This is a genomic window from Stenotrophomonas sp. UBA7606, assembly GCF_002477705.1.
Classification (GTDB): domain Bacteria; phylum Pseudomonadota; class Gammaproteobacteria; order Xanthomonadales; family Xanthomonadaceae; genus Stenotrophomonas.
In genome coordinates this window covers 1-56,961 of sequence record NZ_DLJW01000133.1, presented here as the reverse complement: position 1 = coordinate 56,961, position 56,961 = coordinate 1, and the positions used below count along the sequence as shown (strand labels likewise).

The following is a 56,961-nucleotide window of genomic DNA, read 5'->3' as shown; positions in this document are numbered from 1 at the left end:
GTGATCGTGGGCTTCATCGCGCTGGCCGGCGTCGCCGCGGAAACCGGCGTGGTGATGCTGATCTACCTCGACCACGCACTTGAAGCGCGTGCCGCGCAGAGGCAGGCCGAAGGCCGGGCACTGGATTCACGGGACCTGCGCGAGGCCATCATCGAAGGCGCGGTCGACCGCGTGCGCCCGAAGATGATGACCGTGGTCGCGATCATGGCGGGCCTGCTGCCCATCATGTGGAGCAGCGGTACTGGCTCGGAAGTCATGCGCCGAATCGCTGCGCCGATGGTAGGTGGCATGGTGTCTTCGACCATCCTCACCCTGGTCGTGATCCCGGCGCTGTACTCGCTGATCAAGCAGCGGCAGCTGGCCAGGAAGCCGCACCCCTCCTCCGCACTACCCAAGGAGAAGTAGTGATGGGGCCGTTCAACGCAGGCAGGGACCGACGGCTCATGCAACTGTGGCCGCGAACATCCGTCCGTCCACGGCCAATTCGCGCGTTACTGGCTTCGCCCACCGCAAGGCCGGTTGACCTGTGTGCGAGACACAGGTCTAGCCTGATCAACACCTCGCCGGGAGCAAGCCGATGACGACCAAGGAAGAAGTGACGCTGCCGCTGATGACGGTCCGCCAGCTGGCACGGCAGGGCGATGTCACGGTGCATGTGGTGCGCAACTACCTGCGGCGCGGTCTGTTGCAAGCGGCCACGCATACCGAGGGCGGCTACCAGTTGTTCTCCACCTCGGAGCTCCTTCGCCTGCACTTCATTCGCACGGCGCAACACCTTGGCTTCACGCTGGGGGAAATCGAGGAAATCATCCACCACAGCCTGCTGCGACATAGTCCCTGTCCGCTTGTGCGGGACATCATTCGGCGCAGGCTCGACGACACCCGCCAACAACTGGACAGGCTGCTCGCCATGCACGGACGAATGGAGCGTGCCATCCACGCCTGGGCGGAGCTTCCGGACTCCATTCCGACTGGCGATGACGTCTGCGCATTGATCGAATCTGTTGCCGCTGCTGAAGGCGGCGGGTTCGTCAAGTCCACCCCCCGGCGACTTCTTGGACGCCGCCCCACAGAGGAGAATTTGCCATGACAGCCTCCAGTCCTGCCCCCTCAGGCTCCCGACGCTGGGTCTTCTGGATCTTCCTGGCGCTGGCCGTGTTCTATCTCGCCGTCGAGCACCGCGCCCACCTTGGGGGGACGCTTCGCTGGTTGCCCCTGGCCATCCTGCTGCTATGTCCCTTGATGCATGTGTTCATGCACAAGGGGCATGGCGGTCATGGAGGTTCCGGAAGTCATGGGCGCGACGGCAATGCCGACGACACACCCCATGGCCAGCATGAGAGCCGTAGCAAGCGGGCACTGAACGACGAAACGTCCGACACCTCGAACGGAGGGCACTGACATGCAGGCACCCGACTCCGGCTACGGTCTTTGGCTCCTCGCCGCCATCAACGCCGCGTTCTTCATCTTCTTCGCCTGGAGCTTCTACAAACCGCTGACCCGTTGGGACTGGCGTGGGTTCGGTATGTTCTCCGCCTTCGTCGTGGCCCTGTTCGCGGAAATGTATGGCTTCCCGCTGACGCTGTACGTCCTGGGCGGCTGGCTCAGCGCCAACTATCCGCAGGTGGACTGGCTGAGCCATGACGCGGGCCATCTGCTCGAGATGTGGTTCGGCTGGCGCGCCAACCCGCATTTCGGCCCATTCCACATCGCAAGCTTCGTCCTGATCGGCGGCGGCTTCTGGCTGCTGTCGGCCGCCTGGCCGGTGCTGTATCGGGCACAGCGTGAAGGCCGGCTCGCCCGCGAGGGCGTGTATGCGCGCATGCGTCACCCGCAGTACGTCGCCTTCCTGCTCGTGCTGACCGGTTTCCTGCTGCAGTGGCCCACGCTGCTCACGCTCGCCAGCTATCCAGTGCTCGTGTGGGCCTATGCCCGCCTGGCGCGTCGTGAGGAAAAAGACTGCTTGAGCCGCTTCGGCGACGACTACGTCCGCTACATGCAGGAAGTGCCGGCCTTCATCCCGCGACGCCGGCGCGGCCCCGCTCCATCCCAAGGAGAAACCCGATGACGCACGTCCACAAACCCACTGTGCGCACGCGCACCTGGCCCATCGGCGACATGGTGAGTGCCGGCTGCGCGCGCACGCTGGAGAAGGCCGTGGCCGCGCTGCCTGGAGTCAACGCCACCAGCGCGAATTTCGCTACCGCGACCCTGCAGGTGTCCTACGACCCGGCCCGCCTGTCGGCGGGCGCGGTCGCCACCGCGATCCGCGACTGCGGCTTCCAATGCAACGCGCCGATGCCCGATGCCGACCCCGCCGCAGGCGCGCACGCCCATGCTGCGCATGCCGGGCACGGACAGGAATTGGCCGCAGAGCGCCCCGCTGACGCCCACGCCGGCCACGGCGATGACGCCACGGATGCCGGGGGCCACGACGCCCATGCGGGCATGAACCACGGCAGCGATCTGCACGCCGCGGCGCGCGACATGGGCCGCCGCTTCCTGGTCGCCCTCGCCTTCGCGATCCCGGTATTCGTGTGGTCGCCCATGGGCGGGCTGATAGAGCCGCCGCCGGTGCCGTTCGGACTGCGCGAGAACGTCTGGTTGTTCCTGCTGGCGACCGGCGCCGTGCTGTATCCGGGCTGGCCATTCTTCAGCGCCGCGATCCGGTCCCTGCGACGGGGTGTGCTGGACATGGCGGTCCTGGTGCTCCTGAGCGTGGGCACAGGTTACGGTTTCAGCATCGCGTCGACGTTCTTCTTCGACGGGCCGAACTTCTACGAGGCCTCGGCCGTCCTGCTGACCTTCGTCCTGCTTGGCCACTGGCTCGAGATGCGGGCTCGCGCCGGCGCCTCGGACGCCATGAAAGCGCTGCTGAAGCTGTCCCCACCCCGCGCGGTCGTCCGGCGCGAGGGGCAGGAGCTCGACATTCCCACCGCTGAAGTGCTGGTCGGCGAGACCGTGATCGTGCGGCCCGGGGCGAAGATCCCGGTCGATGGCATCGTGACGGAAGGCAGCTCTCAGGTCGACGAATCCATGCTGACCGGCGAGTCGATGCCGGTGCGCAAGGATCCCGGAGAGTCCGTCGTCGGCGGATCGATCAACAAGAGCGGCGCATTCGCCTACACCGCCACCAAGATCGGCAGCGACACGGCACTGGCGCAGATCATCAAGCTGGTCCAGACCGCGCAGAACTCCAAGGCGCCCGCGCAGCTGCTCGCCGACCGCGCCTCGCAATGGCTGGTGCTGGCTGCGATCGTGATCGGGCTGCTGACCTTCGCGGTCTGGTTCTGGTGGCTGGGACAGCCGCTGCTGTTCGCGCTCACGCTGACGATCACCGTCTTCGTCATCGCCTGCCCCGATGCACTCGGTTTGGCCACGCCGATGGCGATCATGATCGGCACTGGCCTGGGGGCACGACACGGCATCCTCTTCAAGCATGCCGAATCGATTGAGAAGAGCGCACGCCTGGACGTGGTGATCTTCGACAAGACCGGCACCCTGACGGTCGGCGCCCCCGAGGTGGTCGACATGGCGGTCGCGCCGGGCTGGACGCAGGAGCGGTTGCTGGCCGCGGCCGCCGCGGTCGAGGCGCACTCCGAGCACCCGCTGGCGCAGGCCATCCTGAAGCGTGCCGGTCCGGTAGCCGAGCGCGCTACCGCGTTCACCAACATCGATGGCCAGGGCGCTACCGGCGTGGTTGACGGGGTGCAGGTGGTGCTGGGCAACCGGATCCTGATGGTCGAGCACGGCATCGACCTCTCGGTATTGGAAGCGGAGGCTGCGCGCCTCACCGGTGCCGGTCGCACGGTGATCTATGCCGGGGTGGGTGACCGGCTCGCAGGCTTCTTCGCGATTGCCGACGCGATCCGGGAGACCTCGCGCGCGGCCATCGACGAATTGCACCGGCGCAACATCAAGGTGGCGATGATCACCGGCGACAACCGCCCCACGGCCGAGCGCGTGGCACAGGACCTGGGAATCGACATCGTGCTGGCCGACGTGCTGCCGGGCGGCAAGGCCGATGAGGTCATCAAGCTGCAGTCGCAGGGCCTCAAGGTCGGCATGGTGGGCGACGGCATCAACGACGCACCGGCGCTCACCCAAGCCGACGTTGGGTTCGCGATCGGCGCCGGCACCGACGTCGCCATCGAGAGTGCCGACATCGTGCTCATGCACAGCGACCCTTATGACGTCGTTCGCGCGACCACCATCGCCCACGCCACTCTGCGCAAGATGCATCAGAATCTGGGCTGGGCCGTGGGCTACAACGTGCTGGCCTTTCCGCTGGCGGCCGGTGTGCTCTATCCGTTCGTGCTGTCGCCAGAAATCGCCGCGCTGTCGATGTCGGGCAGTTCGGTGATCGTCGCCCTCAACGCGTTGCTGCTCAAACGCCTTCCACTGGCGGATGCCGCCACCCCTCGCAGCCCATCTAAGGAGTCCACACCATGAATACGGTCACACACGTCGCCCATTCCAGACCCCGAGGTACCAATCGCAGCCATTGGGTCGCCGCACTGGCCCTCGCGCTCGCGTTCGCATTGCCGGGGGTCGTCTCCGCGAACGAGGGTGGGTTCCGCCACAACGTGTTGATGCGCGGCCAGGTGCTGGAAAAGCAGGACGGAACGCTTGTGGTCTGTGTCGGGCAGGCCGACGGTGCCCAGGTCGGGCAGGTGCTGGACGTGATCCGGCACAAGCGCCGTATCCGGCATTCGCGGGCCGGCGGTCCACGCTACCGCCGCGAGAACGTTGGCCAAGTGCGCATCGTCGAACTGTTCGACAGCCACTACGCGGAGGCTGAAGTGATCTCCGGGAGCCCCAAGGTCAACGACACAGTGGAGCTGATCCGCCCCTGACAGGCGCGCGGGCGATGCAGATGCGCCTCGGCCCTCGCCATGCCCTCCGCAATCACTTCCCTTCCAGGACAGGAGCCACACCATGACAGCGTCTTCCAACCCCACCCTGCAATTCCTCGGTGCCGCGGGCACCGTGACCGGCTCGCGCTACCTGGTCGAGGCCAACGGTCAGCGCGTGCTCGTGGACTGCGGCCTGTTCCAGGGCTACAAGCAATTGCGCGAGCGCAACTGGGCTCCGTTTCCCGTCGAGGCGTCATCAATCGACGCGGTGGTCCTGACCCACGCCCACCTGGACCATTCGGGCTACTTGCCCGCACTGGTCAAACAAGGGTTCCGCGGCCGGATCCACTGCACCCATGGCAGCGTGGCCCTGTGCGGCCTGCTGCTTCCCGACAGCGGACACCTGCTCGAAGAGGAGGCCAAGTACGCGGCCCGCAAGGGGTACTCCAAGCACAAGGAACCACGGCCGCTTTATACCGAGGATGACGCCCGCCGCAGCCTGAAGCAGCTCAAGGGGCATGACTATGGTCGCGACATCGAGGTCGCATCAGGCGTCACGATCCGCTTCCATCCTGCCAGCCACATCCTGGGCGCTGCCCATGTCAGCCTTGACGTCCAGGGCCAGCGCCTGCACTTCAGTGGCGACCTGGGACGGCAGCAGGAGTCGCTGATGAATCCGCCGACGCCCCTGCCCGCCTGTGACGTCCTGGTCTGCGAATCCACATATGGCAATCGGGAACACATTCCGATCGACCAAGAAGCCGAGCTGGCACCGATCATCCGCCGCGTTGCCGCCCGCGGGGGCGTGATCGTCATTCCCGCCTTTGCCATCGGCCGCGCCCAGGCGCTCATGCTGCATATCGCCCGGCTGCGTGAGCGCAAGGACATCCCTCGCGTGCCGGTCTACCTCAACAGCCCGATGGCGATCAACGCGACCCGGCACTACCACGACCACCACTCCGAGCACCACGTGTCCGACGAGGACTGCCAGCGGATGTTCGACGTGGCCACCTTCGTCAACACTGTAGAAGAGTCGAAGGCACTCAACCGCCAGCGCGGGCCGATGATCATCATCTCGGCCAGCGGCATGATCACCGGCGGGCGCGTGCTGCACCACATCGAGGCGTTCGGCCCCGATGACCGCAACGCGATCCTGCTCGCGGGCTACCAGGCCGGAGGAACACGCGGTGCCGCGCTGGCGGCAGGCAAGCGCACGTTGCGCATGTTCGGCCGCGAGGTCCCCATCCGCGCCGAGGTGGTGCAGCTGGAGGGCTTCTCCGGCCACGCCGACGCCGGGGAGCTGCTGGACTGGATGCGCACCGCGCCGTCCGCGCCGCGCATGGTCTACCTCACCCACGGCGAGCCCGACGCTGCAGACACGCTGCGCGGGCGCGTGCAGCGTGAACTGGGCTGGCGTGCGCGCGTGCCGGGGCACCTGGAGCAAGTCGGATTGGAGGATGCGAGATGACCACGCAGGCCCCGGGCCACACCCGCCTGCGCGTCACCCGTGCCGGCATCGACACCTACCAGCAGCCGGTGGTCTATATGCACCGCGACTGCGAGGTCTGTCGCTCGGAAGGCTTTGCCGCGATGACGCGCGTCAGGCTGGACGTGGACGCCCGCACGCTGGTGGCGACGCTGAACGTGGTCATCGACGATCGGCTCGGCCTGGACGAGGTGGCGTTGTCGGAGGCCGCGTGGACGCTCCTCGATCCCGCGCCCGACGCCCTCGCCGGCGTCAGGCACGCGGAACCCGCGGCGTCGGCGGGCGCGCTCCGTGCCAAGGTGTTCGGCGCCCGGTTGGACGACGCGCAGTACTTCGCCCTGGTGCAGGACGTGATGGAAAGCAGGTTGTCGGACCTGGAGCTTGCAGCTTTCGTCACTGCCAGCGCGGGTGACCGCCTGGACCATGCGGAGACGACCGCGCTGACGCGAGCCATGATCTCCGTGGGCCAGCGCCTGGACTGGGGCGAAGGGCCGGTGCTGGACAAACACTGCGTAGGTGGCCTGCCGGGCAATCGCACCACCCCGATCGTGGTGGCCATCGTGGCTGCGCTGGGCTACCGCATCCCGAAGACCTCGTCGCGCGCGATCACGTCGCCCGCGGGCACCGCCGACACCATGGAAGTGATGGCGCCGGTGGCGCTCGACCTGGCGGCGATGCGCCGGGTGGTGGAGCGCGAGGGCGGCTGCATCGTGTGGGGTGGCAACGTGCGCCTGAGCCCGGCCGACGACATCCTGATCCGGGTCCAGCGCCCGCTGGATTTCGACAGCGACGGCCAACTGGTCGCCAGCGTGCTGTCGAAGAAGATAGCCGCGGGCTCCACCCACGTCCTGATCGACATGCCGGTGGGTCCGACGGCCAAGGTGCGAGGTGAGGCCGCGGCCCACAGCCTCGGCACGCGGCTTGCCCACACCGCGGGCGCGCTGGGATTGCAGTTGGGCATCCATCGCTCCGACGGCACCCAGCCGGTGGGTCGGGGAATCGGCCCGGCGCTCGAGGCGCACGACGTGCTCAAGGTGCTGCGCAACGCGGCCGATGCACCCGCCGACCTTCGCGAACGCGCACTTGCGCTGTCCGCGGCGCTGCTGGACATGGCAGCGGGCAGCAACGCCGGCACCGGACTGGAGCGCGCGCGCGGCGTGCTGGATTCCGGGGCGGCGCTGGCCAAGTTCCTGGCGATCTGCGAGGCCCAGGGAGGCTTCCGCGAACCGCCACGGGCGGCGTTCACCGCCGACGTCCCGGCGCCTGCATCGGGCCGCATCGCGGCGATCGACAACCGCAGGCTGGCCAAACTGGCCAAGCTGGCCGGCGCCCCGACATCCCCCACCGCCGGCCTCGAAACCGGTCTGCGGATCGGCGATACGGTCGAGCGCGGACAGCCCATGATGACCCTGCATGCGGAGTCGCCGGGAGAACTGGCCTACGCCCTGGAGCACGCCGCGACGCTGCAACCCTTTGTGCTTGGAGAGGTTCCATGACCCGTGTGCTGATGCCCTTCCCGGCCGATGCCGTGTTGGCCGGCACCATCAACCAGCCCCTGCAGGCGCGCATTGCACCCGTGGCCTGGCGGCACTTCCCCGATGGCGAGTCGCTGGTCACCCTGGACGACGCACTGGACGGCGCCGATGTGGCGATCCTGGCCAGCCTGCGCAACGCCGATGCCCTGGCCCTCCCGCTGCGCTTCGCCGCCCGGACCGCGCGCGAGTTCGGGGCTCGTTCGGTCGGCCTCATCGCACCCTACCTGGGGTATATGCGCCAGGACACCCGCTTCCATCGCGGCGAGGCGGTCAGTACACCGCTGTTTGCGCAATTCCTCGAAGAGGCTTTCGACTGGCTGGTGACCGTGGACCCGCACCTGCACCGCGTCGAGCGCCTGCAGTCGCTCTACCGCATTCCGACGGTCCACGTATCGGCGACGCCGGCCGTGGCCCGCTGGATCGCTGAGACCGTCCCCGACGCTGTGCTGATCGGCCCTGACAGCGAGAGCGAGCAGTGGGTAGCGGACATCGCCGCCCTGTCCGGCATGCCCTACCAGGTGCTGGCCAAGGAGCGGCACGGCGACTACGACGTGCGCGTCAGCCTGCCCGACCCGCAGGCCGTGGCGGGCCGGACCCCGGTCCTGATCGACGACATCGTGTCGTCCGGCCACACCATCCTGGAGACCCTCGCACACCTGCGCCGGTTGTCGTTGCCGCCGCCACTGCTGGTCGCCATCCATCCGGTGTTCGCCGGCGATGCCTACGCCCGCCTGCAGGAAGCAGGTCTGGCCCGCATCGTCAGTACCGACACCATTGCCCACCCGTCGAACGCGATCGCGCTCGGCGCGGACCTCGCTGACGCGGCATCGACCCTGATGTCCGCTTCGGCCGACTCCCCGGAGGACCCATGAACCTGCATCTCAACTGCTGCACCGCCGACCAGCTGTCGGCCGCCGAGCGCCAGCGGACCCTTGAACTCGCCGACGCCCACCGGCGGGCCGATCCCGCGTTTGACCATTGGGCGGCCGGCTACGGCGTGATCCGACATGACCCGCTCACCCAGCTCCGGGTCCGCCAGATGGTGCACGAGCTGGTGGCCTTGGGCCGCACGCCCGATGCCGGCACCGCCTGGCAGCGGCTCGCCGCGGCCGATCGCGTCACCAGCGCCGGCATGTGGCTGGTGGCCCACATGACCTACAGCCAGCGGGTCCGCACCGACGGCGCGGCCCTCGAGGCCGATGACTTCAAGGCCACGCCCGAAGGCCACACTGGCGGGTCCCTCAACATGGTGCCGGCCTACGCCGGCTACCTGCTGATGGACGCCCTGGATGGCGTCACCCGCGCATGGATGATGGGCCAGGGGCACTGCGTGGCCGCCATCGACGCGCTGAACGTGCTGGTTGGCAACATGACCGCCCGGCACGCCGAACGTTACGACCGCTCCGACGCGGGGCTGAGCCGGTTCGTCGGCGACTTCTATGCCTACACCCTCAATCCGGACGGAACACCGGCGTCGCCCCTGGGCTCCCACGTCAATGCGCACACCGCCGGGGGCGTGATGGAAGGCGGCTATCTCGGCTTTGCCGAACTGCAGTACGTGCATGCACCGCTCAAGGACGAACGCCTGGTGGCGTTCCTCAGCGACGGTGCGTTCGAGGAACAGCGCGGCAGCGACTGGGCGCCGCGCTGGTGGCGTGCCGAGGACAGCGGGCTGGTCAGCCCGATCATCATCCTCAACGGGCGGCGCATCGAACAGCGCAGCCAGATCGCCCAGCAGGGCGGCGAGCGGTGGCTGGACCGGCACCTGCGATTGAACGGCTTTGATCCGATCGCGCTGGACGGGCGCGATCCGGCCAGCATCGCGTGGGGTATCCATGTGATGGAGTCGCGCCTGCAAGCGGGCGCCGCCGTTCCCGATGCCGACGTGCGGCTGCCCTATGGCATTGCCGAAACCGTGAAGGGCTTCGGATTCCCCGGCGCCGGGACCAACGCCTCGCACAACCTGCCCCTGCCCGGGAATCCGTCGAAGGAGGCCGAGGCACGCGCGCTCTTCAATCAAGGCGCCGCGGCGCTGTTCGTGGCCGCGTCCGAGCTCGAGGAGGCTGTTGCCGCACTCAACAGCCACGACCTCCAGCAGCGCGTGCGCGAGCGCGACCATGCGCTGGCCGATCGCCAGGTGGAACCGCCCCGCGTCCCGGCGATCGCCGACCGCGGCGCCGGCGGCGAGAGCTCGCCGATGACCGCGCTCGACGAGCAGTTCGTCGCCATCGCCGAAGCGAACCCGGGGCTGCGCGTGCGCGTGGGCAATCCTGACGAGCTGCGCAGCAACAAGCTCGATCGCACCCTGGACGCAATGAAGCACCGGGTGCACGAGCCCGAGCCCGGTGTCGCGGAATCGACCACTGGCGCGGTCATCACCGCGCTTAATGAGGAAGCCGTGGTATGCGCCGCGCTCGGCAACAAGGGCGGGCTGAACCTGGTGGTCACCTACGAGGCGTTCGCACCGAAGATGCTTGGCGCCGTGCGCCAGGAATTGATCTTCGCGCGTCACCAGGCACAGGCGGGGCGACCGCCCGGCTGGCTGGGCGTGCCTCTCGTGCTGACCTCGCACACGTGGGAGAACGCGAAGAACGAGCAGTCCCATCAGGATCCGACCATGGCCGAGGCGCTCCTGGGCGAAATGGCCGACATATCGCGCGTGGTGTTTCCCCCGGACGCCAACGGCGCCGCCGCGGCCCTCGCCCACGCCTACGCGCAACGCGGCACGGTCACCACCCTGGTCGTCCCCAAGCGACCGGTGCCGCACGAGCTGACACCGACGCAGGCGCAGGCGCTGGCCACCCAAGGTGCGCTGTGCCTGGCCGGCAACCCGGCGACAGCGGCGATCCTGCTGGTCGCCACCGGTGCTTACCAATTGCAGGAAGTGCGCCACGCGCAGGTGCGCCTCGTTGAACGTGGCGTGTCGGCCGCGATCGTCTATCTCGGCGAGCCCGGCCGGTTCCGCACGCCGCGCGATCCGGACGAGGCGCGGTACGTGCACTCCGACAGCGAGGTCCATGCACTGTTCCCGGCGGAACGGCCGCGCATATTCGTCACGCATACGCGGCCCGAGCCCTTCCTGGGCGCGCTGCGCCGGCTCGACACTGGCCCGGCCACGACCGCGGCGCTCGGCTTCGTCAACCGCGGCGGCACGCTGGACGTGCCGGGACTGCTGTTCGCCAACCGCAGCACCTGGGCGCACGTGGTCGATGCGGCCGCGGGCGTCCTCGGCCAGTCCCGGGGCGGCCTGTTGTCGGAAGCGGAGCTGGCGGCAGTGGATGGTCGGGGCGATCCGGCCACGATCCTGCGTCCTGCAAGTGGGTCGACGCCATGAGTTGTCCAACCGGGAGCGCGCGTTGATGGCGGGCACGGTGCGGCGCGGAGGCCAGATTGCCTGGGCGGGACTCAAGCTCGGCGTCGCCGTGCTGCGCCTGCGCCGACGTGCACCCGACCTGCTTCCGGCATACGTCAGCACCACACTGGTGGGGTTGGGCACCACCTTCGTCAAGCTGGGCCAGGGCTTGAGCCTGCGCTGGGACCTGCTGCCGGCGCCCTATCGCGAGGCGCTGTCGCGATTGCACAGCGATGTGCCCCCCTTCCCGGCGGAGGAGGCCATGCGTATCGTCGAACAGGCGTTTGGCGCGCCGGTCGGCGAACTTTTCGCCAGCTTCGATGACAAGCCCCTGGCCGCGGCTTCAGTGGCCCAGATCCATCCAGCGCGCATGCATGATGGTCGCGATGTGGTCGTCAAGATCACCCGCCCCGGGATCCATGCCCAGGTGCAGGCGGATCTGCTGCTCCTGCGGCGCACGATGCGCGTCGCCCAGTGGATCTGGCCGCCACTGAAACGCCACCGGCCGCTCGAACTGGTGGACGAACTAGGCGCATTCCTGCGTGACGAGATCGACATGCGTCACGAGGCGCAGAACATGCGGCGCATGGCCAAGGTGCTGGATGCCCTGCCCGGCATCACCCAGCCGCACGTCGTCGAGCCGTATGCCACCCGCAACGTGCTTGTGCAGGATCGAAGCCACGGGACCCGTCTGGAGGCCGCGTACGGCACAGCGGCCGCTCCCGCACTGGCAAGGGCGCTGCTCGGTGCCTACGTGCATCAGCTCTTCGGCGCCGGCGTCTTCCATGCCGACCCGCACCCGGGGAATCTGTTCTTCTTTGACGACGGTCGCCTGTGCCTGCATGACTTTGGATCGATCGGCGTGCTCGACCCTGCATCCCGGCTCGCGCTCGGCGGCATGGTCGAGGCCATTGCGGCCGACGACGCCGAGGGCGTGCTGGATGCAGCGATCGCCATGGGCTTCTTCCCGTCGCAGGTCGACCGCCGCTCGCATGTGCGCGAGATCCACCTGATCCTGGCCGAGATGGCCAGCCGTCCGCTGGCGCAGTGGTCCATTGCCGAGGCAATCTGGCGCGTGGCACGCATTGGGCAGGGCGCTGGCTTCCGGCTTCCGGCCCACCTGCTGTCCCTGATCCGGACGCTGTTCCTGGTCGAGAACACGCTGCGGGCGCTGGATCCGAATCTGGACCTGCTGGGGACGCTGTCCGCGCAGGCGGCCGCGATCGCCGACATTGCCGAAGCCAGCCGCCCCAGCGGCAACAGGCCGCTTGCCATGCGGCTGGCCCGCACTGCGCGCCAACTGCCACAGATCGCCACCGACCTGTTGCGGCAGGCGCAACTGAGCGACGGACGACCCGCCTTCTCCGTACACCACCATGGCCTGAGTTCCACGCAGGAGGCAATCGCGCGCACGGGCAACCGGCTGGCGTTGGCCCTGGTCACCTTGGGCCTGTACGTAAGCGGTGCGCTGTTGAGCCTGCATTCCGACGGCCCGCAAGTGTTCGGTCACATGCCTTTCCTGGCTATGGTGGCTTTCGCTGCTGCGGGATTGCTCTCACTGCGGCTGGTGATGGCCATCGCCAGATCGGGACACTTGTAACAGAACACTGATCTATCTCCCCGCTGGTGCCCGGCGCATCAGTGCATCCAGGAAGGCAGACCCATGACGCAACACAATCATCATCATCAAGATCATCAGGCGCACGGCGAGCAACCGCCGCATCCCCGCACGGGTGCTGAAGGTGACGTCCATGCCGGGCACGACAAGCATGCCGGCCACAGCGTGGCGAGCTTCCGCGACAAGTTCTGGCTCACGCTGCTGCTGACCATCCCCACTCTGATCTGCAGCGGGATGATCCAGCATTGGTTCGACTACACCGCACCACAGTTCCCGGGGTCGGCGTACATCCCGGCGGTGTTCGGCACGATCGTGTACTTCTACGGCGGCTCGCCGTTCCTCCGCGGCGGATACCACGAGCTGAGAAATCGCCTGCCGGGCATGATGACGCTGATCTCGCTTGCGATCACCGTCGCCTTCCTTTACAGCGCGTTGGTCACGCTCGGCGTCGTCGAGGGCTTGGACCTGTGGTGGGAGCTGGCGACGCTGGTGGCGATCATGTTGCTCGGCCACTGGATCGAGATGCGTTCGATCAACCAGGCACAGGGCGCTCTCAAGGAACTCGCGAAGCTGCTGCCTGATATGGCGGTGCGGTTGGATGAGGCCGGTACCGCGAAGGAAGTCCCTGTCGCGGAACTGAAGCGCGGCGACCTGCTGCTCATCAGGCCCGGCGCGAGCATTCCCGCCGACGGCGTCGTGAAGGAAGGGACCAGCGCCGTCAACGAAGCGATGATCACCGGCGAGTCCAAGCCGATGGACAAGTCGACGGGCGACCGGGTGATCGCCGGCACCGTCAACGGACAGGGCTCGTTGCGTGTCGAGGTGACGGGAACCGGCGACGAGACCGCGCTCGCGGGTATCATGCGGCTCGTCGAGCAGGCCCAGACGTCGCGCTCGCGCGCCCAGGCCCTGGCGGACCGGGCGGCGTTCTACCTCACGATCATCGCCATCGTCTCCGCCGCGGTTACCGCCATTGTCTGGCCACTCCTCGGTCGACCGTGGAGCTTCACGATCGAGCGCGTAGTGACCGTGCTCGTGATCGCCTGTCCCCATGCGCTGGGTTTGGCCATCCCGCTGGTGACCGCCATCTCGACCACGATTGGCGCACGGAACGGCCTGCTCGTGCGCGATCGACGCGGCCTGGAAGAGGCCCGTTTGCTGAACACGGTCGTGTTCGACAAGACAGGCACGCTCACGCTCGGTTCGCACCGCGTCGTGAAGACCACTGCCGCCGATGGACTCACCGACGACGAGGTGCTTCGCGTGGCCGCGTCGGTCCAGCGCGACGCTGAACATCCGATCGCGCAGGCGCTGATGACCAGCGCCAAGGAACATGGCATCGACGTTCCGATGTCGCAGGACTTCGAGTCCATGCCGGGACGCGGCGTGCGCGCAGTCGTCGAGGAGCGCTCGCTTCACGTTGGCGGGCCGGGTCTGTTGAGAATGCTCGCGGTCGAACCGCCGGAGACGCTTCGGCGGGCTGCCGAATCAGCGGCAGCCGATGGTCAATCTGCAACCTACCTGGTGGAAGGCGACCGGGTGCTCGCCGTATTTGCGATCGCGGATGCCATCCGTCCCGAATCGTTCGACGCGGTCAAGCGGCTGCACGACGAAGGACTGGAGGTTGTCCTGCTGACGGGTGATTCCACGGCGGTCGCAAACGCGGTCGCGAAGGAACTCAACATCGACACCGTCTTCGCCGAGGTATTGCCCGAGGACAAGGTGGCAAAGATCGAGGAGCTGCAGGCCCAGGGCAAGCGCGTCGCGATGGTGGGTGACGGTGTCAATGACGCTCCGGCGCTGCTCACGTCCGACGTCGGCATCGCCATCGGCACAGGGACGGACGTCGCGGTCGAGGCCGGCGACGTCGTACTCGTGCGCAGCGACCCGCGCGACGTGCCAGCGATCATCGAATTGAGCAAGGCCACCTATCGCAAGATGATCCAGAACCTGTGGTGGGCCGCCGGCTACAACATCGTCGCCATCCCTCTCGCCGCTGGCGTTCTCGCCGCATGGGGGATCCTGCTGCAACCTGCGCTTGGGGCAGTGCTCATGTCGCTGAGCACCGTCGTTGTGGCAATCAATGCGCAGTTGTTGCGCCGGGCGGTGCGGTCCCCATGAACATGATTCGGGGACACCTGTGACCACGCGCCGGCTTCTTGCACTCAACGTTGGCTCGTCCACCCTCAAGGGCGCGTCCTATCTGTTCAACACTGAGGGACACGGCGCGCAGTCTCGTCTGCTCGAGCGCTCCCGGGCCGAAATTCCAGTCGGCGTGGATGCGCAGGAGCGCCTTGCCACCCTGCTCGAGGCATTGTCGGAGCCGTGGCCCAGCCCCGACGTGGTGGTGCACCGAATCGTACATGGCGGTGACCTGCACGACGCCCGCGAGCTCGACGAAACCGTGCTCGCGAAACTGGATGCATTGGTGCCGTTCGCACCCTTGCACCAGCCGGTAGCCCTCGCTTTCGCGCGTGCCGCGCGCATGCGTTGGCCGCACGCGCGCCAAGGCGTGGCCTTCGACACCGACTTCCACGCGTCGCTCGCGCCCTGGAGCCGGCGCTTGCCTGTCCCTGAAGCATGGGATGCGCTGGGCATCCGCCGCTACGGTTTCCATGGACTCGCCTTTGCCTCCGCGCTCCGCATAGTGGCCAGCCACGACGCTGGAATCCTGAAGGGCCGCGCTGTCTTCGCGCATCTGGGGGGTGGCTGCAGCGTCTGCGCCGTCGAGGGCGGCCGCAGCCGCGACACCACCATGGCGCTCACTCCGCTGGGTGGAATCCCGAGCCCTACCCGCTCCGGAGATCTCGATCCCGGCGCGTTGCTGTATCTGCTGAGGCATGAACGCCTGGATGCGCAGGCGCTTGAAAACGGCCTGTACCGCAGTGCAGGCCTTGCCGGAATCGCCGGCCATGGCGACATGCGCGTGTTGCTGACGGATCCCGGCCCGCAGGCCCAGCTTGCCGTGGAGCTCTTTGCAGTCCGGATTGCGCAGTCCATCGCGGCCATGGCCACGGCAATTGGCGGTCTCGACCATGTCGTCTTTTCCGGCGGCATCGGCCATCGCGCGCCGGTTTTGCGGGCTCGCATCGTCGCGCGACTGGCCTGGCTCGGCCTGGCGCTGGCACCTGACGTCAACGATGCTGGAGCCACGCGGATCGACCGCGGGGGCGGGCCGAGCATATGGAACGTCGCGATCGATGAGGAGCGCGAACTGGCTGAATCGGCACTCGCCTGGCTGTAGCCACGACACGCCCCAAGGGTCGGCTCCGGTGGGGAATCACTCCTCGATCCGTGACGACGTGAGCACCGCTGCGAATCCACCACCGGGGGTGCGCATGTTCGTGGTCTGGCCCTGGTACAGCCTGGCCGCGAACAACAGGACACCCGCCTCGGACGCGAAGCAGCGCACATCCGCCTTGAGGGACTGGCCCCCATGCACGATCCGCATGCTCGGTGGCGCGAAGGCCTGTGCGATGTAGGTCGCCGACGCCATAGACGCCCAAGTCCGCCGGGTCAACTTGTCGCCCCGATAACTCCCACGGCTGCCAAACCCTGCTGCAGGCTTGAAGAAATATCCGTTGCGCACTGCCCACAACGCATCCCGGTTCGCGGGCACGAGTTCGACCGTGGGCGGGATCACCTGGCCCAGCAGTGCCGTCGAACCCGCATCGACCCCGAACCCGCCGAGCAGAGCCGGGTCCCCGAGCACCGCAAGGTTGCGCTTGTCGGCAAACAGCGCGTGTGCTCGGGGATGCGGCATCAGCGCGACGTCCCCTGCCAGGTAAGCCTCACGAATGTCTGCATGCGAGGCATCCTCGAGCGCGAAATCGGTCAACCGGTTGTAGACAGTGTCGATTCGACCGTGGGCATCCTCAAGCCCGTCCGAACCAAACGACAAATCCTCGGGAGCGCTGATCACGCAGTCCACGCCATGGTCCCGAAACGCGTTCGCGTACAGCACAAACTCGGGGTAAAGGAACTGCGCTCGCGGAGTGCTGTCCACGATGGCCAGGCGCGACGGCGTGCGCCCGGATTGCTGCCGAGCATCCTCCATCCAGGCCGTGACGGCCGCATCACGCGCTTGGGCCGCGTTGGTCCAGGTGGCCCATGCTGGCGGCGCGCAAGACCGCACGGCATCGAGCAACAAGGCATTGAGGAGCAGACCGCCTGGATTGGTGTTGACCTCGATCAGCCGCGGGCCATCGACCGTCAGGTGAAAGTCCAGACCCAGGACGCCCCCCGCCGAACCCGGATCATGGGTTGCAATGTCAGGGGCCCATTGCAGGACCCGTTGGCTATATCCCGGGTTTCCTGCGACGTCGAAGACCGCCGCCGCGACTCGTCCCATGGCCTCCAACGCGGGCCGATCAACGAACAAGGCATAGGGTGAAAATAAGTGCGCGTGTACGGCGGGATCAGTCGTGAACTCCGGAAAGGCACCCCGGATCGACTCGTGCAGACGGAGGATGTCGACCACTTCGCATGCACACCGCTGGTTGAGCGGCGCGCTTTCCAGGGTGGCACAGTCGATCTCGCAGCCTGTCTGTCCAACTATTATCGGAGTCCGCGGTTCAACCACAACAGGGATTGTTCTGTTGGATCGGTGGACATGGCACTGTTCCGAACGAGCAGAACACACAGCAGTCGCCTTGATGCGGACGCAAAACCGCTCCACAGCCCGTGCACTCATAGAAGAATTGACACGCTGTGATGGGCATTGTCTCGGTCGCCCGATGGCCGCACTCCGGGCAGGTCAAGATGCTTTCCAGCTTGACGTCACTCACCGCCAGTCCGCACCTTGGCCGGGAAGCCTGCTTCCGTGACTGCACGCGCGATTCCGGCTGCATCCGTCTGGCTCGATTCGAACGTCACCGTGACTGTTTCAGCCCGGGTGTCCACCTTCACATCGGCCACGCCCGGCACCTTCTCCAGCGCCTTCCTGATGGTGATGCCGCAGGCGGGACAGGTCATGTTCTCAGCATCGAGCATCACTACGGTTGCGGGCGTCGCAAGAGCGGCACCGACCGACAGAGCAGCCACCAGGGCCAGTATCCACTTGTGCATCGCGCCTCCTACAGAATCCAGACGATGTAATAGGGAAACAGCAGCAACAGGACGATGAGGGCTGTCGCCAACCAGAGCCAACGTCGCCTGCGTCGCAGAGCGTCCGGGGCGATGCAACTGCCATCCACACCGCACCGTGCCGCCGGTCGATACAGCATCCAAAACGCCACGGCCAAGGACAGTACGGCGGCGGCGCTGAACCAGGGCCTCAAGGGATCGAGAGCTGTCAGGGTGCCGATCCAGGCGCCACTGATGCCCAGCAGGACCAGCACCAGCGGCACGACGCAGCAGACCGATGCGCCAATGGCGGCGATGCTCGCGCCAACGATGGCTGGAACAGACGATTTGGCCGGGGTTGTTTGCATCAGAGCATACTAGCCTCTGTACCTAGGTACGGAGTCAAGCCGTGCGTCCGAACACGTTTACGATCAGCCGGCTGGCGGCGGCGGCCGATGTGCACGTCGAAACCGTGCGCTACTACCAGCGGCGTAGGCTGCTGCGTCAACCCGAGCGACCCATAGGAGGCGTGCGTCGTTACGACGAAAACGATGTCAATCGGCTTCAGTTCATCCGGCGCGCTCAGATGATGGGATTCAGCCTCGACGAGATCGCTGGCCTGCTAGAGATCACAGGCGAAGGTTCTTGCGAGCAGACCCGTCAGCTGACCGAGCGAAAGCTCGTCGATGTCCGTCTACGAATCCGCCAGCTGCGACAGCTGGAGAGGGATCTCGAACAGAAAATAGCGCGGTGCGCCCAAGTGCCGGCGGGAGAGTGCTGCCCAACCCTCGATTTTCTGGAGCGGCCAATAAAGCCAGCTGCGACAGGCAGTTAGCTCACTTTCGGCCCGTTTTTACACGAATCCCTGCCGACCCTCGTACTGGGTGCTGCGTCGTTCCCCCAGCGTGCCGCTGAGCACGGACTGGAAGCTGGAGGCGCCAACTCCCCGGTCCCGTGTTGCCATTGTGCTGAGCACAGGCGCCGTTGGCGCCGTACCCAGCGGCATCGACAGGGTAAGGCCCAGCGAACGGCCCTGCACGCATTCGGATGCCATGTCCGTATTCCAATACTGCATCGCGCAGTTGCGCTGCTGCGACAGGGACACGCTATAGCTCAACTTCCGCCATGAATTGGAATAGCCGAACTGGAACTGCACATCGCGCTTGGCGCCATGGAAGTAGTCCGCTGCCGAACCGGTCAGGTACAACGCACCGGACCTGCCCAGTCGCTGGTTCATGACAACGTTGAACTGATTGCGCTGGTTGCGTTGGCGGACCAGTGGCTTGAACGCATCGTCCAGCGTTTCCTGTTCCCACGGCCGTCCAAGGGCATCGGAAAAATCACGAAAGCCGCGGGACGAATAGCGGTAGCCGGCCAGTGTCACGGTGGTGTCGGTGGCCTGGAACGTCTTGCTGTAGTTCAGTTCAAGGCGGTAACCGGTTGTCGTGCCGGCACCGTGTTCCTGCAGGCGCGAGAACACCGAGGTTCCACCGAACGCACCGTACTGCGTAGCCACGACGCCGCCTGCCAGCACGGCTACATAATCCTCGGCCAGGCGGGCGCCAGCATTGAGTGTCAGCCGGTTGCTGAGGCCACGCTGGTAGGTGAATTCGGCAAACGGCAACCGCTTCTGGCCGTTGCTGCCTGCCTGCCCCAGCGTGGCGCTGTACTTGGAGTAGCCGGGGCGTATGGATTCCGGCACCGCGGAAAACGGCACGCTGAAACGGCTGGTACTGCCATCGTCGGCGACCACTTCCACATCCAGGTCACCCCCATAGGCGGCGCCACTGATGTCATCGATCAGGAACGGGCCCGGTGATATCACCTCCTCGCGGAGCTTGCGCCCATTCTGGCGAATCACAACCCGCGATCTGCTGTGCGCACTGCCGCGTACAACCGGCGCATAACGGCGCTGCGAATCCGGAACCATCCGTTCGTCGGTGGCGATGCGAATGCCGCGGTAGCTGAGGTTTCCGAATAGATTGCCGTCGGTGTAGCTGCTACCGATGGTCATGTCGCTGGCAATACCGGGCAAGGAGCGCTGTGCATAGGTGCGGATGCTGTTCCAGTCACTGCGTTGCCAGCCCGGGCGGCTTGCGTAGCTGAGGTTCGACTGATGGCGCAGCCGCCACATACCCATATTGGCGCCCGCATTCACCGCCATGGCAGCATAGCTGGATGCCATGCCGTTTGCGGATGTGCGACTGGCGTTGAGGTCATAGTTGGCGAACGCCATGGTCCTGCCCGCGTCCCACATATCGCGGCTGACATGGTCGCGGGGTGTGCGGATCAACAGCGCCTGCGGCACCGAAAGATCCAGGCGCAGACGGCCGACGTCCAGCCTAGCGGCGCTGCCCGGCAGGCGCTGGGCCAGATCCACGCAATGGGCTGCGCTGGTCTGGGCCACGGCGGCTTCAGCACCCATGCTTTCGGGCGGCCGTGTGCCCAGCTTCTCTCGCAGGAAGGTTTCGTCCAGGCACGGCTGTGTGCTGTCACCTACGGCGCGGAACTGCAGCTGGGCGCGATCCACATAGGAATCGTTGACGTAGACATCCACCAGGTACACCCCGGGATCGGCCTGGTCGCCGCGATTGAAACGCTGCAGGTTGCCGGTGGACAGCGTCGAGCCCATCAGCAAACGGTCATCGAATTCGTACAGCGAATCGTCCGCGCTGGCCACGTTGCCAACCGCCAGCAACGCGCCGCCAAGCGCTATCGCACCGTGGGCGGCGCGCGTACCCCTAGCGGGCCGCAGCATGACGGATGGCAATCCTGGCGCCATAGTCGTTGATCAGGTGTGCGCTTACCTCCGCAGTACCCGCGGGCAATGCGGAGGGCGCCTGCGGCAGCCATTGCGCCGAGCCCATCGGGGGCACCATTGCCGGACTCAGCTTCCACTGCGAACCGGCTACGTGCAGCGTGGCGCCCGCGAATGAAGCGTGGTAACCGCTGGGGTTGTCAACCTGCACATGCCAGCCGTTGCTGTGTTGCTGGACGCTGAAGCGCAACTGCTCGGATATCCGCGCAGGTGTGCCGGCAATACCTGTTGGCCGGTAGAACATCTTCAGGCGGTTGCGCATCAACACCATCACCTTGTTCTGATCGGCATGTGCGGTGTTCATCGGCGGAATCTGCAGGACGTTGAGATGGAACAGCGATTCGCGGTCCTGCGGCAGGTCCTTGCCGGCGAACATCACCCGGATCTGTTGGCCGGCGCCGGGAGCCACGCGCGACACGGCAGGCGTGACGACAAAGGGAGCATCGGCATCGGCCGGGGTCGATTCGGGGTCTGCGACGTCCACCCAGGCCTGTACGGCATTGGGAAACGCATCCTGGTTGGTAAGCTGCACGGTGACGTGCTGCGCATTGCCGGGGTAGATGACACGGGTACCTGAAACGACAACACTCGCCGCAGCTTCCGCGATATTGAACAATGCAAGCACACCCGCCATGGCGGCGCAGTACACATTGCAGTGGGATCGAAGCCCGGACATGGGCGGTTCTCCAATGGCTGGGGGCGTTGCCTGCAAGTGTGGGGACGGCCGGTGCGGCCGCCCCGGGCGTTCGATTACTCGTAGCGGACGGTGTACGTCACCGAGCCCAGTACCGGGCCGGGGGTGACGGTCGCGCTCTCGGCGATATAGCGCACGGCGTAGTCGTGGGTGGCGGTGGTTTCGCCCGCCGTGAGCACGATCTCACCCGCCGCCACTGCTGCACCGCCGGCCAGGTTCACCGGCGTACCGCCAGGTGCGTCCAGCAACTGCAGGGCCACGCCTTCGGCACCGGCACTGGCGGTATTGGTCAGATTGCCGGTGGCGGTGGGGTTGGTCGCTTGGAACAACGTGGTGAACGCCTCATCGGTGCCCGACGCGGCGCAGCCGGTCAGGGTCAGGGTGAAGGTGCCCTCGCCTGCGGTGTTGCCAACGGCACCGTCCAGGTCGGAGAGCGGCACGCTTTTCAGGATCACGGTCGGGTCGGCGCCGCCGTTGACGACGGCAGAACAGGTCTGGTCGGTCACTTCGCCGTTGAACGTGATGGTGTTGGTTGCATTGGCTGCCGCAGAGGCTGCCAGCACGGCAACCAGAGATACCAGCACGCTGCTCAATTCACGCTTCATTTCGTTGTACTCCTGGACTCAGCTTTGGGAGGCGGCATTGTCCGTACCCCTAGAATTCAGGTACATCAGACAAGTCCCAAAGAAGTCAGGCAGTGGTGGCAGCGCTCATCAATCTGTGCAACCAGGGCGCAGGCATCAGCGCTTTTTTCGTGCAGTTTCGCGCCCGAACTGACGCGTGGACACACTTGTTGTCGGTACTTTCAAGGTCTGGCGAGCGGAGGGTGTACTCGCTCAATGCGGATGCTTACGGCGTGTTGTGGCAATGGCATCGCCATAGTCGAGAGCATTGCCAGCCAGATCTCTACCATCGCCATCCAGGGCAGGGATGGTGCTCTCACGCTCACGAGCGCAGCACACTGTTCCTTGAAGTGCGAATCGGTGCCGGCAACGCTGTGATCACCAATGCCCTGGGGCGCCTGAGGTCTGCGCCGATTTCGCAGTCAGGAAGCTACCAATGCAGCGCGCAACGCGGCTACCTGACCAGCGTCAGATTGCAGCCAATCGCTTTCCAGCCCAAGCAGAGCCGGATTGTGGTGCCGCATGCGTGAGTGCTGCACCTGCTTTGCCGATGCGTGCAGTTCGCGGCAACCACTGGCAAGCGCAACCTGGTGAATGTTGTGCGCGTTCAAGCCGGCACCGGCCATCACCGCGATGCGGTCCTTGCCCTGCTGCACCAGCGCGGCCAGCACCTCTCTGCCGGCATGGGCATCGGCATGGCCACCGGAACTGAGTACCCGCTCGCAGCCCAGGCCGATCACCTGCTCCAGCGCCGATGCCAGGTCACGGGTGGCATCGAAGGCGCGATGGAAAGTGATGCCCAATGGCCCGGCCGCCGCAACCAGTTCGCGGCACAGGGCCACATCGATCTCACCGTCCTGGGTCAGGGCACCAATCACCACCCCGTCGCAGCCCAGTTGCCGGCATTGCGCGATGTCACGCAGCATGATGTCGGCTTCCATCGGCCCGTAATGGAAATCGCCCGGCCGTGGCCGGATCAACACATACAGCGGAATGCGCAGCGCATCGCGGGCGACCGCGATGGTGCCGGCCGACGGCGTGGTACCGCCCTGCTCAAGGTTCTCGAACAGCTCGATGCGGTCGGCACCGCCCTGCTGTGCGGCAACCGCGGACATGGCCGAATTGCTGGCGATCTCCAGCAGGTAACGCGTGCTCACTTCTGCTCGCTCGTATACACCGAGGCCGAATCCAGCAATGCATCCTGCCTGTCCGTGTCGCAGACAGCGTAGACAAAGCCGCGGTGCAGCGCATACGCGCCCACTTCGCCGGCGCGGTTCATCGCCAGGAAGCAGACCTGCAACGTGCGGCTGGCCTCCGGGCGCTTGCGTACCACGCGGCTGATGGCCTCACGGCAGGCTTCGGCTGGCGAGCGTCCCTGCCGCATTAACTCCACCACCAGGAAGGACGCCGCATTGCGGATCATCTCTTCGCCCATGCCCGAGGCGGTGGCCGCACCGACTTCGTTGTCCACGTACAGGCCGGCGCCGATGATCGGGCTGTCGCCGACCCGCCCATGCATCTTGAAGGCCATGCCACTGGTGGTGCAGGCACCAGCCATCTCGCCCTTGGCGTCGATGGCAATCACGCCCAGCGTGTCATGGTTGTCCTTGTCGCCGGGAATGCCGCGGCGCTCGGCATTGATCTGCGGCGCGTAGTGCTCGGTCTTCAACCACTCGCGCCAGGCTTGCTCTGCTTCCGGCGTCAACAGGTTGCGGCGTTCATGCCCCTGCTGCACGGCAAATTGCTGGGCGCCCTCCCCTACCAGCATCACATGCGGGGTTTTTTCCATCACCGCACGGGCCACCGAGATCGGGTGCAGGATGTCGACGATGGCCGCCACCGAGCCGCAGCGGCCGTCACCGGCCATGATGCTGGCATCCAGGCTGAGCACGCCGTCGCGGTCAGGGTTGCCGCAATGGCCGACGGTGGGATTGCACAGCTCGCTCTCGGCCCAGCGTGCGCCGGCCTCCACCGCATCCAACGCCGAACCACCGGCAGCCAGCACCTTCCAGGCGGCCTGGTTGGCGCCTACGCCAAAATCCCAGGTGGAGACCACGCGCGCGCCGCTGGCGCTGGCCGGCGAGGCCAGCAGCGACGGGGCCGCACTGCCGAGCACCCCCAACATTGCCGATGACTGCAGGAATTGTCTGCGGGTGCTCATGTCAGGGGTTTCTCCGCGATCAGAATCAGGGGGTGGGCAGATTATCGAGGTGCCAGGCCAGCGCGCCCAGCACGCCCAGTTCACCGTGCTCCACGCGCCACACCGGCACCTGCCGCAAGGCCGCGCTCAACGCGCCCTTGGCCAGGAACCGTTGTTGGAAGCTGCCTGCGTGCAATGGCCCGGCCAGGTGGCCGGTGATGCCGCCGGTGAGATAGACCGAGCGCGCACCAAAGGTCAGTGCCAGGTCGCCCGCCAAGCTGCCCAGCCAGGCGCAGAACACCTCTACGCTCTGCACCGCGATGGCGTCGCGCTGTGCGTTTGCCGCTTCGACCAGGGCTGCAGGGGTTTGCCAATGGGGCTCGCTGCCCTGCAGTTCGCACAGGCAGCTGTAAAGATTCATCAGGCCCGGCCCGGACAGCACGCGTTCGTTGTCCACGTGCGGATAGCGGCGCGCCAGCAGGCGCAGCACGTCCTGCTCCAACGGGGTGGTGGCCGCCAATGCAGCGTGTCCAGCCTCGCTGGCCAGTACCGGCGGATTGCCGCCCGGCAGGTACAGCGCAACGCCCAGGCCGGTGCCGGGGCCCAGCACCAAGGCTGGGCCGCGCTGGCCGTGGGCCGGTTCGCCGCAGATCAGATGCAGGGCCTCGGCATCGGCGTGCGGCATGGCCTGCGCCACCGCCACGAAATCATTGATCAGCTCCAGCGAGGCAATGCCGGATTCGGCGCGGGTAGCCGCCAGTGATACCGGCCAGGCCAGATTGGTATTGAGCAGCGTGTCGCCGTCAAGCACACCGGCAATGGCCACCACCGCATGGCTGATGGCCGGTGCACCGGTGTTGCTGGCCAGCCAATCGGCGTAGTCACGCAGAATGGCGGCGAGGCTGGGATGCTCGGCACAGGCGTATTTGCGGAACCCCTGCACCTGCAGGTCGCCACCGGGCTGCAGCAAGGCCCAGCCCAGACGGGCATAGGTGCCACCTACATCGGCGCCGAGTATGGCCTTGGCAGTGCTTGTTTCTGGCTGGAAATGGGCTGCGCCGTCCGACGCTGGCCTGTTCATCCTTGTGCCCGCAGTTGCTGCATGTGTCCGGCGTACTCAAATCGTGGTGCGCGCATGATGCGGCATCGCCCCATGCTTTGAAAGCGCGTTCAAGTCAGCAAACGCAGGCTGCGCCAGGTCCACCAGCCGAGTGCCGTCATCGACAGCGAACCGCCCAGGTGCAGGCCGATGGTGAGCAGGCCCCAGCCCAGTTGCTGGCGCTGCAGCAGGTAAACCACCTCGGCCGAGAAGGTCGAGAATGTGGTCAAGCCGCCGAGCAGGCCGGTGACCACAAACAGTCGCCATTGCGGCGAAAGCTCCGGCCGGGTGGCGAAGAACGCCAGGGCCAGGCCGATCACGTAGCCACCGAGCAGATTGGCGGTCAGCGTGCCCAAGGGCACGGTGTTGTGCAGCGGGTTCAGCCACAGGCTCAGCCCATAGCGCAGCCACGCTCCCAGTGCCGCGCCTGCGCCGATGGACAGAAAGGTTTGCCACATGGGTTCAGACTCCTGGCGCAGGGTTGGCGACGGTGATCATTTGCGTTGCGCGCGGGCCTGTTCGCGGGCAATGCGCAGGCGATCGAGCTTTTCCTTGAGCTTGATCTCCAGCCCACGCTCGACCGGCTGGTAATAGACCTGCTCGCCCATGTCGTCCGGGAACGCGGTCTGGTCCAGCGCGATACCGCCTTCGACATCGTGGTCGTACTGGTAGCCCTGGCCGTAACCCAGGGTCTTCATCAAACGCGTGGGCGCGTTGCGCAGGTGCATCGGCACCGGCTGGGTGCCGTACTTGGCGATGTCGGCGCGGGCTGCATGCAGCGACATATAGGCCGCGTTGGATTTGGCGGTACTGGCCAGATAGACGACCAGGTTGGACAGGGCGATGTCGCCCTCTGGCGCGCCGATGCGGTCATAGGCGTTCCAGACATTGATCGCCATTTCCAGCGCCCGCGGGTCGGCCAGGCCCACGTCTTCCACCGCCATGATGGTCAGCCGGCGCAGCAGATAGGACGGATCACAGCCGCCGTCGAGCATGCGCGCCAGCCAGTAGATGGCGCCGTCCGGGTTGGAGCTGCGCACCGATTTGTGCAGTGCCGAGATCTGGTCGTAGAACTGCTCGCCGTTCTTGTCGAAGCGGCGGGTGCGGTCGGCCAGTACCTGCAGCAGGGTTTCCGGGGTGATTTCGCCGCCTTCGCCCGCAGCCAGCTCGGCGGCGATTTCCAGCAGGGTCAAGGCGCGGCGGACGTCGCCGTCGGCGGCGCGGGCGATCTCCAGCAGCGACTCGGCCGAGACCTTTATGTCCTGCTCGCCCAGCCCGCGCTCGGTGTCGTCCAAGGCACGCCGCAATGCTTCAACCACGTCCTCCGGCGATACCGACTCCAGCACATGCACGCGGCAGCGTGACAGCAGCGCCGAGTTCAACTCGAAGGATGGGTTCTCGGTGGTAGCGCCAACAAAGATGATCGTGCCGCGTTCGATATGCGGCAGGAAGGCATCCTGCTGGGCCTTGTTGAAACGGTGCACCTCGTCGACGAACAGCACCGTGCGTCGCCCCTCGGCAAAGCGCTGGGCGGCCTCGGCCAGCACCTGGCGCACGTCGGGCAGGCCGGACAGCACGGCCGAGATCGCGCGGAATTCTGCATCGGCATACTGTGCCAGCAACAGGGCCAGCGTGGTCTTGCCACAGCCCGGCGGGCCCCACAGGATCATCGAATGCACACGCCCGGATTCAACCGCACGCCGCAATGCGGTGTTGGGGGCTAGCAACCGCTTCTGCCCGACCATCTCGTCCAGCGTGCGCGGGCGCATACGTTCGGCGAGCGGGCGCATGCTGTCGCGGTCCGCGCTCAGCAGGTCGGCGGGTGCATCATCAAGAAAGATATTTCGGGATCTGGCCACGGCTGCATTCTAACAGCGTGGCCAGCCCTGCCCTGCGCGGCGTGCGCCGGGGTTCAGCGCTCGCCCACGACGTCGACGTCCTTGCCCGGCACGAAGCGGAAGGTGCCGTTGGCGAAACTGGGGTTCTTGCGCCAGCCGCTGAAGCTGATGATGGTGCGCTGGCCGACCGCGTCCACCAGCTCCATCCGCGACAGGCCGCCGTTGGAGAAGCCCAGCGCGGCGTAGTCGAAGCTGGCTTCGGTGTCGCGCTTGGGGGTCAGCGACAGCCACTGCATGCCGTCACGCGGCGCGGCCTCCTCGCTGATGTCGTACTGCTGTTCCAGCAGCGCGGGGTTGATCAACGCGGTCAGCGGGTTGTTCTGCTCCTCGCTGCCCTGCGGGGTCACACGGGCCTGTTCCAGGTCCGGCTCGTACACCCATACCTTGCTGCCGTCGGCAACGATCAGCTGCGGGTGCGGACGCGTGTATTCCCAGCGGAACAGACGCGGCGCCGACAGCGCCACGCGGCCGCTGGAGGACTCCTTGACGCGGCCGCGGCTGTCCACCACCTGCTGCGAGAACTGCCCGTCCAGGCCGCGCAGGCCGTTGGTGAAGGATTTCAGGTCGTCGCGGGCACCGGCGTGGGCATCCGCCGCAAGGCCGGCACAAGCCAGGGCAACAGCAAGAACGGAGTGGCGCAGGAATGCAGTCATGGCGGCTTGGGATAGTGGTGTCGTTGGTGAGGCAGAGTCTGCCCCTTTCAAACTGAATGGGCGGCAATCAGTCGCTGAATGCCGCCCTTCCGTTCATTGCTTGGGCGGCGGGGGTGCCAGCACGGTGCGGTCGCCGTTGTGCTCGGGCGCGGTCACCACGCCGGCCGCTTCCATCGCTTCGATCAGGCGCGCGGCGCGGTTGTAGCCGATCTTCAGGCGCCGCTGCACGCCGGAAATCGAAGCGCGGCGGGTTTCGGTGACGATACGCAGCGCCTCGTCGTACAGCGGGTCGGATTCATCCCCGCCACCGCCGCTGGCTTCCGGCAGGCCGTTGGCCCCCACCACCACGCCATCGCCCATGGTCTGCACTTCGTCCAGCACGCCCTCGATGTAATCGGTGGGGCCGCTGGCCTTGAGGTGCTCGACCACGCGGTGCACTTCCTCGTCGGAGACGAAGGCGCCGTGCACGCGGTCCGGCATGGCCGTGCCCGGCGGCAGGTACAGCATGTCGCCGTTGCCCAGCAGCGCTTCGGCGCCGGACTGGTCGAGGATGGTGCGCGAGTCGATCTTGGAGCTGACCTGGAAGGCGATACGGGTCGGGATATTCGCCTTGATCAGGCCGGTGATCACGTCCACCGACGGGCGCTGCGTGGCAAGGATCAGGTGGATGCCGGCCGCACGTGCCTTCTGTGCCAGGCGGGCGATCAGTTCTTCCACCTTCTTGCCGACAATCATCATCATGTCGGCGAATTCGTCGATGAAGATGACGATGAACGGCAGCGGTTCCAGCGGACGCGGTGCCTCGCCCATCTCGGGGTTCGGCTTGAACAACGGGTCCATCAGCGGCTGGCCGGCATCGATGGCGTCCTTCACCTTCTTGTTGAAGCCGGCCAGGTTGCGCACGCCCACCGCGCTCATCAGCTTGTAGCGGCGCTCCATCTCGGCCACGCACCAACGCAGGCCGTTGCCGGCCTCCTTCATGTCGGTGACCACCGGCGCCAGCAGGTGCGGGATGCCCTGGTAGACGCTGAGCTCCAGCATCTTGGGGTCGATCATCAGCATGCGCAGGTCTTTCGGGCTGGCCTTGTACAGCAGGCTCAGCACCATCGCGTTGACCGCCACCGACTTGCCCGAACCGGTGGTACCGGCCACCAGCAGGTGCGGCATGCGCGCCAGATCGGCCACGGTTGGGCGGCCGGCGATGTCCTTGCCCAGCGCCAGGGTCAATACACTGGCCGACTTGTCGTATTCCTTGGAGCGCAGCAGCTCGGACAGGAAGATCATCTCGCGGGTGACGTTGGGGATCTCCAGGCCGATCACCGACTTGCCCGGAATCACGTCAACCACACGCACCGATTTGACCGACAGGCCGCGGGCGATGTCCTTGTCCAGCGAGCTGATCTGGCTGACCTTGATACCCGGCGCCGGCTCGATCTCGAAACGGGTGATCACCGGACCCGGATAGGCGCCCACCACCTGTGCGTCGATGCGGAAATCCTTGAGCTTGAACTCGATCTGCCGCGACAGGGTTTCCAGCGTCTGTTCGTCGTAGCCCTTGGCCTGCGGCTTGGGGTCGTCCAGCAGGGCCAGCGGCGGGATGTCCGAGCCATCGCCGTTGACGCCCTGGAACATCGGGATCTGCGTCTCGCGCTTGGCACGGTCGCTCTTCTCGATGATCGGTGCCGGCCGCGGCTCGATCTTCACCGGCTCGCGCTTGGCCCGCACCTCGGCGTCGACCTTGCGCACTTCCTCGCGCTCCTCACGCAGGGCGCGGGTCTGCTGCCATTCGTTGGCCTGCTCTTTCTTCTTGTTGAGCATCGGCCCCAGTGCCAGCACCCAACGGCCAATCTTCTCCATCACCACGAACCAGGACAGGCCGGTTGCCAGGGTGATCGAGGTCAGCAGCAGGACCAGCAGGAACAGGTTGCTGCCCACCGGGCCAAAGCCGCTCTGCAGCGACTTGCCCACCAGCACGCCCAGGCCGCCGCCGCCCCGCGCCACGTCGCCGGGCGGCAGGCGCAGGTAGAGAAAGCCGGTGGCACCGATCAGGAAGCCGACAATGCCCACCAGGCGCAACGCCGGGCCCAGGTCATCCTGGCCGCGCTCTTCGTTCTTCTTCAGGCCGAACATGGCGATCCACGCCACCGCCGCCAGCATCAGCGGGATCAGGTAAGCCACGTAGCCGAACAACTGGCGCATCACGTCGGCAATCCAGGCGCCCACGCGGCCGCCCATGTTGTGGACCGGCGCCACCACCGACCCGGACTGCGACCAGCCCGGGTCCGTCGGCGAGTAGGTGAACAGGCTGGCCAGCAGGTACAGCAATGCCGGCGCGATCGCGATCAGCGCCAGGTCACGCCAGAGCTTCTGGCGACGGGGGTTGTCCGCTGCGGCAGGCGGCTTGCGCGCGGCATTGCCAGCGCTGGGGTTCTTGCCACGTTCCGGGACCTGTTTCGCCACCTTTGACCAGACCTTAGAAATGCACGGTTAGTGATTGATATTAAACGACAGATCGTCAGGTTTCACCCACGGCGACATGCGCCGGTAAGGCCGGCAGACAGAAAACGTCAAAAATCCGCCGATTCCCAGCAAGCTGGTGCTGCCTGAAGTTGAGGACTCTAACCAACGGGCCGCGCAGTTCCATTCACGTGCCTTGATTCACCCTGCCCCGACCGCCACTCTATTGGCTTGCCCGGACGTCTGCGTGATGCCGCGAACGGGCCGCCAATCCTGACTTTCGCGAGTATACATGAGCACTTCCAGCCTCCCGACCAAGCACACCCGTCTGTTGATCCTCGGCTCCGGCCCCGCTGGCTGGACCTCTGCCGTCTACGCTGCGCGCGCAAACCTGAAGCCGCTGGTGGTCACCGGCCTGCAACAGGGCGGCCAGCTGATGACCACCACCGAAGTCGACAACTGGCCCGGCGACGCCCACGGCCTGATGGGTCCGGACCTGATGGCGCGCATGCAGGCGCATGCCGAGCGCTTCGACACCGAAGTGGTGTTCGACCACATCCACACCGCCGACCTGTCCAAGCGCCCCTTCACCCTGACCGGTGACAGTGCCCAGTACACCGCCGATGCGCTGATCATCGCCACCGGTGCCACCGCCAAGTACCTGGGCATTCCGTCCGAGGAAGCCTTCAAGGGCCGCGGCGTGTCGGCCTGTGCCACCTGCGATGGCTTCTTCTACAAGGACCAGGACGTGGTGGTGGTTGGCGGCGGCAACACCGCGGTGGAAGAGGCGCTGTACCTGTCCAACATTGCGCGCAAGGTCTACCTGGTGCACCGCCGTGACACCTTGAAGGCGGAAAAAATCATGCAGGACAAGCTGTTCGCCAAGGTTGCGGCCGGCAAGATCGAGACCGTCTGGCACCACCAGGTGGACGAAGTGCTGGGCAACGAAATGGGCGTGACCGGCGTGCGCGTCAAGTCCACCCTGGACGGCAGCACCCGCGACATCGAGGCCCACGGCTTCTTCGTCGCCATCGGCCACCAGCCCAACACCGAGCTGTTCGCCGGGCAGCTGGCCATGAACAACGGCTACCTGGAAATCCGCTCGGGCCTGGGTGGCAACGCCACCATGACCTCGGTGGAAGGCGTGTTCGCCGCCGGCGACGTCGCCGACCAGCACTACCGCCAGGCCATCACCTCGGCGGGCTTCGGCTGCATGGCCGCGCTTGATGCCGAGCGCTTCCTGGACGCCGAAAACGCCTGATCCGGCGCGCCCTGGCAGCCCGGCATGGACAAGGTGATGCTCAAACAGCTGCTGTTCCACGGCAGCTGGTTGGTGTTTCCGGCCATCGTCTGGTTGCTGTGGCGTTGGCACCAGGGTCGCCAGCGCCCTGTGCTGGCGGTCCTGCTGCTGGGCTGTGGCGTGTTTGTCTGGGCGCGTTTCATCGAGCCGCAGCTGATCCTGGTTGATCGCACGACGCTGGCAGGCACCGGCGTCGACACGCGCGTAGCTCTGATCAGCGATGTGCACCTGGGCATCTACAAAGGCCGCGGCTATCTGCAGCGTGTGGTCGAGCGCATCAATGTGCTGGACGTCGATGCGGTGGTGATCGCCGGCGATCTGACCTATGAGCCACGCCCGGACGATCTGCAGGATCTGTTCGCGCCCCTGGCGCAATTGAAGGCCCCCGCCTACGTGGTGCTGGGCAACCATGACCAGCAACCGCCTGGCCGGGACCTGGACAAACCATTGCGGCAGGCGCTGAATGCCCACGGCATGCAGATCATCGAAGGCCGCCTGCTTACCGATGCACGCGGCGTCCGCTGGGCGGGGCTGGGGGATATGTGGGCGGGACACGATGATGCCGGCTTCCTGCGCCAGCCTGACGTGCTGCCGGGCCCAACCGTGCTGATTGCACACAACCCCGACAGTGCCATGCAGCTGCGGCCGGGCGACGCCACGCTGGTGCTTGCCGGGCATACCCATGGCGGACAGATCCGCATCCCCTGGCTTTACCGCAAGGTCATCCCCAGCAGCTACGGCTTTGATCGTGGCGAGCAGCGCATGCCCGGCCCGCATGGCACGGTGCGGGTGTTCACTACCCGTGGCATCGGCGAGATCGGCCTGCCGTTGCGATTGTTCAACCCACCCACCATCGACGTGCTGCAGCTGCGCCCATGACCGATGCCTTCGAACTGCGCGTACTCGGCGATCTGGGGGCTGTGCCCGCCGCGCAATGGGATGCCCTGCACGACGGCAGTAATCCCTTCATCAGCCATGCCTTCCTTGCCGGCCTGGAGCAGCACGGCTGCCTGCGGCCGGACTGGGGTTGGCAGCCACAGCACCTGAGCCTGTGGCGCGATGAGCAGCTGGTAGCCGCTGCGCCGGGCTATCTGAAGCAGAACTCGCACGGCGAATTCGTGTTTGACCATGCCTGGGCCAACGCCTATGCGCGCCATGGCCTGGACTATTTCCCCAAATGGCTGGGCGGTGTGCCCTACTCGCCGGTCACCGGCCCGCGCCTGCTTGCCGGTGATGATGATGCAGCGCGCAGTGCCTTGCTGGCCGCAATCACCCGCCACGTGCAGCAGCACGACCTGTCTTCGGCGCACATCAATTTCCACCTGCCGGGCGAAACGGCCTTGTTCGATGCACACTGGCTGCGGCGCGACGACGTGCAGTTCCAGTGGCAGCGGCAATCGGGCTGGAACAGCTTCGACGACTTCCTTGCGGCGATGGACCACAAACGACGCAAGAACATCCGCCAGGAGCGCAGCAAGGTCGCCAAGGCCGGCATCACTTTTGTGACGCGTCACGGTGACGAAGCCAGCGCCGACGAGCTGCGCGCCATGCACGGCTTTTACCTGCGCACCTTTGCCGAGTATGGCAATGCGCCCGCGTTGACGCTGGGCTTCCTGCGCCACCTGGCGGCCACCCTGCCCCGCCAGCTGGTGCTGTTCCTGGCCATGCAGGATGAGCAACCCATTGCCGGCGCGCTGTGCCTGCGTGGCGGCAGCACACTGTACGGCCGCTACTGGGGCGGCGCACCACTGCCCGGCCTGCATTTCGAGACCTGTTACTACCAGGGCATCGACTATTGCCTGCGCGAAGGCCTGCAACATTTCGAACCCGGCGCACAGGGCGAACACAAGCTGGCCCGTGGCTTCCTGCCGCGGCCCGTGCACAGCCATCATTGGATTGCCGACCCGCGCTTCCGTGCGGCGCTGCAGGACTGGTGCAGCCGCGAGCGCGAGGATGTGGCCCGCTACGCACAGGCCCTGCAGCAGCACAGCCCTTTCAGGACCATCGACGACAACACATGAGTACGCTGGGCCCCTTTCTGCTGGATGAAGCCAGCGACGCTCCCTTCCCGCCCGCCGAGCTGTCGGCACGCGAGCCCGATGGCCTGCTCGCCATCGGTGGCGACCTGGCACCGGTACGCCTGCTCAACGCCTATGCCGGTGGGGTGTTCCCGTGGTTCTCGGAGGGGCAACCCCTGTTGTGGTGGTCACCGGACCCACGCATGGTGTTCCGCACTGGCGGCGTGCACCTGTCCACGCGTTTCCGCCGCGGCCTGCGCGGCAGCCGCTGGCGTGTCCGTGCCGACACCGCGTTTGCGGAGGTGATGCAGGCTTGCGCACAGGCACCGCGCCCCGGTCAGGACGGCACCTGGATCACCGCAGACATGCACCGTGCTTATGTACAGTTGCATCAACTGGGCTACGCACATTCGGTCGAGGTCTATGACGAGCAGACCCTGGTCGGCGGCATCTATGGGGTCAGCATTGGCCGGATGTTTTTCGGCGAAAGCATGTTCAGTGGCCGCAGTGGCGGCTCCAAGGTGGCGCTGGCGGCCCTGGCACGGACGCTGGCGCACTGGGGCTGGCCATTGATCGACGCGCAGGTGGAGAATCCACACCTCCTGCGCATGGGGGCCGAACACCTGCCACGGGCGGCGTTCCTGCAGCAGGTGCGCTCCCTGGTCGAGCAGCCCGGCCGGGTTGGCAGCTGGACCCGGGCATTTGGCGAGTTGCCGGCCGCCGCGCTGGCCTGATTGACGCAGGACTTAACGCAAACTTTGCAACATCCGGCTGGGCAGCGTAAAATGCCCGCCCTTAGGCCCAAGGGCCGTCCGCAGAACCGCACAGGACTACATGTCGAAAGACGACTCCATCGAGTTCGAAGGCACCGTCAGCGAGACGTTGCCGAACACCACTTTCCGCGTTCGCCTGGAAAATGGGCATGAAATCATTGCCCATATCTCCGGCCGCATGCGCAAGAACTACATCCGCATCCTGACCGGCGACCGTGTCAAGGTCGAGATGACGCCGTACGACCTGACCAAGGGCCGTATCACCTACCGCATGAAGTAACGCGGTAAATCGTGCGTTAGCCGAAAGCCAGCCTTCGCGCTGGCTTTTTCGCGTGGCCGAGGTTGCCTGTAGTGCCGAGCCATGCTCGGCAAGGGCTTTCCCGGCAACGCCCGGCCGAGCATGGCTCGGCACTACATAAAAGAAACCCCGCATCGTTGGATGCGGGGTTCTGCGTTGCTTTGGAATAATCCGCGCTTGGCGAATTACACCGTTGCCGGCAGCAGGTGCTCCGGCTCGGCCTCGGTCTCCACGATCAGCTCGCCGTCGCGGACGTCGATGCTGACCTTGCCGCCATTCAACAGCTTGCCAAACAGCAGTTCGTCGGCCAGCGGGCGCTTGATCTTGTCCTGGATCACGCGGCTCATCGGGCGCGCACCCATGTCCGGATCGAAACCGTGCTGGGCCAGCCAGTCGCGGGCAGCCGGGGTGGCCGACAGCGAGACGTGCTTGTCCTGCAACAGCATCTCCAGCTCGATCAGGAACTTGTCGACCACCCGCAGGATGTGGTCGAAGCCCAGCGGCTGGAACTGCACCACCGCGTCCAGGCGGTTGCGGAACTCCGGGGTGAAGCTCTTGCGGATCACTTCCATCGCATCGGTGGCATGGTCCTGCTTGGTGAAACCAATCGAACGGCGCGCCGCATGGGTGGCGCCGGCATTGGTGGTCATCACCAGCACCACGTTCTTGAAGTTGGCCTCGCGCCCGTTGGTGTCGGTGAGGATGCCGCGGTCCATGACCTGCAACAGGATGTTGAAGATGTCCGGATGCGCTTTCTCCACCTCGTCCAGCAGCAGCACGCAATGCGGGGTCTTGACGATCTTTTCGGTCAGCAGGCCACCCTGGTCGAAACCGACATAGCCCGGAGGGGCACCGATCAGACGGCTGATCGAATGCGGCTCCATGTACTCGGACATGTCGAAACGGACCAGCTCGATGCCCAGCTGCAGCGCAAGCTGGCGGGTGACCTCGGTCTTGCCGACGCCGGTGGGGCCGGCAAACAGGAAGTTGCCGATCGGCTTTTCCGGGTTGCCCAGGCCAGAGCGCGACAGCTTGATGGCCGAGGCCAGCGATTCAATCGCCGGGTCCTGGCCGAAGATCACCATCTTCAGGTTGCGCTCCAGGTGCTTGAGCACGTCCTTGTCGGTGGCAGTGACCTGCTTGGCCGGGATACGCGCCATCTTGGCGATGATCGCCTCGATCTCCTCGATATCGATGCGCTGCTTGCGCTCACCTTCCGGCAGCAGGCGCTGGCGGGCACCCGCCTCGTCGATCACGTCGATCGCCTTGTCCGGCAACAGGCGGTCGCCGATGTGCTTGACCGACAGGTCCACCGCCGCGCGCAGCGCGTCATCCGCATAGGTCACGCTGTGGTGCGCCTCGTACTTGGAGCGCAGGCCCTTGAGGATTTCATAGGCCTCGCCCACGGTCGGCTCGACGATGTCGATCTTCTGGAAGCGGCGGGCCAGCGCACGGTCCTTCTCGAAGATGCCGCGGTACTCCTGGAACGTGGTCGAGCCGATGCAGCGCAACTCACCGGAGGCCAACGCCGGCTTGATCAGGTTGGAAGCGTCCATGGTGCCACCCGACGCCGAACCGGCGCCAATGATGGTGTGGATCTCATCGATGAAGAGCACCGCATTGGGGATCTTCTTCAGCGAGGTGATCACCCCCTTCAGGCGCTTCTCGAAGTCGCCGCGATACTTGGTCCCGGCCACCAGCGCACCCAGGTCCAGCGAATAGATCACCGCATCGGCCAGCACCTCGGGCACTTCGCCGTCGACGATGCGCTTGGCCAGGCCTTCGGCGATGGCGGTCTTGCCCACGCCGGCCTCGCCCACGTACAGCGGGTTGTTCTTGCGACGGCGGCACAGCACCTGGATGGTGCGTTCGATCTCATCGCGACGCCCCACCAGCGGATCGATGCGGCCGGCCTTGGCGGCCTCGTTGAGGTTGCTGGCAAATTCGGCCAGGGAGTCGCCCTTGGCCTCGCCCTCGCCCCCTTCCGCACGCCCCTCGCCATCCAGCGGCGCCGACATGTCGGCGTCGTCACCGCCCTTGGCCACGCCATGGGACAGGTAATTGACCACGTCCAGCCGGGTCACATCCTGCTGGTTGAGGTAATAGACCGCGTGCGATTCCTTCTCGCCGAAGATCGCCACCAGCACGTTGGCACCGGTGACCTCCTTCTTGCCCGAGGATTGCACATGGTAGACGGCCCGCTGCAGCACCCGCTGGAAGCCCAGGGTGGGCTGGGTATCGCGGCCATCGTCTTCGGCCAGCAGCGAGACAGAGGCATTGATGGCCTTCTCCAGCTCGCCACGCAGGCGCTCCAAGTCGGCACCACAGGCCTTGAGCACCGCCTGGGCCGAGGCGTTCTCCAGCAGTGCCAACAACAGATGTTCAACCGTCATGTATTCATGACGGGCCTCTCGGGCGCGCTTGTAGCACTGACCAATGGTCTGCTCGAGGTCTTTACTGAACATGGGGGCACTCCGATTCCGGTTGGAGACAATATGCGGCCTTGCTGCGCCTTTTCCAGCACCCTAGCGACGCGGATGTAGAGGCTGCGTCAGCAATATGGGCAAATTCTGCACCCTGTGAATCCTGCATTCAGTTTCGTGGCAGTACAGGGCATGGGTCACAAGTCCGCACAGTGACTGGAGTTTGTCGTGCCTTCGCGCAACGCGGAGCAACGGCCTGCTCCCCAACTGATATGCACCGGGCGAAACGCGGCGTTCTGCCGGCGGCAGCATTGACCTCCCGGCGCCGGGCGTACAGGCACACCGACGGGGGTACAGGCCGTAAGAACGGCAGTCAGGCGCGCTCCATCGTGCACAGCAGCGGGTGCTGGTTCATGCGCGAGAACTCATTGACCTGCGCCACCTTGGTTTCAGCCACTTCGCGGGTATACACGCCGCAGATGCCGCGGCCACGGGTGTGGACGTGCAGCATCACCTGGGTGGCCTTGTCCAGGTCCATCGAGAAGAAGTCCTGCAGCACCGTGATGACGAAATCCATCGGCGTGTAGTCATCGTTGAGCAGCATCACCTGGTACTGCGGCGGCGGCGCGATCTCGGGCTTGCCGGGGGCAACCAGCAGGCCATGGTCCTGTTCGTGTTGGGGCTGTTGTGGCATCCGCCCATTATAGCGGCTCGGGCGCACCGGGGCCGCGTGCGAATGGACGGCACCCCCCTTGCCCCCGCACAATTCAGGGACCTATCCAACTGTCTCCTGGGGACCAAATGAAGAAGCTTATTGCCGGTGGCGTCGTGGCAGCCCTGTTTGCAGGCGCCATGGGGAGCGCGATTGCCGGCGAACCGGACCGTGCCATCGGCCGCCTGCTGGACGGCCTGGAATACAAGTACGAAATCGACGGCGACGGCGACTATCAGCTGGTGTTCGAAATGGACGACGACCGCACCCAGCTGGTGTATGTGCGCTCCAATGTCGAAACCTATGGCAGCCACCGTATCCGTGAAATCTGGTCGCCGGGCTACCGCTCCGCCACCCCGGCCTTCCCGGCCCCGGTCGCCAACCGCCTGCTGGAGGATTCCAACGACTCCAAGCTCGGCAGCTGGGTGAAGCAGGGTGACATGGCCATGTTCGTGGTCAAGGTTGACGCCAATGCCAGCGCCGAAGTGCTGTCCGACGCCATCGATGCGGCCGCCAAGAGCGCCGACGGCATCGAGCAGGAGCTGACCTCCAAGGACGACTACTGAGCGTGAATGCCCTGCAGTCCCAGCGCTGGGCGCCACATGTGACCGTGGCCACCGTGGTATCCCGCGCAGGTCAACTGCTGCTGGTGGAGGAAGACAAGGGCGGCCGGCGGGTGCTGAACCAGCCGGCCGGCCACCTGGATCCGGGCGAGACGCTGCTGCAGGCAGCAGTGCGTGAAACCCGCGAGGAAACCGGTTGGGACGTGCGCCTGACCGGCTTCATCGGCAGTTACCAATGGACTGCCGATGATGGCACTCCGTTCCTGCGCTTCGCCTTTGAAGCCGAACCCCTGCAGCACCACCCCGAACAGGCGCTGGATGCCGGCATCGTGCAGGCGCTGTGGCTCACGCCCACTGCCCTGCAGGCCGACATGGCGCGGCTGCGCAGTCCGCTGGTCTGGCACACGGTGTCCGACTGGCTGGCCGGGCAGCGTTTTCCGTTGTCGATGTTGAGGCACATACCGTGAGTAACCCGGGTGTCGTCGTCGGTGTATCCGGCGGCGTTGATTCTTCCGTAGCAGCCCTGGCCCTGGTGCAACAGGGCCTGGATGTGGCCGGCCTGTTCATGCAGAACTGGGCCGATGACGGCAGTGGCCATTGCCGCGCCGAAGAAGACCGCCGCGATGCCGTGGCGGTCTGCGGGCGGCTGGGCATCCCCTTCCACTTCCGCGACTTCTCGGCCGAGTACTGGCAGGGCGTGTTTGAGCACTTCCTGGCCGAATACGCGGCTGGCCGCACCCCCAACCCGGACGTGTTGTGCAACCGCGAGGTCAAGTTCAAGCACTTCCTCGACGCCGCCCGCGAACTGGGCGCCGAGCGTATCGCCACCGGCCATTACGCCCAGGTGGCGCACAGCGGCGGCCGCTGGCGCCTGCTGCGCGGTGCCGATCGCGGCAAGGACCAGAGCTACTTCCTGCACCAGCTGGGCCAGGCCCAGCTGGCCGCCACCCTGTTCCCTATCGGGCACATGGAAAAGAGCGATCTGCGCCGCATCGCCCGCGATGCTGGCCTGCCGACCCATGCCAAAAAGGACTCCACCGGCATCTGCTTCATCGGTGAGCGCGATTTCCGCGAGTTCCTTGGCCAGTACCTGCCAGCACGCGAAGGCGAGATCCACGACCCGCACGGCCAGCTCATCGCCCGCCATCCGGGCGTGTTCTATTTCACATTGGGCCAGCGCGAAGGCCTGAACATCGGCGGTGTCCGTGGCCGCCCTGCCGCCCCCTGGTTCGTGGTCGGCAAGGACGTGGCCCGCAACATTCTGTATGTCGACCAGGGCCACGACAGCCCCTGGCTGCAATCGAGCTGGTTGCGCAGCGAGCCCATGCACTGGATCGCCGGCGCGCCGCCTGCCGCCCGTTTTGAATGCACGGCACAGACCCGCTACCGCCAGCCGGACGAGCCCTGCACGGTGCAGGTGCGCGACGATGGCACTCTGGACGTGCATTTCGCCCGCCCGCAGCGTGCCGTGACCCCCGGACAATCCCTGGTGCTGTATGACGGCATGGAGTGCCTGGGCGGCGCCGTCATCACCGCCACCGATGCCCCCCTGGAACGCCGCCTTGGTGCACCCGTTTCTCCTTGAGAGGTAAGCAATGAGTTTTTCCTTCGACGACCGCGTCCTGGCCCTGGCCGGCATTGCCCAAGCCCTGCAGCAGGTGCGCCGCATCGCCGAAACCGGCCACTCCGAGGCAGCGGTGGTGCGCACCGCGATGGACAGCGTGATGCGCATCGACGCCCCGTCCCCGGCGGCGGTCTATGGCAGTGTCACAGCCCTAGAGCCCGGCCTGCGCCTGCTGCGCGACTACTTCAGCAACCAGGGCAAGGATGAGTTGCTGCCGCGCCTGGCGCTGTCGGTGATGCAGCTGGAGCGCCGCTTCGTGCGCGAGGACGCCACGGTCAACAAGGTCTATACCGGCATCCGTCGCGCCAACGACCGCGTACAGGAGCTGGGTGAGAGCAACCATCCGGACATCCTCAGCGCCATGGGCGCGCTGTACGCCGATACCATCAGCCAGCTGAAACCGCGCATCATGGTGCAGGGCAATCCGCATTACCTGGGCCAGGCCATGGTGGTTGCCGAGATCCGCGCCCTGCTGCTGGCGGCCGTGCGTTCGGCGGTGTTGTGGCGGCAGCTGGGGGGCAGCTACTGGGACTTCCTGTTCTCGCGCAAGGCCATGGTCGAGGCGATCAACCGCCGTCTGCGCTGAGCGCCAGGCGCTGGCATGCCCGCGTGCCGGTGATCGCGGGCATTACCGGCAAAATCCAGGGCATGTGTCCTCGGGGACTAAAGAGCCACCCACTGCGGCCGATACTGCATTCGTGACTCTCCCGAGAACGTCCATGTATTCACGTATTGCAATCCGCCTGGCTGCCCCGCTTGCCTTGACCCTGCTGCTTCCCCTGGCCTTCGCGCTGTCCTGGCCGGCGGCCGCGGTGTGGGCACTGCTGACCACCATGGTGCTGAGCTGGCTGGTGTTCGCCTACTGGAGCGCACACGCGCAGGCCCAGCGCTCGCCCGAGCACGCCAAGGTGCTGAAGGAGCAGGACCAACTGCTCAATGAGCTGCGCAGCTTCGTCAGCAACGAGATCGATGGCTCGCGCAGCGAGATCGAACGCGCCCGTGAACTGATCCGCCAGGCCGTCGCCGGCCTGGGCAGCAGCTTCGATGCGATGAGCCGCAAATCCCGCCAGCAGAGCCAGGCATTGGCCCGTGTGGTGGACCGCGCCAGCGAGGACGGCGGCAGCGGCGTGGACGTGGCGCGCTTTGCGCAGCACGCCAGCCACCAGATGGAACAGCTGGTGGAAGCGCTGGAGCAGGTGAGCGGCCAGAGCAGCAACACCGTGCAGCACATCGACCAGATGGCGCAGCACCTGGATGGCATCTTCTCGTTGCTGGAAGACGTCAAGTCGATCGCGGACCAGACCAACCTGCTGGCACTCAATGCCGCCATCGAAGCTGCCCGTGCCGGTGAGGCCGGGCGCGGTTTCGCAGTGGTGGCCGACGAGGTACGCAACCTGTCCGAACGCTCGACCACCTTCAACGAACAGATCCGCAAGCTGGCCCACAGCTCCAAGGATGCCATCGCCAAGGTCCGCGAGACGGTCTCGCACATGGCCTCGCGCGACATGGACCGTTCGCGCGAAGCGCGCCAGGAAGCGGCTGCGATGCTGGACAACGTGGCTGCCATCAACGCCTCGCTGGGCGACGGCATGCGTGAGATCTCCGAATGTGGCCGCGCCATCGACGGCAGCGTGGCCGAGGCCGTGCGCGCCCTGCAGTTCGAAGACATCGCCACCCAGGCTTTGGGCGGCGTGCATACCCATCTTGATCGCCTGACCGCCATCAACCGCGAAGCGGTCGCGCTGCAGGAGCTTCTGCACCGCAACGGTGGCGTATTCGACGGCGAACTGGTCACCGCCCTGCAGCGCACTGGCAGCCGCCTGCGTGACATGCGCAGTGAGTGGGAGCGCCCGCCGCACAAGCCGGTGACCCAGCAGAGCATGGGTGCAGGCACGGTGGAGTTGTTCTGAGCCACGCCTGCAACCGCTACAGCCTCAGGCCCCGGTCCTTGACCGGGGCTTTGGCGTTGGCTTGAACCATGTCACGCACTCCCCCTGCCCCCCCAGCCGGGCAGTCAGCGCCGCGTTGGCAGCAATTGTTGTCGCTTGAACACAGTGCCCAACTGGAGTGGCAGCAGTTGCTTGCCGCACGCCCTGCGGCATCGCGCGCCGGTGATTGGCTGGTCGCGAGCATTGATTGGGACCTGGGGGCTGTTGCTGACAGCGGTGATGCAGCTGGCTGATGCAGCTGCAAGCCGGGCCTTGCCCCATTGATGGCATCGCTCGGGACTATGGCGATGTATCCGAATTGGCCAGCGGCTCGGGCTCGGCGGCAAAACATCCGGTATCGGACTACCCGGCCCACGCCGCGGCTAGCGCGGGCGGGCGCGCTTGCCGGTCTTCCCTTGCGAGGCCTCGCGGCTCTTGGCGAAGTCCGGAAAGGTTTCCGCCAATGACGCAGTATCGGGCAGGATGTAGAACACCCCTCCCCGCTCGAACGTGGTGCTGATGATCTGTTTGTAGAACCCCGGGGTGACATTGATGCAGCCATGGGTGACGCGGTTGTCATCCGGCTGGGGTGATGCAAGGCGCTCGGCACGTCGCTCGGACGGCACGCCAGTGGCCGTGGGATGTATGGAGACCGCAGACTCATAGTCCACCCATAACACGCGGCCGGCGTCGATCGACGGACCGTAGCCGCCTACAAAACGGCCTGCCGGCGTGGTGCGGTCCCGGCCGGGTATCTCGCGCAATGCAAGGCCGGCGACGCCGGGAGCGGTGTGATCACCCGCGGCCGAGCCAAACAGCGCCGGTGCCGCGCCACGGAGCCGGCCATCGCCGCCAAACACAAGCACCTGTGCGGCCGCCTTGTCCATTATCGCGAACGGATAGCCCTGGTTGTCCTTGCTGGCGACAACCCAGCCGGCAAGTTCAATCACTGTGTCGGAAACCTCCTGGCCTGGCGGCAATTCATCGTCGGCCGAGGCTGGTTCTGCGGGCCGCTGATCGGTAGCTACCGCTTCCGTGCAGGCAAACATCAGCGCCGCCGCAAGGCAGCCATGGATCACAGGAGAAATATACGTGCGGATGGGATGCTCCTTGGAAACACACTGCTCTTGGGGCAAGGAAACCAGTGGCCCGCGAAGGCCACCGGGTCCTCCAGCGATCGGTTACGAACCTGGCTCAGCGATCAGCCGCGCGGAGTGCGGCGGGGTGCACGCTCCAGTTGCTGGACACGGCCTTCGATCTGATCAAGTCGTTGGTTTGCCTGCTGCGCGGATTGATTGGCGGATTCCGCGCTCTGCGCCGCACCCTGCACGCGGGTGTCGAGTTGATCCAGGCGTGAGTTGATCCCTGCAAACTCGTCTTTGTAGGTTGCGCAGGAAGCAAGGCCCATGCTGACGACCATTGCCACACCAAGCGTGCGTGCCGTTACCAGTTGTTGTTTGGTCAGAAACATTCCACTCCCTCCTTCGTCTGGGGAGTCTGGAATATAGCGGCGTTTTTCCACAGCGCCGCCCAGCGCTTTCAGGCGGCGTTGGAACACGTGGAAAGATCGTGAAGAAAGAAAATGCGCACGTAATGGCACCGAAACAGCGCAGTCAGCCGGGAAAACCGCCATCTTCCATCGCGGCCGGATGCTCACCCCTGTTCAGCGGACCAAACCTGAAGTGAACCCGGCGCCCGCATCACTGCGGAAAATAACGCTTCTTTTCCAATCAAGCGGACGCGCTGAAGTACCGCAGAGCATCGGCCGCTCGCCGGCCCAAGCAAGCGCGGCGTCTCCGCCTCGTGTGGCCGGCAATTGGCAACACACGTGGGGCCTTGACCTGCACCGCCCCTGCTGCAGGACGCAGCGGCCTAGAGGCTGGCATGCAGGTATTCGTTGGCAAGTTGGCCAGGGTGCGTCGCAGCGGACAGTACCTGACCATGTTTAAGCCACTGCACCATGTCGCGCGGCCGCAAGGGACGGGCGAACAGGTAGCCCTGCAATGCGTCGCAGCCCTGGCGCTGCAGCATGGTGGCTTCGGCTTGGGTTTCCACGCCCTCGGCGACCACCCGCATGCCCAGCGCGTGCCCCAGGTGCACGATGGCCTGGGTGACTTCGGCGGTACCGGCATCGTGCAGCATGCCTTGGACAAAACTGCGGTCGATCTTCAGCCGTTGGACCGGGAAGCGGTTGAGGTAATGCAGGTTCGAGAAGCCCGTACCGAAGTCATCCACCGCCAGCGGTATGCCGTACTGCTCAAAGATGTCAAAGCACTGACGCAGGGTATCGGTGTCGCGGATCAGCGCCGATTCGGTGAGTTCCAGTTCAAGGCGATGCGCCGGCCAGCCGTGCTGCTTGCAGATGGCCACCACGCGCTCGCCAAAACCCCGTTCACGCAGCTGGATGGCCGACACATTCACCGCTACCCGCTCGAACTGCAGGCCAGCCTGCTCCCATACACGTGCCTGGCGGCAGACCTCTTCCAGCACCCAATCGCCAATACGCACGATTTCACCGCACTTTTCGGCAATGGGAATGAATTCGGCCGGCGCGCAGGCACCCAGCGTTGGGTTGCTCCAGCGCAGCAAGGCCTCGATCGACGGCGGTTGGCCCTCGCGCGAATCCACCAGCGGCTGGTAGACCAGGCTGAACTCGTCACGGTCCACCGCCCCATGCAAGGCATGCTCGATGTCCAGGCGACGCTGGGTGCGCGCCAGTGCATCCTGGCTGTAGTACTGGTAGGTGTTGCGCCCGGCTTCCTTGGCCGCGTGCATGGCGGCATCGGCCGCACGCAGCAGGCTGTCGAAGTCGTTGCGGGTTTCGTCCTGCAGCGCGATGCCCACGCTGGCGCCCACCTTGAGCGTGACATCGTCGCGATAGAGCGGCTCGGCCAGGGAGGCGATGAGCTTGCGCGCCACGTGCCCGGCGTCGTCCGGCTCGGCCAGGTTGCGCAGGATCACGATGAACTCGTCACCGTTGAAACGGGCAAACAGGTCCGCATTGCGAAGGTTCTGGTGCAGCCGCGATGCTGCCGCCTTCAGCAGCATGTCGCCGGTGGCATGGCCAAAGGTGTCATTGATGCTCTTGAAGCCGTCCAGGTCGATGAACAGCATGGCCAGGATGGCACCACGCTCACGCGCCTCGATCATCGCCTCGCCTGCCTGCTCGCGCAGCAGCATGCGGTTCGGCAGGCCGGTCAGCAGATCGTAATGAGCGAGCAGCTCTAGCCGTTCGTCCGCCTCGCGTTCCCGGGTGGTATCGCGGAACAGCACCACGTAGCGCTCTGGCAGCCCCTCGCGCCGGTCCAGTTCCACCAGCACCTGCACCCAGATCCGCTGCCCGGACGGGCGGTAGAAACACAGGTCCAGCCGCTCCGGCAGACCACCTGCGGCGATGCGGGTCAGGGCGGCTTCAAAATTGTCGCGGGAATCCTGGGTGTAGAGGGCAAGCGCCTGGTCCAGCGTCACCGGTGCCTTGCGCAGGCCGTGGATGCGGTAGCACTCCTCGGTCCACAACATGAGCCGGGTTTCAACCTCGATCTCACAGCCACCGATGCGGCCCAGCGCGGACACCCGGTTCAGCAGTTCGGTGCGCCAGCGGATCAGTGCGTCCGTACGGCGCTGGTTGCTGATGTTCTGCACCTGCCCCAGCACCCGCTGCAGCCGGCCTGTACCGTCATGTTCGGCCTCCAGCCAGACCCGCAGGTGCTGCTGGTATAGCGGGTCGCGGCCCCACGCAAGGTCAAAGCTGCCCACCTGTCCTTCGTCCTGCAGGCGTCGCCATTGGCTGAAAAGCTGGCGCCGCGCCTCACCGGGCAACTGCCGCAGCCACTGTCGCCCCTGCGGCAACGCCTCGCCTTCCCAGCCAAGCGCGGTAGCCAACTCGACGGACCACTCCAGCTTGCCGCCACGCGCACTCCAGGCACAGCTGCCCATGCCGGCAACACGCTGGGCGCGCTGCAGCAGGGCCTGCTGCGCACGCAGTTCGTTCTCGAGTTCCTTCTGCGGTTGGATGTCGGTGTAGGTGCCGACCATACGTTGGGGCTGGCCGTCGCTGGTGCGGGCCACAACGCGGCCACGGTTCAACACCCAACGCCAGTGCCCATCTGCCTGCCGCAAGCGGAACTCGCAGGAAAACGGCTCCTCGCCCTCCCGCAGGTGGGCGTCGACTGCGGCGCGCAGTACCGGCATATCGTCCGGATGCACGTTTTCGAAGGCGCCCTGAGCGGGCTGTAAATCCAGTTGTGGCGCTTCGGCCCGGGTATGCACCAGTCGATCAGCACCGATGTCCCAGTCCCACAAACGGTGGCCTGCCGATTGCATCGCCTGCAGCCAACGGCTGCTGCGCTGTTCGCTGCTGTTGGCAAAGGTGTAGAGATAGCCCTGCAGGCTACCGTCTGCTGCGTGCAGCTCGCTCAGTTGCCCCTCCAGGCTGCCACTGGCGGTGGGCAACAGGCAGGCGACGACGTCCTGTCCCCGCGCCCGCTGGCGGGTGCCCTCCAGTTGTGCGTTGTAGTGCGACAAACTGCCTGGCAAACCCAGCTGACGCGCTTCACTGTTGGCGGCCAGTGGCTGCCCTTCCCGGTCCATGAGCACGACGGCTGCATTCAACGGGTGGCGAAGCAGGGTTGCAATAAGGCCGCGATCCACGCGCTCGATCTCCACGCCCGACAATCCGGGGACCTAATCCTTAGCGGCAAGCCGGGCAGAGAATTGAGCACTCCGTCGTGCCAGCTGCACACAAGCCGTTAAGATGGTGCGACGCTCAGCAACTCCCCTGCCCATGGACGCCGGCCCGGCCCCCGCTCATCACGCGCCTGCAACTGCCTCCCGCAGCCCTGCCCGGCGCCATACCCTGCTACTGGTGCTTGCCTTGCTGGCGGTGGCGGTGATCAGCGGCGGTGTGGCGATTGCCGCTTTCCAGCAGCTGATTGGCTGGAAAACCGTGACGGCCATCGCGCTGGCAGTGTGCGCAGCGCTGTGGCCACTGCTGCGACAACGCAGGCAGCATGCTCCGGACTGCAACGATGCATCCTTCCGGCAACTGGCCACGACGATGCCCGACGCGGTGGTGATCACCGATGGTCACACCCTGGATTTTGCCAATCCCGCAGCGCGACGCCTGCTGGCCCTGGATACCACTGCGTATGCAAAGGATCTGATGGCCGTTGCTGCCATGCCGCCTATTGTCGGGGATGGCCCGGTGCCTTGCGCTTTGCCCGGACGTGATGGTCAGGTGCTGCAGTGCTCGGTGATGGCACGGCCGATGCCCTCCGCCGGTCACGGCCGGCATCTGTTTGTTGTCCACGACCTGAGCGAGATCGAGTGCGGGCGCGCCGCCCTGGCCACCAGCAACGCCGAGCTGCAGGCCATGGCCGGGCGCCTTTTCTCCCTGCAGGAGGACGAACGCCGCTCGATCTCGCGCGACCTGCATGACGATATCGGCCAAGCCATCACCGCGATCAAGCTGGCAGCCTGCGCCGCCCGTGACGAAGTCGACGCCCCGCGCCGCCAGGACGATATCGACCAGATCATCGAGCTGGCTGACAGCACGGTCACCAAACTGCGCAACCTGTCGATGCTGCTGCGCCCGCCGCAGTTGGACGCGCTGGGCCTGGAAGCTGCGCTGCGCTGGCAGGCCAACATGCTGTTCCGCTCCACACCGGTGGAGCTGCTGCTGGATGTCGGCGCCCTGCCCCGCCGGCCCAGCAACGAGGTGGAGCAGGCGTGCTTCCGTATCGCCCAGGAAAGCCTGACCAATGCATTGCGCCACGCCCGTGCCAGCCAGGTGTCCCTGCAACTGCGCGCCGCTGGCGATGCAGGCCTGCAACTGCGGGTAGTGGACGATGGCGAGGGTTTTGATCCCCAAGGCCCACGCGGCCTGGGCATGATCGTCATGCGCGAACGCGCCCAGAGCGCAGGCGGCAGCCTGTCCATTGAAACCGCCCCGGGCGAAGGCACCTGCATCAGTCTGCACCTGCCTTACGCCGATGCGGCACACTGACCCACCCCGCCAGGAACGTCCCTACATGTGGAACAGCACCATCCCCAGCCCCGCAGAACGCGCCGATGCCCGCCCCGTGCGGTTGGGCGCGGGCAATCCGGAACTGCTGGCGCTGGTGGATGCCGCTTACCGTGGCGGCCCGGGCTTGATCCTGATGCATCTGGACATTGACCACTTCGCCTCGGTCAACGAAAACATGAGCGCCGAGGTGGGCGATCAGGCGCTGGTGCTGATCGCCGAACGGCTGCGTGGCTTCCTCGGCGGCCGCGGCCGCCTGTGGCGGCATGGCAGCGACGAATTCTTGATCGCGGTGCCGCGCGGCAGCGGTGTCGCAGCGCCTGAGGAGCTGGCCGAGCAGATCCGCCAGCAGATCGAGTTGCCGCTGTCGGTGCTGCCGTACACGCTGTTCCTGACCGGCAAGCTGGGGGTCAGCCTGTGCCCCGAGCACGCCGGCACCGCCACGGCCCTGCTGGACCTGGCCGAGGATGCCCTGCACCAGGCCGGCCGCGAGGGTGGCAACGCCGTGCATATCCATGTGCTGCACAAACCCAGCAGTGCCCACAGCGAGAGCATCATCTCGCGCCAGTTGGTGGATGCGATCGACAACGGCGAGCTGCGCCTGCGCTACCAACCGCTGGTCAGCGCCCGCGATGGCCATGTGGTCGGCATGGAAGCACTGCTGCGCTGGCAATCACCGACGCTGGGCATGCTGGTGCCCGAGCGTTTCATGCGTACCGCCGAACGCTTGGGCATCATCGTGCAGATCGGCGCTTGGGTGCTGGAGATGACCTTGCGCCAGGCCAGGGCCTGGCGTGACCAGGGTTTCGAGGATTTCAACGTCGCGGTCAATGTTTCCACCCTGCAGCTGCTGCGGCCGAACTTCTTCACCGAGGTGATGGCCATGCTGCAGTCCATCGGCGTACCGGCGCGCATGTTGACCCTGGAGATCAACGAGAGCGCGTTGACCAACAACGTCAACTTCGTCCACGAAACCCTGGCCAACCTGCGCAACGAGGGCATCAGCCTGTGCCTGGACAACTTCGGCACCGGCGATTCCAGCCTCAGTGCGCTGGTGCGCTATCCGGTGGACAAGCTCAAGATCGACCGCACCTTCATCAAGAGCGCGCCGGCCGCCAACCGCGAGGCGGCGATCAGCCGCGCGATCATCGCCATGGGCCACCAGCTGGGCATGACCGTCATCGCCAACGGCGTCGAGTCGCAGGCCCAGTTGGGCTTTTTGCGGCGCAATGACTGCGACGTCTTCCAGGGCTACCTGTTCGGCGAGCCGATGTCGGCGGATGCAGCCGGCATGACCCTGCGCCGGCGCTATCTGCGCCCGGAGGCGTTTGCCGAAACCCGCCCGGATCGCACCTTGCTGCTGCTGGATGATGAGGAAAACGTACTGCGCTCGCTGGTACGCCTGTTCCGCCGTGACGGCTACCGGATCCTGGCGGCGGGCAATGTGCGCGATGCCTTTGACCTGCTGGCCATCAACGATGTGCAGGTGATCCTGTCCGACCAGCGCATGAGCGACATGAGCGGCACCGAGTTCCTGGGCCGGGTGAAGATGCTCTACCCGGACACCATCCGCCTGGTGCTGTCCGGCTACACCGATCTGAACACCGTCACCGATGCAATCAACCGCGGCGCCATCTACCGTTTCCTGACCAAACCCTGGAACGACGACGAGCTGCGCGAGCACATACGCCAGGCTTTCCGCACCCACGATGAAAAGCAGGGCGTAAGCCCCGTCTGAGCAAGCCGGCGGAGGCACAACCCTGTAGCACGGGGTATGCCGCAACGCCAACCGCGCACTTGTGCAGATAGCGATCTGCGCCCCCCGCTGCCGACCTGCGGACGCGGGATGGCCGTCACCGCAGCGACCAAGGGGCGCAGATCCGCTGCCGTTCGGCCGCTTGCACCGGGCCTGCCGCCGGGGTCACTTGGGCTGGCGGATGGGCAGGACAATGCGGAAGCGCGAGCCCGCGCCGACGGTACTGTCCAGGTCGATGCGACCATGGTGCTTGTTGATGATGCCGTAGGAGATCGACAGGCCCAGCCCGGTGCCGCTGCCCACCGGTTTGGTGGTGAAGAACGGGTCGAAGATGCGCTGGCGCAGTTCCGGCGAAATACCGGCACCGTTGTCCTGGAACTCCACCCACACCTCATCACCGTCGACGCCGGTGCTGACAATGATGTTGCCGCGGTCGGCAATGGCGTGGCCGGCATTGAGCAGCAGGTTCATGTAGACCTGGTTCAGTTCCGACGGCAAGCACTCGATCATCGGCAGCTCGCCATAACGGCGCTCCAGGGTGACCTTGTACTTGAGCTCGTTCCAGATGATGTTGATGGTGGATTCCAGGCCTGCATGCAGGTCCACCAGCTTCCACGACTCATCGCGCCCGGAATAGGAGAAGTCCTTCAGGTCACGCACGATACGGGTCACGCGCTCGATGCCTTCGCGCGACTCGGCCATCAGCTGTGGCAGGTCACGGCTGATGAAATCGATGTCCAGGCGGTTGCGGATATCGTCGATTTCCGCGATCAAGGCCTTGGGGTCGGGCGCACGCAAGGCGCGCTCATAAGCCTCGATCACCGTGAACAGGCTGCGCAGGTATTCCTGCAGGCTGCCCAGGTTGGAATGCACGTAGCCGATCGGGTTGTTGATCTCATGCGCCACGCCTGCCGCCAACTGGCCGATCGAGGCCATTTTTTCCGATTGCAGCAATTTTTCCTGCGCGCCGTTCAATCGCAGGTAGGCCTGGCGGAGTTCGGCATGGCGTTGTTGCAGCTCGCGTTCGTAGTCTTCCGGCCCGTCGACATGCTGGAACAGCGCCAGATAGGCGTCGCCACCGGCATCGGCGTGGTGGTGCAGGTGCACGGTGATGACCCGCTCGCCCACCGGCAGGCTACCGGTCCAGTTGCCGGTCTCGCGGGCCTGCGGCAAGGCGAAAGGTGGCAGCAGTGTTTCCAGCTCGCGGGCCAGATTGGCAACGCTGGCAGCCTGTGCGCCAAACAGCTGGCGGGCCAAGCCATTGGCCATGCTGACCTCGAAGCGGCCATTGAACACCAACATGCCGTGCTGCACCCGTTCGCCCAACGCGCGCAGGGTGGCGGCCGATGGAATGGGGGCTAGCGAAGAATAATCTGATGCGTTCACGGGCAGCCGGCACAGCAAAGGTGGGGGCTGCCACTATAGCGGGATGAATGCGGACTGCGTTGCCCGCGCCCGATCAGGCCACGGCCAAGGGCCGCCGCGCGTGCACGGTCTGGGCCTGGCCCTTGGCGTCATAGGACGGGGCTGCCTCGCTGCGGCCAAGCTGGCGCAAGGCCCAGTTGACCTCACGGCGGCGCCGGGCCAGCAGCACGCCGTTGGCGTGGTTGCGTTCGGCCAGTTCCTTCAGGCGGTCGGCATTGTGCAGCGGCGGCTGCCGTTCCAGTTCGCGCAGGGCCTCCAGCTTTTTGCCGGTGGCCGCGACCAGCGCCGCCACGTCGTGTTCGATCAGCGCCCGCTGCTCGCCATCCAGCGCATCGCTCAGCCGCTCCAGCGGATCGCCCATGCTCAGGTTCATCCCTGCAGCTGCTGGTCCAGATCCAGCATGCGCGACGCGATTGCGTCCGGATTGATCTTGTAGCTGCCGTTCTCCAACGCCTCGCGCACGGCCTGGACCCGGGCCGGGTCGATGGCCGGGGCCGCCGACAACTCGCGCTGCACCGCCTGCAACTGGGTGGCTTCGCCGGTCAGGCGCACGCTGTCGGCCGATGCCACGGCCTGGGCCTTGGCTTCACCGGCGGCGGCCACCTTGGTGTTGATCGCGACGCTGCGCAACTGGGTTGCGGCTGCAATACCACCGTCGATTTTCTGGCTCATGTGATGGAGTCCTGATTCTGTACGAAAACTATAACGGCCGCGGCCGAGGGTTCTTTAGGGCTTTCAGCGACTGACCAGCACATCGCCGGTGGAGGTGGCCACACCCTGCATCACCCGCCGTGATGAAAGGTTCTCCACCGACACCCGCTCCCCCTCCCCGGCGTCCCCCAGGGCCTTGCCCGCCATCCGCACCTCAACCCCGCCACGGCGGGCCACCAGTGCCACGCTGTCACCGCGGCGGACAATGCGCGGGGCCACCAGGTCGTTGGCTGACAGCAGGCTGCCGGCGGCAAGGGCACGCCTGGCCACCCGGCCGACTGCAGCATCGGGCTGCGACAGCACGGCGCCGGCGATGCGGGCGGTATCACGCTTCACCGTACTTATATCGGCCAGACCCAGGGTTTCTCCAGCGGCCACACCACGGTTCAACACCAACACGCCCTGCTCGCGGCGCACCTTGACCGGCACGAACAGGCGCCAGCCCCCAGCCTGCGGGCAGGCAACCTCAACGGTGGTGTTGGCAGTGGCCCTGGCCTGCAGGGCTACCGGACAGGCCGGCAGCCGCAGCCCAGCGTCCACGCCGGCCTCTCCTTCCTCGCCCGGGGCCAGCGTGGTCAGCGCTGCGGCACGGATGCTCTCCACCGGCTGGAAGGCCATGGCCAACGCAGCCAGCGGCGACAACAGACACAAGAGAAGGAACAGGCGCATACGCAATGGCAACCGATCAGCTCGAACCTGCCGATACACAGGCAAGGGCTGTGCCAAACCCGCGGTCGCGACGGCACTCAAGTTGTCGGCCCCCGCCGCCGATACCGTCTGCATGTCACAAGACCTGCTCAACCGTATTGACCAGCGCACCCGTCTGGCCGGCCACAACCGGCTGGCATTGCTGTTGTTCCGCCTCGGCGGCCGTCAGCTTTTTGGCGTGAACGTGTTCAAGGTACAGGAAGTGCTGCGCCGCCCCTCCCTGTTCCAGGTGCCCGGCCTGCCCGCGCAGTTTGCCGGTGTTGCCGACGTCCGCGGGCGATCGGTGCCGGTGCTGGACCTGGGCCTGGCCATCGGCCACCCGGAGCGCGAGCCGGAGGCCGACACCGCCCCCGGCTACCTGGTGGTCACCGAGTTCAACCGTTCGGTGCAGGGGTTCCTGGTCAGCGGTGTCGAGCGCATCGTGAACATCGCGGTGGAGGACATCCACCCGCCGCCGGAGCTGGGCGCCGAATCGACCTACCTCACCGCGGTTACCCGTTTCCAGGGCGAGCTGATCCAGGTGATCGACGTGGAAAGCGTGCTGGCCGATATCGCCCAGCTGCGCAGCGAGGCCGTGCTCGACCCATCGATGGCGCTGCCGGCCGACGCCCCGCCCATGCAGGTACTGGTGGTGGATGATTCGCGGGTTGCGCGTCAGCAGATCCGCAGCGTGCTGGATCAGCTGGGGGTCAATGCGACCCTGCTGTCCGACGGCAAGCAGGCGCTGGAGCACCTGCTGCAGATCCATGCGGCCGGGGAGAACCCGGCCGAGCGCTACGCCATGGTGATCTCCGATATCGAGATGCCGGCGATGGACGGTTACACCCTGACGACGGAAATCCGCCGCCATCCGGGGCTGGCGGGGCTGTTCGTGCTGCTGCACACCTCCTTGTCAGGCGTATTCAACAACGCCATGGTGGAGCGCGTGGGCGCCAACGCCTTCGTGGCCAAGTACAGCCCGCACGAGCTGGCCGATTTCGTACTGCACCGGCTACGCGAGGTTGCCGAGGCGCAGTACGCCTGAGTTTCCGGCGCGGGCGGCCTGGATGCCCCGGCGTCGCTGCCTTCGGGCTGGGGTCGCTCGGGGCTGGCTGCTGGTCGGTCTCTGCCGAGCATGGGTCGGGATTGGCCGGTTGGCCTGTAAAGCCCCTGCCGAGCATGGCTCGGCACTACCTTTCGGGCCGGCGCTGTTCTGGCACGCGGCTTGCACCGCTCACGGCAACGATCCGTGGGAGGTGGCGCATGGCCAACCTGATTTCCGACTATCTGGGCGTCCATGCCCAGGCAATGCCACTGCGCGAGCAGCGCATGAAGCTGATTGCCAGCAACCTGAGCAATGCCGACACCCCCGGCTACAAGGCCCGCGACCTGGACTTTGACGCCGCCCTGCGCCAGGCCCAGGGCGTGGCTGGCAGCGGCGCCCTGACCGCCACCGCCGAGCAGCACTACGCCATCGCCAGCCCTGACGGCCTCAACCCGTTCCAGATATTGCGGGCCGGGGTTCAGCCCAGCCTGGACGGCAACACCGTCGACCCGGATACCGAACGCGCCGCCTATGGCCGCGCCGCGCTGGAGTACCGCGCCTCGCTGAGCTTCGTCGAATCCAAGGTCAAGACCATGTTGACCGCCATCACCGGCCAGTAAGGGAACGCCCATGAGCAACCTGCCCATCTTCGATATCGCTGGCTCGGCGCTGCAGGCGCAGTCGGTGCGCATGAGCACCATTGCCTCCAACCTGTCCAATGCCGATTCCATCGCCGGCTCACCCGAGGCGGTCTACAAGCCGCTGGAGCCGATCTTCCAGGCCGTCACCAGCCGTAACGACCCCAACCTGACCGGCGTGCAGGTCAAGGAAATCGCGCAGAGCGATGCCCCGCCGATCAAGCGCTACGAGCCCAATCATCCACTGGCCGATGGCGATGGCTACGTGTACTCGCCCGACGTGGACCCGGTGGCACAGATGGTCAACCTGATTTCCACCTCGCGTAACTACCAGGCTGGCGTGGAGATGCTCAGCACCGCCAAGGAACTGGCCCTGGCCACCTTGACGATGGGCCGCTGAGGCCCGCAACCCGGATACCCCCATGACCACCAGCGTCTCCAACGATCTCTACAGCTCGCTTGGCCTTACCGGCCAGACCAGTACCTCCACCAAGAAGAAAGACAGCCTGGACCAGGCGGACTTCCTGAAGCTGATGACCACCCAGTTACAGCACCAGGACCCGCTCAAGCCGATGGACAACAGCCAGATGGTCGCGCAGATGGCGCAGCTGTCCACCGTGCAGGGCATCAGCGACCTCAACAGCACGGTCGAGAGTTTCCAGACGGCGATGTCCAACGACCAGATCCTCAAGGGGGCCGGCCTGGTCGGCCACGACGTGCTGGTGCCTTCGGCCAAGCTCGCGCTGGAAGCCGAAGGCGGCACCCGCGGCACGGTGGCCGCACCTGGCGCCGGCACCGTCACCGTGGACATCACCGATGCCAACGGTGCCAAGGTGAAGAGTGTGACCGTGAACGCCGACGCTGCAGGTGAGGTCTCTTTTGAATGGGATGGCACCGACGCCGATGGCAAGCGCATGCCAGCCGGCAGCTACAGCATCACCGCCTCGCACACCGACAGCAGCGGCACCAACACCAAGCTCAGCACCTATGTGCAGGCTGAAGTGGAAAGCGTGACGGTCGGCACCGACGGCCTCTACCTCAACCTCAAGGGCCTGGGCTCTGCCCCGCTCGCCTACGTGCTCCGCGTCAGCTGAGCCGCCCCGAACCATCTTCCAGGAGTATCGCCATGGGTTTCAATGTCTCGCTGTCCGGCATCAACGCCGCCAACGCCGATCTGAATGTCACCGCCAACAACATCGCCAACGTCAACACCACCGGCTTCAAGGAGTCGCGTGCCGAGTTCGCGGACATGTTCAACTCCACCAGCTACGGCCTGGCCCGTAACGCGGTCGGCGCAGGCGTGCGCCAGAGCAACGTGGCCCAGCAGTTCGCGCAGGGCAACATCGACCAGACCGGACGCAGCCTGGACCTGGCCGTGGAAGGCGAAGGCTTCTTCACCCTGAGCATGAACGGCAGCCGCGTCTATTCGCGCGCCGGCAACTTCCAGACCGACAACAATGGCTATGTGGTCAATCCGCAGGGCGCCCGCCTGCAGGTGTTTGCCCCCAACGCAGATGGCACCCGCTTCGATGGCGCACTGACCGACCTGCAACTGCTCACCACCGACAGCCCGCCGCAGCAGACCAGCCGGGTCAACAGCACCTTCACCCTGCCGGCCAATGCTGCCGCGCCAACGGTCACGCCGTTGGACCCGGCCAATGCCAACAGCTACAACCACTCCACCGGCGGCGTCACCGTGTACGACTCGCTGGGTGTCAGCCACACCCAGACCTCGTACTTCGTAAAGACCGCCAATGCCAATGAATGGGAAGTCCACAACTACGTCGATGGCCAGGCGGCTGGCGCCCCCACCCTGCTGCAGTTCTCCAACAGCGGCGCCTTGCTCAGCCCGGCCAACGGCACCATCGCACTGGATCCGTTCACGCCCAGCACCGGTGCCGGCGTACTCAACATGACCCTGGACGTGACCGGCTCCACCCAGTACGGCGAGAAATTCGCCCTGCGTGACACCCGCCAGGACGGCTATGCCTCCGGCAAGCTCACCGAGATCAGCATTGCCGACGACGGCGTTGTGTATGCACGCTACTCCAATGGCGACGACCAGGCCCTGGGACAGGTGGCGCTGACCAACTTCAACAACCCGCAGGGCCTGCAGAACCTGGGCAACAACGTGTGGTCCGAAACCAATGCCTCCGGTAGCCCGCGCACCGGTGCGCCGGACAGCTCCGACCTTGGCCAGATCCAGTCCGGTTCGCTGGAAGCGTCCACCGTCGATCTGACCGAGCAGCTGGTGAACATGATCGTTGCCCAGCGCAACTTCCAGGCCAATGCACAGATGGTCTCCACGCAGGACCAGATCACCCAGACCATCATCAACATCCGCTAAGGGAGACCTTGTGGCGTCTGGACCGGGGATGGACCTGCCTCTGGTCGATTCCCGGCCCGGTTCCACTGCAGCCTTTCCGCGGCTCTGCTGATGGACGTAACACCCTGATGGACGTAACACCCTGGTGGGCGTGCTGCACCGAGTACAACGGCCCGGCCTGCTTCCGCTTTCCAAACCCGAATCCCAACCTGCGAACCCCGCCCCATGGACAAAGCCCTCTACGTCGCCATGACCGGCGCCCGCGCCTCGCTGCAGGCGCAGGCCACTGTCTCGCACAACCTTGCCAATTCGGACACCCCCGGGTTCAAGGAAGCGCTGGCCAATACCGAGGCGTTCCGCATCCAGGGCCAGGGCTATCCGTCGCGGGTGGATGCCCTGCACGTGGATGCCGGCTTCAA

55 protein-coding genes and 1 pseudogene (1 of these 56 only partly in view) are annotated in these 56,961 nt (G+C 65.9%); 33 read left to right on the top strand and 23 right to left on the bottom strand.

The window, feature by feature from the left end; all coding sequences use genetic code 11:
• From B2527_RS18860 to B2527_RS18800, 13 genes are all read left to right on the top strand, one after another.
• Positions 1–405: the 3' portion of an efflux RND transporter permease subunit gene (locus B2527_RS18860; RefSeq protein ID WP_049404640.1), read on the top strand. Its footprint begins 2,745 nt before the window's first position; the window shows 405 of its 3,150 coding nt (coding positions 2,746–3,150); the start codon falls outside the window, past its left edge; its stop codon occupies positions 403–405.
• Between the two features lie 172 nt (positions 406–577).
• A complete protein-coding gene (locus B2527_RS18855) occupies positions 578–1,090 on the top strand; it encodes a MerR family transcriptional regulator (RefSeq protein WP_017357196.1) in 513 nt (170 codons plus the stop codon).
• A complete protein-coding gene (locus B2527_RS18850) occupies positions 1,087–1,401 on the top strand; it encodes a DUF2933 domain-containing protein (protein ID WP_065427866.1) in 315 nt (104 codons plus the stop codon). The genes B2527_RS18855 and B2527_RS18850 overlap by 4 nt, the downstream gene beginning before the upstream one ends.
• Position 1,402: 1 nt before the next feature.
• The gene (locus B2527_RS18845; RefSeq protein WP_017357195.1) at positions 1,403–2,068 is read left to right on the top strand and encodes a methyltransferase family protein; all 666 of its coding nucleotides are present in this window, start codon (positions 1,403–1,405) and stop codon (positions 2,066–2,068) included.
• The gene (locus B2527_RS18840; RefSeq protein ID WP_049404642.1) at positions 2,065–4,452 is read left to right on the top strand and encodes a heavy metal translocating P-type ATPase; all 2,388 of its coding nucleotides are present in this window, start codon (positions 2,065–2,067) and stop codon (positions 4,450–4,452) included. Before B2527_RS18845 ends, B2527_RS18840 begins: the two co-directional genes overlap by 4 nt.
• Positions 4,449–4,856, top strand: coding sequence for a hypothetical protein (locus B2527_RS18835; protein WP_049436410.1), 408 nt, complete (start codon positions 4,449–4,451; stop codon positions 4,854–4,856). Before B2527_RS18840 ends, B2527_RS18835 begins: the two co-directional genes overlap by 4 nt.
• A gap of 82 nt (positions 4,857–4,938) precedes the next feature.
• Positions 4,939–6,324 carry an MBL fold metallo-hydrolase RNA specificity domain-containing protein gene (locus B2527_RS18830; protein WP_293717252.1) on the top strand — a complete coding sequence of 462 codons (1,386 nt, stop codon included), beginning with the start codon at positions 4,939–4,941 and terminating at the stop codon, positions 6,322–6,324.
• Positions 6,321–7,838 (top strand): thymidine phosphorylase family protein, encoded by a 1,518-nt coding sequence (locus B2527_RS18825; RefSeq protein ID WP_049404647.1) that lies wholly within the window; start codon positions 6,321–6,323, stop codon positions 7,836–7,838. The genes B2527_RS18830 and B2527_RS18825 overlap by 4 nt, the downstream gene beginning before the upstream one ends.
• Positions 7,835–8,749, top strand: a complete 915-nt coding sequence (locus B2527_RS18820; protein ID WP_017355176.1) for a ribose-phosphate diphosphokinase — start codon at positions 7,835–7,837, stop codon at positions 8,747–8,749. The genes B2527_RS18825 and B2527_RS18820 overlap by 4 nt, the downstream gene beginning before the upstream one ends.
• Positions 8,746–11,211 carry a hypothetical protein gene (locus B2527_RS18815; RefSeq protein WP_017355175.1) on the top strand — a complete coding sequence of 822 codons (2,466 nt, stop codon included), beginning with the start codon at positions 8,746–8,748 and terminating at the stop codon, positions 11,209–11,211. The genes B2527_RS18820 and B2527_RS18815 overlap by 4 nt, the downstream gene beginning before the upstream one ends.
• A gap of 25 nt (positions 11,212–11,236) precedes the next feature.
• On the top strand, positions 11,237–12,829 hold the full coding sequence (locus B2527_RS18810) for an ABC1 kinase family protein (protein ID WP_017355174.1): 1,593 nt from the start codon (positions 11,237–11,239) through the stop codon (positions 12,827–12,829).
• Between the two features lie 63 nt (positions 12,830–12,892).
• Positions 12,893–14,968, top strand: a complete 2,076-nt coding sequence (locus B2527_RS18805) for a heavy metal translocating P-type ATPase (protein WP_293717251.1) — start codon at positions 12,893–12,895, stop codon at positions 14,966–14,968.
• Between the two features lie 19 nt (positions 14,969–14,987).
• A complete protein-coding gene (locus B2527_RS18800) occupies positions 14,988–16,091 on the top strand; it encodes an acetate/propionate family kinase (RefSeq protein ID WP_036196077.1) in 1,104 nt (367 codons plus the stop codon).
• A gap of 36 nt (positions 16,092–16,127) precedes the next feature.
• Here the strand turns inward: B2527_RS18800 and B2527_RS18795 are convergent, their stop codons facing one another.
• The 4 genes from B2527_RS18795 to B2527_RS18780 form a co-directional block, all read right to left on the bottom strand.
• Positions 16,128–17,327 (bottom strand): hypothetical protein, encoded by a 1,200-nt coding sequence (locus B2527_RS18795; RefSeq protein WP_017355170.1) that lies wholly within the window; start codon positions 17,325–17,327, stop codon positions 16,128–16,130.
• 94 nt (positions 17,328–17,421) lie between these two features.
• Positions 17,422–17,634 (bottom strand): GDCCVxC domain-containing (seleno)protein, encoded by a 213-nt coding sequence (locus tag B2527_RS18790; protein WP_080354540.1) that lies wholly within the window; start codon positions 17,632–17,634, stop codon positions 17,422–17,424.
• A complete protein-coding gene (locus tag B2527_RS18785; protein ID WP_017355169.1) occupies positions 17,627–17,914 on the bottom strand; it encodes a heavy-metal-associated domain-containing protein in 288 nt (95 codons plus the stop codon). The genes B2527_RS18790 and B2527_RS18785 overlap by 8 nt, the downstream gene beginning before the upstream one ends.
• Positions 17,915–17,922: 8 nt before the next feature.
• Complete coding sequence (locus B2527_RS18780) at positions 17,923–18,279, bottom strand: mercuric transporter MerT family protein (protein ID WP_017355168.1); 357 nt, start codon at positions 18,277–18,279, stop codon at positions 17,923–17,925.
• 41 nt (positions 18,280–18,320) lie between these two features.
• On the opposite strand from B2527_RS18780, the gene B2527_RS18775 reads away from it, so the two are divergent.
• Positions 18,321–18,746 (top strand): MerR family transcriptional regulator, encoded by a 426-nt coding sequence (locus B2527_RS18775; protein ID WP_293717250.1) that lies wholly within the window; start codon positions 18,321–18,323, stop codon positions 18,744–18,746.
• 18 nt (positions 18,747–18,764) lie between these two features.
• Here the strand turns inward: B2527_RS18775 and B2527_RS18770 are convergent, their stop codons facing one another.
• The 10 genes from B2527_RS18770 to B2527_RS18725 all read right to left on the bottom strand — a co-directional run bounded on the left by B2527_RS18770 (position 18,765) and on the right by B2527_RS18725 (position 30,296).
• Entirely contained in the window at positions 18,765–20,669 is a 1,905-nt protein-coding gene (locus tag B2527_RS18770) for a fimbria/pilus outer membrane usher protein (protein ID WP_293717249.1), read from the bottom strand.
• Complete coding sequence (locus B2527_RS18765; RefSeq protein ID WP_293717248.1) at positions 20,653–21,405, bottom strand: fimbrial biogenesis chaperone; 753 nt, start codon at positions 21,403–21,405, stop codon at positions 20,653–20,655. The genes B2527_RS18770 and B2527_RS18765 overlap by 17 nt, the downstream gene beginning before the upstream one ends.
• Before the next feature lie 74 nt (positions 21,406–21,479).
• Complete coding sequence (locus tag B2527_RS18760; protein ID WP_293717247.1) at positions 21,480–22,028, bottom strand: fimbrial protein; 549 nt, start codon at positions 22,026–22,028, stop codon at positions 21,480–21,482.
• A gap of 440 nt (positions 22,029–22,468) precedes the next feature.
• The gene (locus tag B2527_RS18755; protein WP_293717246.1) at positions 22,469–23,203 is read right to left on the bottom strand and encodes a copper homeostasis protein CutC; all 735 of its coding nucleotides are present in this window, start codon (positions 23,201–23,203) and stop codon (positions 22,469–22,471) included.
• Positions 23,200–24,207, bottom strand: coding sequence for a N(4)-(beta-N-acetylglucosaminyl)-L-asparaginase (locus B2527_RS18750; RefSeq protein WP_293717245.1), 1,008 nt, complete (start codon positions 24,205–24,207; stop codon positions 23,200–23,202). Before B2527_RS18750 ends, B2527_RS18755 begins: the two co-directional genes overlap by 4 nt.
• Before the next feature lie 25 nt (positions 24,208–24,232).
• Entirely contained in the window at positions 24,233–25,267 is a 1,035-nt protein-coding gene (locus B2527_RS18745) for a glucokinase (protein WP_293717244.1), read from the bottom strand.
• An 89-nt stretch (positions 25,268–25,356) separates the two neighbouring features.
• Positions 25,357–25,743 carry a fluoride efflux transporter CrcB gene (gene crcB / locus B2527_RS18740; RefSeq protein WP_293717243.1) on the bottom strand — a complete coding sequence of 129 codons (387 nt, stop codon included), beginning with the start codon at positions 25,741–25,743 and terminating at the stop codon, positions 25,357–25,359.
• 36 nt (positions 25,744–25,779) lie between these two features.
• Positions 25,780–27,075 carry a replication-associated recombination protein A gene (locus tag B2527_RS18735; RefSeq protein WP_293717307.1) on the bottom strand — a complete coding sequence of 432 codons (1,296 nt, stop codon included), beginning with the start codon at positions 27,073–27,075 and terminating at the stop codon, positions 25,780–25,782.
• Positions 27,076–27,197: 122 nt separating this feature from the next.
• Positions 27,198–27,836 (bottom strand): outer membrane lipoprotein chaperone LolA, encoded by a 639-nt coding sequence (gene lolA / locus B2527_RS18730; protein ID WP_293717242.1) that lies wholly within the window; start codon positions 27,834–27,836, stop codon positions 27,198–27,200.
• A gap of 93 nt (positions 27,837–27,929) precedes the next feature.
• A complete protein-coding gene (locus B2527_RS18725; protein WP_293717241.1) occupies positions 27,930–30,296 on the bottom strand; it encodes a DNA translocase FtsK in 2,367 nt (788 codons plus the stop codon).
• A 289-nt stretch (positions 30,297–30,585) separates the two neighbouring features.
• On the opposite strand from B2527_RS18725, the gene trxB reads away from it, so the two are divergent.
• The 5 genes from trxB (at position 30,586) to infA (ending at position 34,664) form a co-directional block, all read left to right on the top strand.
• Positions 30,586–31,554 carry a thioredoxin-disulfide reductase gene (gene trxB / locus B2527_RS18720; RefSeq protein WP_293717240.1) on the top strand — a complete coding sequence of 323 codons (969 nt, stop codon included), beginning with the start codon at positions 30,586–30,588 and terminating at the stop codon, positions 31,552–31,554.
• Between the two features lie 24 nt (positions 31,555–31,578).
• On the top strand, positions 31,579–32,472 hold the full coding sequence (locus B2527_RS18715; RefSeq protein ID WP_293717239.1) for a metallophosphoesterase: 894 nt from the start codon (positions 31,579–31,581) through the stop codon (positions 32,470–32,472).
• A complete protein-coding gene (locus B2527_RS18710; RefSeq protein WP_293717238.1) occupies positions 32,469–33,614 on the top strand; it encodes a GNAT family N-acetyltransferase in 1,146 nt (381 codons plus the stop codon). Before B2527_RS18715 ends, B2527_RS18710 begins: the two co-directional genes overlap by 4 nt.
• Entirely contained in the window at positions 33,611–34,345 is a 735-nt protein-coding gene (aat, locus tag B2527_RS18705; protein WP_293717237.1) for a leucyl/phenylalanyl-tRNA--protein transferase, read from the top strand. Before B2527_RS18710 ends, aat begins: the two co-directional genes overlap by 4 nt.
• Positions 34,346–34,445: 100 nt before the next feature.
• Positions 34,446–34,664: a translation initiation factor IF-1 gene (gene infA, locus B2527_RS18700; RefSeq protein ID WP_005409596.1), complete on the top strand. Its 219-nt coding sequence runs from the start codon at positions 34,446–34,448 to the stop codon at positions 34,662–34,664.
• Positions 34,665–34,867: 203 nt separating this feature from the next.
• Here infA and clpA read toward each other — a convergent pair whose 3' ends face one another.
• Both clpA and clpS read right to left on the bottom strand, forming a co-directional pair.
• Positions 34,868–37,147: an ATP-dependent Clp protease ATP-binding subunit ClpA gene (clpA, locus tag B2527_RS18695; RefSeq protein ID WP_293717076.1), complete on the bottom strand. Its 2,280-nt coding sequence runs from the start codon at positions 37,145–37,147 to the stop codon at positions 34,868–34,870.
• A 331-nt stretch (positions 37,148–37,478) separates the two neighbouring features.
• Positions 37,479–37,799: an ATP-dependent Clp protease adapter ClpS gene (gene clpS, locus B2527_RS18690; RefSeq protein WP_293717074.1), complete on the bottom strand. Its 321-nt coding sequence runs from the start codon at positions 37,797–37,799 to the stop codon at positions 37,479–37,481.
• A 158-nt stretch (positions 37,800–37,957) separates the two neighbouring features.
• Here clpS and B2527_RS18685 point away from each other — a divergent pair, with 158 nt between their 5' ends.
• The 6 genes from B2527_RS18685 (at position 37,958) to B2527_RS18660 (ending at position 42,186) form a co-directional block, all read left to right on the top strand.
• Complete coding sequence (locus B2527_RS18685) at positions 37,958–38,383, top strand: hypothetical protein (protein ID WP_414717146.1); 426 nt, start codon at positions 37,958–37,960, stop codon at positions 38,381–38,383.
• A 2-nt stretch (positions 38,384–38,385) separates the two neighbouring features.
• Complete coding sequence (locus B2527_RS18680) at positions 38,386–38,847, top strand: NUDIX hydrolase (RefSeq protein WP_293717070.1); 462 nt, start codon at positions 38,386–38,388, stop codon at positions 38,845–38,847.
• Positions 38,844–39,965, top strand: coding sequence for a tRNA 2-thiouridine(34) synthase MnmA (gene mnmA, locus B2527_RS18675; RefSeq protein WP_293717069.1), 1,122 nt, complete (start codon positions 38,844–38,846; stop codon positions 39,963–39,965). Before B2527_RS18680 ends, mnmA begins: the two co-directional genes overlap by 4 nt.
• A gap of 10 nt (positions 39,966–39,975) precedes the next feature.
• A complete protein-coding gene (hflD, locus tag B2527_RS18670; protein ID WP_293717067.1) occupies positions 39,976–40,590 on the top strand; it encodes a high frequency lysogenization protein HflD in 615 nt (204 codons plus the stop codon).
• A 133-nt stretch (positions 40,591–40,723) separates the two neighbouring features.
• Positions 40,724–41,914, top strand: a complete 1,191-nt coding sequence (locus B2527_RS18665; RefSeq protein ID WP_293717066.1) for a methyl-accepting chemotaxis protein — start codon at positions 40,724–40,726, stop codon at positions 41,912–41,914.
• Between the two features lie 68 nt (positions 41,915–41,982).
• Positions 41,983–42,186, top strand: coding sequence for a hypothetical protein (locus B2527_RS18660; RefSeq protein ID WP_293717064.1), 204 nt, complete (start codon positions 41,983–41,985; stop codon positions 42,184–42,186).
• 129 nt (positions 42,187–42,315) lie between these two features.
• Here B2527_RS18660 and B2527_RS18655 read toward each other — a convergent pair whose 3' ends face one another.
• The 3 genes from B2527_RS18655 to B2527_RS18645 all read right to left on the bottom strand — a co-directional run bounded on the left by B2527_RS18655 (position 42,316) and on the right by B2527_RS18645 (position 46,582).
• Positions 42,316–42,981, bottom strand: coding sequence for a L,D-transpeptidase (locus B2527_RS18655; protein ID WP_293717062.1), 666 nt, complete (start codon positions 42,979–42,981; stop codon positions 42,316–42,318).
• Positions 42,982–43,133: 152 nt separating this feature from the next.
• Entirely contained in the window at positions 43,134–43,403 is a 270-nt protein-coding gene (locus tag B2527_RS18650; protein WP_293717306.1) for a hypothetical protein, read from the bottom strand.
• 401 nt (positions 43,404–43,804) lie between these two features.
• Positions 43,805–46,582 carry a bifunctional diguanylate cyclase/phosphodiesterase gene (locus B2527_RS18645; RefSeq protein WP_293717305.1) on the bottom strand — a complete coding sequence of 926 codons (2,778 nt, stop codon included), beginning with the start codon at positions 46,580–46,582 and terminating at the stop codon, positions 43,805–43,807.
• A gap of 337 nt (positions 46,583–46,919) precedes the next feature.
• Between B2527_RS18645 and B2527_RS18640 the strand changes: the two are divergent.
• Together B2527_RS18640 and B2527_RS18635 are read left to right on the top strand one after the other, a co-directional pair.
• Positions 46,920–47,936, top strand: a pseudogene (locus B2527_RS18640) (ATP-binding protein); the annotation flags it as partial.
• Between the two features lie 25 nt (positions 47,937–47,961).
• Positions 47,962–49,692: an EAL domain-containing protein gene (locus B2527_RS18635; protein WP_293717058.1), complete on the top strand. Its 1,731-nt coding sequence runs from the start codon at positions 47,962–47,964 to the stop codon at positions 49,690–49,692.
• Between the two features lie 183 nt (positions 49,693–49,875).
• Here B2527_RS18635 and B2527_RS18630 read toward each other — a convergent pair whose 3' ends face one another.
• The 4 genes from B2527_RS18630 to flgA form a co-directional block, all read right to left on the bottom strand.
• Positions 49,876–51,096 (bottom strand): ATP-binding protein, encoded by a 1,221-nt coding sequence (locus tag B2527_RS18630; protein ID WP_293717056.1) that lies wholly within the window; start codon positions 51,094–51,096, stop codon positions 49,876–49,878.
• Positions 51,097–51,169: 73 nt separating this feature from the next.
• The gene (locus tag B2527_RS18625; protein ID WP_293717054.1) at positions 51,170–51,508 is read right to left on the bottom strand and encodes a flagellar protein FlgN; all 339 of its coding nucleotides are present in this window, start codon (positions 51,506–51,508) and stop codon (positions 51,170–51,172) included.
• Positions 51,505–51,807 carry a flagellar biosynthesis anti-sigma factor FlgM gene (gene flgM / locus B2527_RS18620; protein ID WP_293717052.1) on the bottom strand — a complete coding sequence of 101 codons (303 nt, stop codon included), beginning with the start codon at positions 51,805–51,807 and terminating at the stop codon, positions 51,505–51,507. Before flgM ends, B2527_RS18625 begins: the two co-directional genes overlap by 4 nt.
• Positions 51,808–51,870: 63 nt before the next feature.
• Positions 51,871–52,515 carry a flagellar basal body P-ring formation chaperone FlgA gene (gene flgA, locus B2527_RS18615; RefSeq protein WP_293717050.1) on the bottom strand — a complete coding sequence of 215 codons (645 nt, stop codon included), beginning with the start codon at positions 52,513–52,515 and terminating at the stop codon, positions 51,871–51,873.
• 112 nt (positions 52,516–52,627) lie between these two features.
• Here flgA and B2527_RS18610 point away from each other — a divergent pair, with 112 nt between their 5' ends.
• From B2527_RS18610 to B2527_RS18585, 6 genes are all read left to right on the top strand, one after another.
• On the top strand, positions 52,628–53,578 hold the full coding sequence (locus tag B2527_RS18610; protein ID WP_293717048.1) for a chemotaxis protein: 951 nt from the start codon (positions 52,628–52,630) through the stop codon (positions 53,576–53,578).
• Between the two features lie 218 nt (positions 53,579–53,796).
• Positions 53,797–54,198: a flagellar basal body rod protein FlgB gene (gene flgB, locus B2527_RS18605; protein WP_293717046.1), complete on the top strand. Its 402-nt coding sequence runs from the start codon at positions 53,797–53,799 to the stop codon at positions 54,196–54,198.
• A gap of 10 nt (positions 54,199–54,208) precedes the next feature.
• Entirely contained in the window at positions 54,209–54,616 is a 408-nt protein-coding gene (gene flgC, locus B2527_RS18600; protein ID WP_293717044.1) for a flagellar basal body rod protein FlgC, read from the top strand.
• Positions 54,617–54,638: 22 nt separating this feature from the next.
• Entirely contained in the window at positions 54,639–55,310 is a 672-nt protein-coding gene (locus B2527_RS18595) for a flagellar hook capping FlgD N-terminal domain-containing protein (protein ID WP_293717042.1), read from the top strand.
• A 32-nt stretch (positions 55,311–55,342) separates the two neighbouring features.
• Complete coding sequence (gene flgE, locus B2527_RS18590; protein ID WP_293717040.1) at positions 55,343–56,563, top strand: flagellar hook protein FlgE; 1,221 nt, start codon at positions 55,343–55,345, stop codon at positions 56,561–56,563.
• A 204-nt stretch (positions 56,564–56,767) separates the two neighbouring features.
• A partial coding sequence (locus B2527_RS18585; RefSeq protein WP_293717038.1) for a flagellar basal body protein occupies positions 56,768–56,961 on the top strand: 194 nt, incomplete at its 3' end.

Excerpts from the sequence above, each read along its gene's own strand:
- B2527_RS18855 (WP_017357196.1), top strand. The coding sequence starts at position 578 with ATGACGACCAAGGAAGAAGTGACGCTGCCGCTGATGACGGTCCGCCAG.
- B2527_RS18850 (WP_065427866.1), top strand. The coding sequence starts at position 1,087 with ATGACAGCCTCCAGTCCTGCCCCCTCAGGCTCCCGACGCTGGGTCTTC.
- B2527_RS18845 (WP_017357195.1), top strand. The coding sequence starts at position 1,403 with ATGCAGGCACCCGACTCCGGCTACGGTCTTTGGCTCCTCGCCGCCATC.
- B2527_RS18840 (WP_049404642.1), top strand. The coding sequence starts at position 2,065 with ATGACGCACGTCCACAAACCCACTGTGCGCACGCGCACCTGGCCCATC.
- B2527_RS18835 (WP_049436410.1), top strand. The coding sequence starts at position 4,449 with ATGAATACGGTCACACACGTCGCCCATTCCAGACCCCGAGGTACCAAT.
- B2527_RS18830 (WP_293717252.1), top strand. The coding sequence starts at position 4,939 with ATGACAGCGTCTTCCAACCCCACCCTGCAATTCCTCGGTGCCGCGGGC.
- B2527_RS18825 (WP_049404647.1), top strand. The coding sequence starts at position 6,321 with ATGACCACGCAGGCCCCGGGCCACACCCGCCTGCGCGTCACCCGTGCC.
- B2527_RS18820 (WP_017355176.1), top strand. The coding sequence starts at position 7,835 with ATGACCCGTGTGCTGATGCCCTTCCCGGCCGATGCCGTGTTGGCCGGC.
- B2527_RS18815 (WP_017355175.1), top strand. The coding sequence starts at position 8,746 with ATGAACCTGCATCTCAACTGCTGCACCGCCGACCAGCTGTCGGCCGCC.
- B2527_RS18810 (WP_017355174.1), top strand. The coding sequence starts at position 11,237 with ATGGCGGGCACGGTGCGGCGCGGAGGCCAGATTGCCTGGGCGGGACTC.
- B2527_RS18805 (WP_293717251.1), top strand. The coding sequence starts at position 12,893 with ATGACGCAACACAATCATCATCATCAAGATCATCAGGCGCACGGCGAG.
- B2527_RS18785 (WP_017355169.1), bottom strand. The coding sequence starts at position 17,914 with ATGCACAAGTGGATACTGGCCCTGGTGGCTGCTCTGTCGGTCGGTGCC.
- B2527_RS18780 (WP_017355168.1), bottom strand. The coding sequence starts at position 18,279 with ATGCAAACAACCCCGGCCAAATCGTCTGTTCCAGCCATCGTTGGCGCG.
- B2527_RS18770 (WP_293717249.1), bottom strand. The coding sequence starts at position 20,669 with ATGCTGCGGCCCGCTAGGGGTACGCGCGCCGCCCACGGTGCGATAGCG.
- B2527_RS18765 (WP_293717248.1), bottom strand. The coding sequence starts at position 21,405 with ATGTCCGGGCTTCGATCCCACTGCAATGTGTACTGCGCCGCCATGGCG.
- B2527_RS18760 (WP_293717247.1), bottom strand. The coding sequence starts at position 22,028 with ATGAAGCGTGAATTGAGCAGCGTGCTGGTATCTCTGGTTGCCGTGCTG.
- B2527_RS18750 (WP_293717245.1), bottom strand. The coding sequence starts at position 24,207 with ATGAGCACCCGCAGACAATTCCTGCAGTCATCGGCAATGTTGGGGGTG.
- B2527_RS18745 (WP_293717244.1), bottom strand. The coding sequence starts at position 25,267 with ATGAACAGGCCAGCGTCGGACGGCGCAGCCCATTTCCAGCCAGAAACA.
- crcB (WP_293717243.1), bottom strand. The coding sequence starts at position 25,743 with ATGTGGCAAACCTTTCTGTCCATCGGCGCAGGCGCGGCACTGGGAGCG.
- B2527_RS18735 (WP_293717307.1), bottom strand. The coding sequence starts at position 27,075 with ATGCGCCCGCTCGCCGAACGTATGCGCCCGCGCACGCTGGACGAGATG.
- lolA (WP_293717242.1), bottom strand. The coding sequence starts at position 27,836 with ATGACTGCATTCCTGCGCCACTCCGTTCTTGCTGTTGCCCTGGCTTGT.
- trxB (WP_293717240.1), top strand. The coding sequence starts at position 30,586 with ATGAGCACTTCCAGCCTCCCGACCAAGCACACCCGTCTGTTGATCCTC.
- B2527_RS18715 (WP_293717239.1), top strand. The coding sequence starts at position 31,579 with ATGGACAAGGTGATGCTCAAACAGCTGCTGTTCCACGGCAGCTGGTTG.
- B2527_RS18710 (WP_293717238.1), top strand. The coding sequence starts at position 32,469 with ATGACCGATGCCTTCGAACTGCGCGTACTCGGCGATCTGGGGGCTGTG.
- aat (WP_293717237.1), top strand. The coding sequence starts at position 33,611 with ATGAGTACGCTGGGCCCCTTTCTGCTGGATGAAGCCAGCGACGCTCCC.
- infA (WP_005409596.1), top strand. The coding sequence starts at position 34,446 with ATGTCGAAAGACGACTCCATCGAGTTCGAAGGCACCGTCAGCGAGACG.
- clpA (WP_293717076.1), bottom strand. The coding sequence starts at position 37,147 with ATGTTCAGTAAAGACCTCGAGCAGACCATTGGTCAGTGCTACAAGCGC.
- clpS (WP_293717074.1), bottom strand. The coding sequence starts at position 37,799 with ATGCCACAACAGCCCCAACACGAACAGGACCATGGCCTGCTGGTTGCC.
- B2527_RS18685 (WP_414717146.1), top strand. The coding sequence starts at position 37,958 with ATGGGGAGCGCGATTGCCGGCGAACCGGACCGTGCCATCGGCCGCCTG.
- hflD (WP_293717067.1), top strand. The coding sequence starts at position 39,976 with ATGAGTTTTTCCTTCGACGACCGCGTCCTGGCCCTGGCCGGCATTGCC.
- B2527_RS18665 (WP_293717066.1), top strand. The coding sequence starts at position 40,724 with ATGTATTCACGTATTGCAATCCGCCTGGCTGCCCCGCTTGCCTTGACC.
- B2527_RS18660 (WP_293717064.1), top strand. The coding sequence starts at position 41,983 with ATGTCACGCACTCCCCCTGCCCCCCCAGCCGGGCAGTCAGCGCCGCGT.
- B2527_RS18655 (WP_293717062.1), bottom strand. The coding sequence starts at position 42,981 with ATGTTTGCCTGCACGGAAGCGGTAGCTACCGATCAGCGGCCCGCAGAA.
- B2527_RS18650 (WP_293717306.1), bottom strand. The coding sequence starts at position 43,403 with ATGTTTCTGACCAAACAACAACTGGTAACGGCACGCACGCTTGGTGTG.
- B2527_RS18635 (WP_293717058.1), top strand. The coding sequence starts at position 47,962 with ATGTGGAACAGCACCATCCCCAGCCCCGCAGAACGCGCCGATGCCCGC.
- B2527_RS18625 (WP_293717054.1), bottom strand. The coding sequence starts at position 51,508 with ATGAACCTGAGCATGGGCGATCCGCTGGAGCGGCTGAGCGATGCGCTG.
- flgM (WP_293717052.1), bottom strand. The coding sequence starts at position 51,807 with ATGAGCCAGAAAATCGACGGTGGTATTGCAGCCGCAACCCAGTTGCGC.
- flgA (WP_293717050.1), bottom strand. The coding sequence starts at position 52,515 with ATGCGCCTGTTCCTTCTCTTGTGTCTGTTGTCGCCGCTGGCTGCGTTG.
- B2527_RS18610 (WP_293717048.1), top strand. The coding sequence starts at position 52,628 with ATGTCACAAGACCTGCTCAACCGTATTGACCAGCGCACCCGTCTGGCC.
- flgB (WP_293717046.1), top strand. The coding sequence starts at position 53,797 with ATGGCCAACCTGATTTCCGACTATCTGGGCGTCCATGCCCAGGCAATG.
- flgC (WP_293717044.1), top strand. The coding sequence starts at position 54,209 with ATGAGCAACCTGCCCATCTTCGATATCGCTGGCTCGGCGCTGCAGGCG.
- B2527_RS18595 (WP_293717042.1), top strand. The coding sequence starts at position 54,639 with ATGACCACCAGCGTCTCCAACGATCTCTACAGCTCGCTTGGCCTTACC.
- flgE (WP_293717040.1), top strand. The coding sequence starts at position 55,343 with ATGGGTTTCAATGTCTCGCTGTCCGGCATCAACGCCGCCAACGCCGAT.